Source organism: Stenotrophomonas sp. SAU14A_NAIMI4_5 (genome assembly GCF_003086795.1).
Classification (GTDB): Bacteria; Pseudomonadota; Gammaproteobacteria; order Xanthomonadales; family Xanthomonadaceae; genus Stenotrophomonas.
This window is the reverse complement of the sequence record NZ_CP026003.1, coordinates 4174131-4228976: the sequence shown is the minus strand read 5'-3', so window position 1 is coordinate 4228976 and position 54846 is coordinate 4174131. Positions and strand designations below refer to the sequence as shown.

53 protein-coding genes and 1 pseudogene (2 of these 54 running past the window's edge) are annotated in these 54846 nt (G+C 66.3%); 27 read left to right on the top strand and 27 right to left on the bottom strand.

Translation table 11 applies throughout. The features are described 5' to 3' along the window. On the bottom strand, positions 1-862 hold the beginning of the coding sequence (locus C1925_RS19345) for a PAS domain-containing hybrid sensor histidine kinase/response regulator (protein ID WP_108770304.1). Its footprint begins 866 nt before the window's first position; 862 of the gene's 1728 nt are visible here — the first part of the coding sequence; it begins with the start codon at positions 860-862; its stop codon lies off the left edge, out of view. Between the two features lie 152 nt (positions 863-1014). On the opposite strand from C1925_RS19345, the gene C1925_RS19340 reads away from it, so the two are divergent. After that, positions 1015-1437, top strand: a complete 423-nt coding sequence (locus tag C1925_RS19340; protein ID WP_108770303.1) for a BLUF domain-containing protein — start codon at positions 1015-1017, stop codon at positions 1435-1437. A 23-nt stretch (positions 1438-1460) separates the two neighbouring features. On the opposite strand, the gene C1925_RS19335 is transcribed toward C1925_RS19340, so the two are convergent. The 4 genes from C1925_RS19335 to C1925_RS19320 all read right to left on the bottom strand — a co-directional run bounded on the left by C1925_RS19335 (position 1461) and on the right by C1925_RS19320 (position 4393). Next, positions 1461-2015, bottom strand: a complete 555-nt coding sequence (locus C1925_RS19335; RefSeq protein WP_108770302.1) for a cysteine hydrolase — start codon at positions 2013-2015, stop codon at positions 1461-1463. Positions 2016-2017: 2 nt separating this feature from the next. Next, entirely contained in the window at positions 2018-2299 is a 282-nt protein-coding gene (locus tag C1925_RS19330; protein ID WP_108770301.1) for a hypothetical protein, read from the bottom strand. 74 nt (positions 2300-2373) lie between these two features. Continuing rightward, positions 2374-2871, bottom strand: coding sequence for a DUF892 family protein (locus tag C1925_RS19325; RefSeq protein ID WP_108770300.1), 498 nt, complete (start codon positions 2869-2871; stop codon positions 2374-2376). Positions 2872-3022: 151 nt separating this feature from the next. Beyond that, positions 3023-4393, bottom strand: a complete 1371-nt coding sequence (locus C1925_RS19320) for an alpha/beta fold hydrolase (protein WP_254051347.1) — start codon at positions 4391-4393, stop codon at positions 3023-3025. Between the two features lie 194 nt (positions 4394-4587). On the opposite strand from C1925_RS19320, the gene C1925_RS19315 reads away from it, so the two are divergent. Then, positions 4588-5784, top strand: coding sequence for a GAF domain-containing sensor histidine kinase (locus tag C1925_RS19315; RefSeq protein ID WP_108770299.1), 1197 nt, complete (start codon positions 4588-4590; stop codon positions 5782-5784). 57 nt (positions 5785-5841) lie between these two features. Here the strand turns inward: C1925_RS19315 and C1925_RS19310 are convergent, their stop codons facing one another. Further along, positions 5842-7347: a YifB family Mg chelatase-like AAA ATPase gene (locus C1925_RS19310; protein ID WP_108770298.1), complete on the bottom strand. Its 1506-nt coding sequence runs from the start codon at positions 7345-7347 to the stop codon at positions 5842-5844. 240 nt (positions 7348-7587) lie between these two features. Between C1925_RS19310 and C1925_RS19305 the strand changes: the two genes are divergently transcribed. After that, a complete protein-coding gene (locus tag C1925_RS19305; protein ID WP_254051346.1) occupies positions 7588-8418 on the top strand; it encodes an alpha/beta hydrolase in 831 nt (276 codons plus the stop codon). Positions 8419-8469: 51 nt separating this feature from the next. Here the strand turns inward: C1925_RS19305 and C1925_RS19300 are convergent, their stop codons facing one another. Beyond that, positions 8470-9318: an SDR family oxidoreductase gene (locus C1925_RS19300; RefSeq protein WP_108770296.1), complete on the bottom strand. Its 849-nt coding sequence runs from the start codon at positions 9316-9318 to the stop codon at positions 8470-8472. A 510-nt stretch (positions 9319-9828) separates the two neighbouring features. Between C1925_RS19300 and C1925_RS21065 the strand changes: the two genes are divergently transcribed. The 5 genes from C1925_RS21065 to C1925_RS19280 all read left to right on the top strand — a co-directional run bounded on the left by C1925_RS21065 (position 9829) and on the right by C1925_RS19280 (position 15768). After that, positions 9829-10014 (top strand): hypothetical protein, encoded by a 186-nt coding sequence (locus tag C1925_RS21065; RefSeq protein ID WP_159097575.1) that lies wholly within the window; start codon positions 9829-9831, stop codon positions 10012-10014. A 66-nt stretch (positions 10015-10080) separates the two neighbouring features. After that, complete coding sequence (locus tag C1925_RS19295; protein WP_159097574.1) at positions 10081-11373, top strand: ABC transporter permease; 1293 nt, start codon at positions 10081-10083, stop codon at positions 11371-11373. Next, the gene (locus tag C1925_RS19290) at positions 11370-12605 is read left to right on the top strand and encodes an FtsX-like permease family protein (protein ID WP_108770294.1); all 1236 of its coding nucleotides are present in this window, start codon (positions 11370-11372) and stop codon (positions 12603-12605) included. The genes C1925_RS19295 and C1925_RS19290 overlap by 4 nt, the downstream gene beginning before the upstream one ends. Before the next feature lie 21 nt (positions 12606-12626). Continuing rightward, positions 12627-14699 (top strand): peptidase domain-containing ABC transporter, encoded by a 2073-nt coding sequence (locus C1925_RS19285; protein WP_108770293.1) that lies wholly within the window; start codon positions 12627-12629, stop codon positions 14697-14699. Positions 14700-14718: 19 nt separating this feature from the next. Continuing rightward, a complete protein-coding gene (locus C1925_RS19280) occupies positions 14719-15768 on the top strand; it encodes a radical SAM protein (RefSeq protein ID WP_108770292.1) in 1050 nt (349 codons plus the stop codon). 72 nt (positions 15769-15840) lie between these two features. Here C1925_RS19280 and C1925_RS19275 read toward each other — a convergent pair whose 3' ends face one another. Next, complete coding sequence (locus C1925_RS19275; protein ID WP_108770291.1) at positions 15841-16095, bottom strand: accessory factor UbiK family protein; 255 nt, start codon at positions 16093-16095, stop codon at positions 15841-15843. 133 nt (positions 16096-16228) lie between these two features. Here C1925_RS19275 and C1925_RS19270 point away from each other — a divergent pair, with 133 nt between their 5' ends. Then, positions 16229-16567, top strand: coding sequence for a P-II family nitrogen regulator (locus C1925_RS19270; RefSeq protein ID WP_079223976.1), 339 nt, complete (start codon positions 16229-16231; stop codon positions 16565-16567). 96 nt (positions 16568-16663) lie between these two features. On the opposite strand, the gene C1925_RS19265 is transcribed toward C1925_RS19270, so the two are convergent. Further along, positions 16664-17320 carry an RIO1 family regulatory kinase/ATPase gene (locus tag C1925_RS19265; protein ID WP_108770290.1) on the bottom strand — a complete coding sequence of 219 codons (657 nt, stop codon included), beginning with the start codon at positions 17318-17320 and terminating at the stop codon, positions 16664-16666. A gap of 202 nt (positions 17321-17522) precedes the next feature. Then, entirely contained in the window at positions 17523-18482 is a 960-nt protein-coding gene (locus C1925_RS19260; protein ID WP_159097572.1) for an alpha/beta hydrolase, read from the bottom strand. Positions 18483-18704: 222 nt separating this feature from the next. On the opposite strand from C1925_RS19260, the gene C1925_RS19255 reads away from it, so the two are divergent. Further along, the gene (locus tag C1925_RS19255) at positions 18705-19610 is read left to right on the top strand and encodes an aspartyl/asparaginyl beta-hydroxylase domain-containing protein (protein ID WP_174208738.1); all 906 of its coding nucleotides are present in this window, start codon (positions 18705-18707) and stop codon (positions 19608-19610) included. Positions 19611-19770: 160 nt separating this feature from the next. On the opposite strand, the gene speE is transcribed toward C1925_RS19255, so the two are convergent. Further along, on the bottom strand, positions 19771-20625 hold the full coding sequence (gene speE / locus C1925_RS19250) for a polyamine aminopropyltransferase (RefSeq protein ID WP_108770288.1): 855 nt from the start codon (positions 20623-20625) through the stop codon (positions 19771-19773). A gap of 192 nt (positions 20626-20817) precedes the next feature. On the opposite strand from speE, the gene speA reads away from it, so the two are divergent. Both speA and C1925_RS19240 read left to right on the top strand, forming a co-directional pair. Next, positions 20818-22707, top strand: a complete 1890-nt coding sequence (speA, locus tag C1925_RS19245; RefSeq protein ID WP_108770287.1) for an arginine decarboxylase — start codon at positions 20818-20820, stop codon at positions 22705-22707. A 42-nt stretch (positions 22708-22749) separates the two neighbouring features. Next, a complete protein-coding gene (locus tag C1925_RS19240; RefSeq protein WP_079223965.1) occupies positions 22750-23070 on the top strand; it encodes a DUF6122 family protein in 321 nt (106 codons plus the stop codon). A gap of 95 nt (positions 23071-23165) precedes the next feature. Here C1925_RS19240 and C1925_RS19235 read toward each other — a convergent pair whose 3' ends face one another. The 3 genes from C1925_RS19235 to C1925_RS19225 are packed head-to-tail and all read right to left on the bottom strand — an operon-like array spanning position 23166 to position 25431. Then, positions 23166-24485, bottom strand: a complete 1320-nt coding sequence (locus C1925_RS19235; protein WP_108770286.1) for a sensor histidine kinase — start codon at positions 24483-24485, stop codon at positions 23166-23168. After that, positions 24482-25141 carry a response regulator transcription factor gene (locus C1925_RS19230; RefSeq protein ID WP_108770285.1) on the bottom strand — a complete coding sequence of 220 codons (660 nt, stop codon included), beginning with the start codon at positions 25139-25141 and terminating at the stop codon, positions 24482-24484. Before C1925_RS19230 ends, C1925_RS19235 begins: the two co-directional genes overlap by 4 nt. Next, positions 25141-25431 carry a PepSY domain-containing protein gene (locus tag C1925_RS19225; protein WP_108770770.1) on the bottom strand — a complete coding sequence of 97 codons (291 nt, stop codon included), beginning with the start codon at positions 25429-25431 and terminating at the stop codon, positions 25141-25143. Before C1925_RS19225 ends, C1925_RS19230 begins: the two co-directional genes overlap by 1 nt. A gap of 151 nt (positions 25432-25582) precedes the next feature. Here C1925_RS19225 and C1925_RS19220 point away from each other — a divergent pair, with 151 nt between their 5' ends. Next, positions 25583-26017, top strand: a complete 435-nt coding sequence (locus C1925_RS19220; protein WP_108770284.1) for a PepSY domain-containing protein — start codon at positions 25583-25585, stop codon at positions 26015-26017. Positions 26018-26103: 86 nt separating this feature from the next. Here the strand turns inward: C1925_RS19220 and C1925_RS19215 are convergent, their stop codons facing one another. From C1925_RS19215 to C1925_RS19205, 3 genes are all read right to left on the bottom strand, one after another. Beyond that, positions 26104-26592, bottom strand: coding sequence for a hypothetical protein (locus C1925_RS19215; RefSeq protein WP_108770283.1), 489 nt, complete (start codon positions 26590-26592; stop codon positions 26104-26106). 124 nt (positions 26593-26716) lie between these two features. After that, positions 26717-27925 carry an FAD-dependent oxidoreductase gene (locus tag C1925_RS19210; RefSeq protein WP_108770282.1) on the bottom strand — a complete coding sequence of 403 codons (1209 nt, stop codon included), beginning with the start codon at positions 27923-27925 and terminating at the stop codon, positions 26717-26719. A gap of 15 nt (positions 27926-27940) precedes the next feature. Next, positions 27941-28435, bottom strand: coding sequence for a lipocalin family protein (locus C1925_RS19205; RefSeq protein WP_108770281.1), 495 nt, complete (start codon positions 28433-28435; stop codon positions 27941-27943). 184 nt (positions 28436-28619) lie between these two features. On the opposite strand from C1925_RS19205, the gene C1925_RS19200 reads away from it, so the two are divergent. Next, positions 28620-28868: a hypothetical protein gene (locus C1925_RS19200; protein WP_079223952.1), complete on the top strand. Its 249-nt coding sequence runs from the start codon at positions 28620-28622 to the stop codon at positions 28866-28868. Between the two features lie 220 nt (positions 28869-29088). Further along, a complete protein-coding gene (locus C1925_RS19195) occupies positions 29089-31485 on the top strand; it encodes a DUF3772 domain-containing protein (protein WP_108770280.1) in 2397 nt (798 codons plus the stop codon). 506 nt (positions 31486-31991) lie between these two features. On the opposite strand, the pseudogene C1925_RS19185 reads toward C1925_RS19195, so the two are convergent. The 3 genes and pseudogenes from C1925_RS19185 to C1925_RS19175 form a co-directional block, all read right to left on the bottom strand. Next, a pseudogene (locus C1925_RS19185) lies at positions 31992-32084 on the bottom strand (IS3 family transposase); the annotation flags it as partial. A 247-nt stretch (positions 32085-32331) separates the two neighbouring features. Then, positions 32332-34437, bottom strand: coding sequence for a phosphoglycerol transferase I (locus tag C1925_RS19180; RefSeq protein WP_108770279.1), 2106 nt, complete (start codon positions 34435-34437; stop codon positions 32332-32334). A 232-nt stretch (positions 34438-34669) separates the two neighbouring features. Next, a complete protein-coding gene (locus tag C1925_RS19175) occupies positions 34670-36313 on the bottom strand; it encodes an AarF/UbiB family protein (protein ID WP_254051446.1) in 1644 nt (547 codons plus the stop codon). A 226-nt stretch (positions 36314-36539) separates the two neighbouring features. Between C1925_RS19175 and C1925_RS19170 the strand changes: the two genes are divergently transcribed. Beyond that, a complete protein-coding gene (locus tag C1925_RS19170) occupies positions 36540-37466 on the top strand; it encodes a DUF808 domain-containing protein (protein ID WP_108770277.1) in 927 nt (308 codons plus the stop codon). A gap of 83 nt (positions 37467-37549) precedes the next feature. Here the strand turns inward: C1925_RS19170 and C1925_RS19165 are convergent, their stop codons facing one another. After that, positions 37550-39088: a GGDEF domain-containing protein gene (locus tag C1925_RS19165; protein WP_108770276.1), complete on the bottom strand. Its 1539-nt coding sequence runs from the start codon at positions 39086-39088 to the stop codon at positions 37550-37552. 106 nt (positions 39089-39194) lie between these two features. Here C1925_RS19165 and C1925_RS19160 point away from each other — a divergent pair, with 106 nt between their 5' ends. The 6 genes from C1925_RS19160 (at position 39195) to C1925_RS19135 (ending at position 43425) form a co-directional block, all read left to right on the top strand. Further along, positions 39195-39830, top strand: a complete 636-nt coding sequence (locus tag C1925_RS19160) for an NAD-dependent dehydratase (protein WP_108770275.1) — start codon at positions 39195-39197, stop codon at positions 39828-39830. After that, positions 39830-40537, top strand: a complete 708-nt coding sequence (locus tag C1925_RS19155; RefSeq protein ID WP_108770274.1) for a YafY family protein — start codon at positions 39830-39832, stop codon at positions 40535-40537. The genes C1925_RS19160 and C1925_RS19155 overlap by 1 nt, the downstream gene beginning before the upstream one ends. 223 nt (positions 40538-40760) lie before the next feature. Next, positions 40761-41147, top strand: coding sequence for a VOC family protein (locus C1925_RS19150; protein ID WP_108770273.1), 387 nt, complete (start codon positions 40761-40763; stop codon positions 41145-41147). Positions 41148-41440: 293 nt separating this feature from the next. After that, complete coding sequence (locus tag C1925_RS19145) at positions 41441-41782, top strand: hypothetical protein (protein WP_108770272.1); 342 nt, start codon at positions 41441-41443, stop codon at positions 41780-41782. 3 nt (positions 41783-41785) lie between these two features. Next, complete coding sequence (locus tag C1925_RS19140) at positions 41786-42841, top strand: hypothetical protein (protein ID WP_108770271.1); 1056 nt, start codon at positions 41786-41788, stop codon at positions 42839-42841. Positions 42842-42933: 92 nt separating this feature from the next. Further along, positions 42934-43425, top strand: a complete 492-nt coding sequence (locus C1925_RS19135) for a hypothetical protein (RefSeq protein WP_234456072.1) — start codon at positions 42934-42936, stop codon at positions 43423-43425. Positions 43426-43502: 77 nt separating this feature from the next. On the opposite strand, the gene C1925_RS19130 is transcribed toward C1925_RS19135, so the two are convergent. The 4 genes from C1925_RS19130 to pdhA are packed head-to-tail and all read right to left on the bottom strand — an operon-like array spanning position 43503 to position 47388. Next, positions 43503-44894 carry a dihydrolipoamide acetyltransferase family protein gene (locus C1925_RS19130; RefSeq protein WP_108770269.1) on the bottom strand — a complete coding sequence of 464 codons (1392 nt, stop codon included), beginning with the start codon at positions 44892-44894 and terminating at the stop codon, positions 43503-43505. Continuing rightward, positions 44891-45244, bottom strand: coding sequence for an SH3 domain-containing protein (locus tag C1925_RS19125; protein WP_079223933.1), 354 nt, complete (start codon positions 45242-45244; stop codon positions 44891-44893). Before C1925_RS19125 ends, C1925_RS19130 begins: the two co-directional genes overlap by 4 nt. A gap of 1 nt (position 45245) precedes the next feature. Further along, positions 45246-46313, bottom strand: coding sequence for an alpha-ketoacid dehydrogenase subunit beta (locus C1925_RS19120; RefSeq protein WP_079223931.1), 1068 nt, complete (start codon positions 46311-46313; stop codon positions 45246-45248). Further along, positions 46306-47388 (bottom strand): pyruvate dehydrogenase (acetyl-transferring) E1 component subunit alpha, encoded by a 1083-nt coding sequence (pdhA, locus tag C1925_RS19115; protein WP_108770268.1) that lies wholly within the window; start codon positions 47386-47388, stop codon positions 46306-46308. Before pdhA ends, C1925_RS19120 begins: the two co-directional genes overlap by 8 nt. 324 nt (positions 47389-47712) lie before the next feature. Between pdhA and C1925_RS19110 the strand changes: the two genes are divergently transcribed. The 4 genes from C1925_RS19110 (at position 47713) to C1925_RS19095 (ending at position 52172) form a co-directional block, all read left to right on the top strand. After that, positions 47713-48588, top strand: a complete 876-nt coding sequence (locus C1925_RS19110) for a tryptophan 2,3-dioxygenase family protein (protein WP_108770267.1) — start codon at positions 47713-47715, stop codon at positions 48586-48588. Positions 48589-48768: 180 nt separating this feature from the next. After that, positions 48769-50268: an oligopeptide:H+ symporter gene (locus C1925_RS19105; RefSeq protein ID WP_108770266.1), complete on the top strand. Its 1500-nt coding sequence runs from the start codon at positions 48769-48771 to the stop codon at positions 50266-50268. Positions 50269-50286: 18 nt separating this feature from the next. After that, positions 50287-50898: a thioredoxin family protein gene (locus C1925_RS19100; protein WP_108770265.1), complete on the top strand. Its 612-nt coding sequence runs from the start codon at positions 50287-50289 to the stop codon at positions 50896-50898. 146 nt (positions 50899-51044) lie between these two features. Further along, positions 51045-52172, top strand: coding sequence for a hypothetical protein (locus tag C1925_RS19095; RefSeq protein ID WP_108770264.1), 1128 nt, complete (start codon positions 51045-51047; stop codon positions 52170-52172). An 87-nt stretch (positions 52173-52259) separates the two neighbouring features. On the opposite strand, the gene C1925_RS19090 is transcribed toward C1925_RS19095, so the two are convergent. Next, positions 52260-52499 carry a hypothetical protein gene (locus tag C1925_RS19090; RefSeq protein ID WP_108770263.1) on the bottom strand — a complete coding sequence of 80 codons (240 nt, stop codon included), beginning with the start codon at positions 52497-52499 and terminating at the stop codon, positions 52260-52262. 764 nt (positions 52500-53263) lie between these two features. Next, positions 53264-53758, bottom strand: a complete 495-nt coding sequence (locus C1925_RS19085) for a MarR family winged helix-turn-helix transcriptional regulator (RefSeq protein ID WP_079223924.1) — start codon at positions 53756-53758, stop codon at positions 53264-53266. 129 nt (positions 53759-53887) lie between these two features. On the opposite strand from C1925_RS19085, the gene hppD reads away from it, so the two are divergent. Continuing rightward, a protein-coding gene (gene hppD / locus C1925_RS19080) for a 4-hydroxyphenylpyruvate dioxygenase (protein ID WP_174213521.1) crosses the window boundary here: on the top strand, positions 53888-54846 show its 5' portion. 154 nt of this gene lie beyond the right edge of the window; 959 of the gene's 1113 nt are visible here — the first part of the coding sequence; it begins with the start codon at positions 53888-53890; the stop codon falls past the right edge of the window.

Here is a 54846-nt window from a genome sequence, read left to right as displayed (position 1 = left end):
GGGCGACCCGCCCGCCGAGCAGGGTGCGGATGATGTCGGCCAGTCCTTCAACGCCCGCGCAGAGGTCGAATACTTCGGGTGACAGGGTCTGCCTGCGCGAGAAGGACAGCAGATGGGACACCAGGCTGGTGGCGCGGTCGGCCGCTGCACCGATGGCCTCGATATGGCGATTCTGCCGCTCGTCGCGAGGGCTGCCGTAACGCAGCATGTCCACCGAACCGGTGATGACCTGCAGAAGATTGTTGAAATCGTGGGCGACACCGCCGGTCAACTGGCCAATGGCTTCCAGCTTCTGCGATTGCCGCAGCTGCTCGCGCGCCCTCACCAGTTCGGCATGGGCCAGCCGCGCCTCCTCGCTGATGGCTTCCACCTGCCGTGAGTGCTCATTGCGTTCGGAGACGAACTCGGTCTGGTCGCTGACCACGCACAGGATGCCGCCGACGCTGCCGTCAGCAATGCGGATGGGCGAGTACGAGAATGTCCAGAAGGTCTCCCGCCGCGTGCCATCCCGATCCATGAACACGCGCAGGTTACGGAAGCTGCGATGGGTACCGGCCATGGCATCGGCAATCGCACCGCCTAGCTCGTCCCAGACGTCGTGCCAGACAATCCTGACCGGGCTGGCCATGGCGCCGTCCAGCTTGTTTCCCATCCAGGGCGAGAATGCGTCGTTGAAGTAGAACAGGTTGTCCGGCCCCCACGCGATCCACAGCGGTTCCGGGCAGTCGAGGATCATCGTCAGCACGGTGCGGAGTTCTGCGGGCGCTGATTCAGCCAACCCCGCGTGCACCCACGCGCTGTCCTGCAGCAGCCCGTATGCCAGGGAGTCGGGAGAGGACACCGGTAGATCGCAACGCCGCATGTGAAGACCTGTTGATAATCTCCTCACAGAGTAAACGTGAACGGCACAGATTGCGTGACGATCGCGGTTTCACAGAGCAGAGGCCGTGCAAAGACCCGGCGTTGACGCGGGATCCGTACATTTCCTCTCAGGCAAACCCATCCACAAGCACCATGGCAAACCGCGCAATCGCCTACGCCAGCGAGGCACTCCCCGGTCTTGATCCACAGCGCCTGACCGCGATGGTCGAGGACGCCGCCCGATTCAATCAGGATGCCGGGATCACCGGCGTGCTGCTGTTTGATGGGCAGCGCTTTCTGCAGTACATCGAAGGTCCGGAAGATGCCTTGGGCGTGGCGTATTCGCGCATTCTGGGCGCCAGCAGCCATCGCGAGATTGTGGAGTTGGCGCGGGGGCGCGTGGGTCGCCGGATGTTCCCGTATTGGTCCATGCGGCTGCTGCCTGCCGATGCACACGAGCTGAGCCAAGCGGCCTATGCAGACTGGCGTGGCTTCGTCAGACGGGCCGGACGGGAGGGCAGCCCCTGGGCTGCCATGGACCACCTGAACGCGGTGGTGCAGCCTCATCTGGGCTGATCTGCGCCCGGGGATGCCGGGTGCTATGCATCAAGCAGTGCGATGACCTCGCGCATGCCCAGCACCTTTGCGGCACCGGAGCGCTGCAGAAGCTGCAGCGCCGGCTTCTGTCGATCCGGCAGGGCAGCGGTCGCTTCCCATGCGACGACCGTCTCGTATTCACGCGAATTGGCGTCGAGGGCAGTGGCCAGCACGCAGGAATCCAGTGCCATGCCGGCAAGGACCAGGCGCTGGACGCCCAGCTTGGCCAGCAGCACCGGCAGGGGTGTTGCCAGAAACGCGGAATGTTTGGGTTTGAGGATGAAGTAATGCCGCGGCTGCGGCGCCAAGCGTTCGGCAATGTCTGCGGCATGCCCGCCACGCTGACGACACGCTTCAACCAGGCCTGGGAAGTCGCGCTTCCAGTCGCCAAAGTTGTCGTTGGCGAAGATGACGGGCAGATCCCGCTCGTCGAACGCTGCCATGAGCATCGCGGCTTTGCCGGCCGCGCGGAATGCCGCCGGGCTGAGTGCGCGGCCTTCGGGGAAGTCAAAGAGGCTGAACAGGTCGATGATGATCAGCGCGCTTTTCGTGCTCATGGTCAGCGTCCATCAGTTGCTGCGCTCGCGTTTCGGCGGCGCTGCCACGCCAGCACCTGGCCGATCACCGCGGTCAACAGCAGCAGCGCATTGGTGACCACAAACACGGTGGAGCCTAGTAACGCGCTGTAGATCGTAAACAGGGTGGAGGCGGTCATCTGGCCCAGGAACAGCCATTTCGACACGGTTTCCGGGTGAGGAGATTGCCACTGTTTGACCATCTGCCGGATCAGGGTGGCCATCAATACCACGGTGGCCATCCAGCCCAGGACGTCTGGATGCATGCAGGCACCTCGGTGTATGTGCGCAAGGAAGATGCCGCCGTTGGTGGCGGCGTCATGGCAGGCCAGTGCCTGGGTTACGCCGCCTGAGCGGCCTTCGCGTTGCCGCCACTTTTGGCGAGCAACGTGAGCTTCTCGTCGGTGGCCTTTTCTTCCTCAAGGGTTTCCAGCAGCAGGGGCAGGGCATCCTTGTAGCCCAGCTGCTTGGCCAATGCCGCGATCGTGCCGTATGAGGCAATCTCGTAATGCTCGACCTTCTGCGCGCCGCCGATCAGCGCGGCATCGCGCACCGGACCCTTGTCGATTGCATCGATCACTTCCTTGCCTTCCTCGACCAGACCCTCCATTGCCGCACACTTGATGCGTTTCAACCGGATGCCCAGTACTTCCACGACCTGGTCGATGCGTTCGATCTGGCCCTGCGTTTCCTCAAGGTGGGTTTCAAAAGCGGTGGCCAGCGCGGGGTTGTCGGCTGCACGGGCCAGGCGTGGCAATGCTTTGGTCAGCTGCTTCTCGGCGCTGTAGATGTCGGAGAGTTCATGGATGAAAAGGTCTTCCGCTGTCTTGATGGCCATGTGGGCATCCCGTCGTGAAGGAGCCTGCAGACTAGAGGGGTGACCTGAAAATTCCGTCGAACGGACAGTGAAGGAGAGGTCTCGACTTGAGCCTGTATCTTCGCGCTCGGTTAGCACCTGCTGCTCAAGGTCGGGATCCGGGGGAGCCCTCTCACTCCAGCAGGGGCTCTGCACAGCGCTCGCTGACCATGCCACCCCCAATGAAGCTGCCGACAGCCGCAACAAAGCAGCCTGGCGCTACCAACGGCAGTAGATGGGCACCGCGGTCGACCGTGTGGAACGTGACAGGCCCCGACCTGCGGAGCATAGCAGCGTGTTCCTGGGCACCGGCGTAGGCGGTATTCGGATCCAGCGTCCCCTGCAGGATCAGTGTCCGTGGCAGGGTGTCCGGGGTCTTTCCGAACCAGGCATCACGCGTGTAACGCGGGACACTCCCACTGACGAGCAGGCCGGGAATGGGACTGACGAACAACGCATCTTTGGCCTCTTCGTTCACGGTCTCCATGCTGAGCTCCGGACGTGCGTTGTTCTCCGAGGCGGCGATGAGCATCACCAGCGGCAGGGCCGGCTGGTTGTTTCCTGCCTGTCCCAGCTGCGCCAGCGCGGCATTCCAGTCCTTTACTGTGGCAACGAGGGTGCGGGCATCACCCTCGGAAAGGTCCTGCACGATCTTCGGCATTCGATCGCGCAGCGCAGGGAAGCTCAGCAGAGCGGCGAAGAACCGGCGCAGGTCGCCGCCCGGCACGTCCTTCTGCCAAGCCGCATCTTTCACCGCCAGCAGCGTCCGATATTGTTGGAGGCTACGTTCATCCATGCTCTGCCGCCCGACCTGGTCAACAAGCGCGGTGCGCCGGCTGAGGTCCCATGTTTCAGTGGTCTCGGGCGGCACCAGTCCGTCGAGGATGAGGCCATCCACATCAAGCTCATTGACCTGGAGCGAACGCAACGCCAGCTGGGTGCCGTAGGAAACGCCATACAGCAACACCTGCCCGCTGCGATCTGCCTGTGACATCAGAATGCCAAGGTCCTGCGCAGCCTCGGTAATGGAAAAGGCCGACGTGCGCTGCAGGTTGGCGTACATGCTGCCGATGCACGGGCCCCATTCGGCGTCTGCCAGTCCCGTGCCTGCCGGGCTTTCCGGTGCCTCCTGGATCGGGCAGATCCGCGATGACCGACCCGTGCCCCGGTGGTCGGGGATCACAAGATCAAACCCGGGGAACGCACGCTGGTAGGTCTGGATCAGGGGATACAGGGATGCCCCTGACTCGCCCGGGCCGCCAGAGATCAGCCAGACCTCGCCTCGTCTGGGTACGTCCGCACTGGCCGCTATGCGCCGCAGGAACAGTGTGATGTGCTCGCCTGATGGATCGGCATGGCGAAGTGGAACGTCCACAGTGGCGCACTGTGATCCGAGCAGGGCGGCTGACGTGCCGTCCTCGCAAGCACGTGCCTTGGGTGCAGATGCACTGGCAATTACGGGTGAGAACAGAAGCAGTACCGCCCACAGCGCACTACGACGCATCGGCCATCCCTTGGCTTGAATGAGTGCCTACGATGAGGGCTGGACGAGGAAAGGGGCGAATGCCGGAAGTAACCCAGAGCGGCTGTTGCTGGCTGGTGCTGACTGGAGGAGGACAATCATTCCCGACCAGGCAGCGCCCCGGCTGCCCCAACGGTTTCATGGGATGATGCGCCACCGCGCCCGACTGCCCCTACATGAATACCCTGACCGATCCCAATCTGCTGAACGACATCGCTGAGATTGGTCGTATCGAGGCGGTGCCGCGCATCCTTGAAACCGTGGCCCATATCACCGGCTCGAGATTCACTGCGATTGCCCGGGTGACCGAGACGACCTGGACCGCCTGCGCCACCTTGGACACCCTGGGGTTTGGGCTGGTTCCAGGCGGGCAACTGGTCCTGGAAACCACCATCTGTGATGAGATCAGGCAGTCACCCACCTCGGTCGTGTTTGCGCAGGCCAGTGCACACCCGCTGTATTCCAAGCACCACACCCCGCGGATCTACGGGCTGGAGAGTTACGCGTCCGTGCCGATCCATCGCCCGGACGGCAGCTTCTTCGGCACCCTCTGCGCTATTGACTCGACGCCGGGCAACTTCGATGAAGCCCATATCCGACGCTCCATGGAACTGCTTGCCGACCTTGTTGGGAATTACCTCGACAAGGAGGATCGCCTGCTGGAAGCAGAGACAGCACTCACCGATGCACAGCGGGTTTCAGACCTGCGCGATCAGTTCATTGCGGTACTGGGCCATGATCTTCGCAGCCCGCTGCAGGCGATCAGCGTGGCTGCGGATTCGCTGGAAATGGACGCAACGTCTGAGCGTCAGCAGCAGATGCTCGCGCACATCGCATCGGGCGTCACCCGCATGGATGGGCTGATCAACGATGTGCTCGATTTCGCCCGGGGCCGGTTGGGTGGCGGCATCCCGATCTCGCTCCGGGAAAGCCATTCGTTGCAGGCCGACCTTGAGCGCGTTGCGGCGGAGGTGGCAATCGCGACCGGTCGCCAGGACATCAGCGTGCAGATGCAGATCGAGGGCAGCGTGGTCTGCGACCCCGGCAGGCTGTCGCAGCTGCTGGCCAACCTTCTGACGAACGCCGCCCAGCACGGCGAGCGCTCTGCGCCTGTCACGTTGAGGGTTCACGCCGCATCCAATCGTCTGACCCTGGATGTGCACAACGCAGGCTGCATTCCGTCGGAGAGGCTGGGCAACATTTTCAGCCCGTTCTCGCGCGAGCAGGGCGAGCTGCCCAGGCCCGGCCTGGGTCTGGGCATCTACATCGCATCGGAAATTGCCAGGTCTCATGGCGGGACACTCGAGGTGGCGTCCAATGAAGGCGCGGGAACCTTGTTTACGTTCCAGATGCCGGGCGCAGGACGTTCGTAGGGACCGGGAGACGGCGGAGTTGGGTTAGTCGGGCTCTGGGCGTAAGCGAGAGCGCTCTCAGGCCCCTGCCTTGCCCCGATCCAACTGCCGATATCCAATCGCCTCCGCCAGGTGTGCGGTCCCGATCCGCTCGCACGCATCCAGATCCGCAATCGTGCGAGCCACCCGCAGAATCCGGTGCATCGCCCGAGCCGAGAGCTGCAGCCGCTCGATCGCCTGCTCCAGCAGATCCTGATCGCCCTCGCTCAACCGCGTGCACGCCCGCAGCGCTGCCGGCGGCAGATGTGCATTCAACCCACCCCGCGCGCGCTGCCGCGCATGCGCCGCTTCCACCCGCGCCCGCACCACCGTACTCGGCTCGCCGAGCGGTGTGCTTTCCCGCAGCTCCACTGCATCCATCCTGGCCACGCTGATGTGCAGGTCGATGCGGTCCAGCAGGGGCCCTGAGACCCGCGCGCGATAGCGGGTGATGCGCTCATCGGTACACAGGCAGCGATTGCTGCGGTCGCCTGCCCATCCACAGGGGCATGGATTCATTGCCGCCACCAACTGGAAGCGCGCCGGATACTGCACGCTGCGCGCGGCACGCGCGATGCGGATGTGTCCGGATTCCAAAGGCTCACGCAACGTCTCCAGGGCACTGCGGTTCCATTCCGGCAGCTCGTCCAGGAACAGCACGCCGTGATGCGCCAGCGAGATCTCGCCGGGGCAGGGTGGATTGCCGCCGCCCACCAAGGCCGCCGCGCTCGCGCTGTGGTGGGGCGCGCGGAACGGCCGCTGCCGCCAGCGCCGCGGGTCCAGCCCTTCGCCGCTGACCGAGGCAATGGCGGCCAGCTGCAGCGCTTCGTCCTGCTCGGTGTCCGGCAGCAGGCTGGGCAGGCGCGAGGCCAGCAGGGTCTTGCCGCAGCCGGGGCTGCCGATCAGCAGCAGATGATGACCGCCGGCGGCGGCCACTTCCAATGCGCGCCGCGCATGTGCCTGCCCGCGCACGTCGGCCAGGTCGGGCAGGGGCAGTGGCGTGGTGTCCACGCGCTGCACCGGCGGCAGCAGGCGTGGATTGCCCAGCCCAGCGCAGCACTCCAGCAGGGTGCGGGCCACGCGCACGTCGGCATGCTCGGCCAGGGCAGCTTCAGCGGCATTGCCCGGCGGCACCACCAGGATGCGCCCGGCCTCGGCGGCGGCAATCGCGGCGGGCAGCGCGCCGCTGACCGGACGCAGTTCGCCGGTGAGGCCGAGCTCGCCGAGAAACTCGTAACCCAGCAGCGACTGCGGCTCGACCTGGCCGCTGGCGGCGAGGATGCCCAGCGCGATGGCGAGGTCGTAGCGACCGCCTTCCTTGGGCAGGTCGGCCGGGGCCAGGTTCAAGGTGATGCGCCGCTGCGGGAAATCGAAGCGCGCGCAGAGCAGGGCGGCACGCACGCGCTCGCGCGACTCGCGCACGCTGGCTTCGGCCAGGCCGACGATCTGGGTGACCGGCAGGCCGCCGGACAGATGCACTTCCACCCGCACCAGCGGGGCATCGACCCCGGCGCGGGCACGGCTGTAGACCAGCGCCAGGCTCATGTGTGGTTCCTGCGGAGAGGTGCTTGATGGTGCGACGCGGGTGCAACTGACCGCCATCAGGGTTTTCAGAGCGCGCGGCTAGGAGATCGCCCACAGCTGACAGTCATGACCTATGGCATGGGTGTTTGGTGTGGTAGGTAACTACATTACCAGCACGATTTGCCGCGAATCGTGGCGTAGCGCTCCAGCGCCAGCCTTCACCTTCCACGGGTCTGCGTGCGCCCGCACAGGGGATGTTCCATGGGCAAGGCAATGACGATGTGGGCAGCGACCCTCCTGCTGGCGACCGCCGGTCTGGCGCACGCAGGCGAGATTTCGGTCAAGCGCGGGGGCTACACGCTGAAGGGGGAGGAGACCGGGACCGGCAGGACCACGGTGGTCTTCGAGGCCGGCTTCGGCCAGGGCCCGGCTGCGTGGAAGCAGGTGATCGCTGGCCTGGGGGGCGACTACCGGAGCATCGCCTACGCGCGGGCTGGGCTGGGCACGTCAGGCACCGATGGCGTGACCAAGCGCATTGATGACCACCTGAGTGATCTGGACGCGCTGATCGAAACCGTCGCGCCGGGCCAACAGGTGATTCTGGTCGGTCATTCCTACGGCGGGCTGCTGGTGACGGAGTTCGCGCGGCGCCATCCGCAGCGCGTGCGCGGCATCGTGCTGGTGGACCCGGCGACGATGGGCCAGCGCCTCGCCTACAAGAAGGCAGATGCGGCGCGGGTGCAGGCGGACGACGAGGCGCTGCTGGCGATGCTGCAGCCTTCGATGGCCGCAGACTACCGCGTGCTGGTCGAGCAGCTTGATGCGGCAGAAGCGGCGAGCGAGCGTGCGATGCCGGACGTGCCAGTGGTACTGCTGACCGCGACCCAGGTGGCCGACAAGCCGCTCGTCTTCGAGGAAACCGCGGCGGGCAAGGTGATCTGGAAGGCGCAGCACGCGCTGCTGTTCTCGACCTTCGCGCGCGGCGTGCATCGCTACGTTGCTACCGGCCACAGCATCGCGAAGGAGGACCCCGCAGCGGTGGTGCAGGCCATCGGTGAGATGGCGGCGATGCCGGACATTACGGACCGCTGACCCAGCGAGGCCGGCGGCGAAGGCCGCCGGCCGACTTGACGGATGCGCAGGTCAACCGTTGTCGCGGAACTCCGGATACAGCGTCATGCCACCGTCGACAAACAGCGTCGTGCCGGTGATGTAGTCGGCCATGTCCGAGGCCAACCAGACCACGGCGCGCGCGACGTCTTCCGGCTCGCCGATGCGCCCATAGGGAATCAGCTTGAGCAGCTTGGTCAGCGCTTCCTCGCTGTCCCAGGCATCGCGATTGATGGGTGTGCGGATGGCACCGGGCGCCACCGCATTGACGCGGATACGGTCTGCGGCGACTTCCTGCGCCAATGACCGCGTCAGCATGCGGATACCGCCCTTTGCCGAGGCGTAGTTCACATGGCCTGCCCAGGGGATGACTTCGTGGACGGAACTGAGGGTAATGATTGAACCGGCGCTGCGCGCGGGACGCCTTCCTTCAGGCTGTGAGCGGAAGCGCTTAACCGCCTCGCGCGCGCAGAGGAACTGGCCGGTGAGGTTGATGTCGATCACCGCGTTCCAGTCATCCAGCGACATCTCCGCGAAGGGGGCGTCTTTCTGGATACCCGAATTGGCAACCACCAGATCGATCCGGCCAAAGGCGGAGGCCGCCTCATCAAACAGGCGGATGACCTCGGCTTCCTTCGCGACGTCGGCCTGTACTGCGACCGCACGCCCGCCCTCGGCAACGATGCGATCCACCAGCTCGCGTGCCGGTTCCTCGTGCGAGTGGTAGTTCACCACTACCGATGCGCCGGCCTGCACCAGCGCCTCTGCAACGCCCAGGCCGATGCCGGAGCTGGCCCCGGTGACGATGCCGGCATGACCTTCAAGTGGTAGTGCTTGCTTCACGGAATTACTCCAGGCTCGAAGGTTGAGATCGATCAACATGCACGGGTGCACGTTAGGACCGGGTACGTCAGGTAGCGGATGCGCGTTGTATGTCGTACATGACTCCTCAGCGCCGCGGTGGAGTATGGGCTTACCTCGTGCCAACGATAGGTGAGGAAAGGCAGGGTGTACCGCATGTAACTGCCTCGCGATGCGACAGATACTGGTACATGCATCGCCGATGCTGATCCAATCCGGTTACGTGTGTGTAATGGGTAGGCGAGGAGCTTGCTGACGTGAGAGGCACGTAGCATGAGCCCGAGGATAAGCAAAATACGAAAGCTGCCAGCTCGTCACACACTTCTCGAAACGGCCGTGCGCCAGTCACTCCCATCGATTGCGACAAGATTGAAAGCCGTCGATAGCAAGAATCTATTGGCAGAGCGAAGGGTGGAGTGGAAGAAACGAACTCGACCCGCATGAGGCCGCGGGCATCGAGTTTGCCGTACATCGGCAGATCCCCACGAGCCGCTGGGCTCGTCGGGTACATCGCAGCGCCAAGGAGAGGTTATGAAAGAGATCAGACAGACCGCTGAAACCAATCACCCGTTCGTCTATGACGAGAACGGCCTTTGCGAAGTGCGTGATCCGCGCGCTCTGGAAATGCTGGGCGCCGGGGGCGTCCAAGCTGCGGGCGCGGTCTGCAAGGTAAACAGCGGGAACTGCGTTTCCGGCTGTGCATGCAAGTCCTCCTGAGACTTGTACATGATGCGCTGCCCTCGTGGCGGCGCATCTCTTTCAGCGTACCAAGGAGAGGAGCGCATGCGATACGCGTTGGAACTCGCACTATCCGGCATCCATAGATCGAAACTTCTCAGCATCCTGATCGTGCTCGCCGTGGCGACAGGCATAAGCGCGTTTGCCACGATGCTGCTGATCTGGATCGGTCTCGGGAGCGACCCCGCACCCAGCATCAGTCATTCTCTCTATCACGTGGAGCTTGATCTGCGGGATGATGCCGCCCGATCCAGCTCTGCCCGGCCGCTGCCGGTGCTGTCGCTCCACGATGTGCAGGAGATCACTCGGCTCACCGGCGTCCCGAGCGTCGCAACGTCATCATCCTGGCTTCCCTACAGGCCCATGGGAACGGATCGGCCGCTCGGCATGATTGCCGTTCGAGGGTTTACGTCAGGTGCGCATTCCCTGCTCGACCTGAAGCTGCTCTCCGGGGCCTTCTGGCGATCCGATGATGACCAGAATGGAGCGCGCGTTGCAGTGATCTCCGGATCACTCTCGAGGGAGCTGTTCGGATCGGAATCTGCGGTGGGCAGACAGATCGAGCTGGCCACGCGGAGCTTCGCCATCGTCGGCGTGGTGGAGGACTGGAATCCCATTCCACGATTCCACGATCTTCGAGGCGGTGCCTACGCGGAGAGCGAACGTCTCTACATCCCGCTGGCGGCATGGCGTGCGCTGCCAAAGGACTACGGCATGGGCGCGATGTCCTGTCGCGACGGCGTACCTGAGGATCCGGAGAGTGCATCGTGCGCTTGGCTGCAGCTATGGGTCCAGCTGAACGACGTGCACGCGCTCGGCAAATTCAGCAGTGCGCTGCACCGCTATGGGCTGGCGCAAGTCGATTCAGGCAGAGCCACTGACGTGTTTTCCCGCGTGGCACCGCTCAAGGATTGGCTGGCGATCAATGACGTACTTCCCGATGAAGTCAGTACACAGCTGTGGTTCGCAGCCGGTGTCCTGGTCATATGCCTGGTGAATGCCGCCGGACTCTTCCTGGCTGGCTTCGTGTGTCGGTCCAGGGAGATCGCCATTCGCCGGTCGCTTGGCGCAACCCGAGGAGACATTGTCAGGCAGCTCGCCGTTCATTCAGCCGTGCTGGGGGCCGCCGGAGGACTCGTCTCCATTCCAATGGTCCTCCTCGGATTCCGGGTTGTGCAGGATCTCTCCAGTGCGTATGCGTCGCACCTTTCCATTGCGTGGTGGTACGTAGCCCTGTGCCCCCTGATCGCGGCGATGTCTGCACTTCTGTCGGCGTCGATTCCGCTGTGGAGAGCCAGCCAGCGGTTCGTATCGTTGCGCATGGGGGAAGCGCCATGACGGTGGTTCACGCGATGATGACGACGCTGAGAACGGTGTCGAAGCACTTCACCGTAGTCGCGCTCATGGTGCTTCAGATCTCCGTGTCCATGGCGGTGCTTGCAAACATATCCACCATTGTTCTGGAGGCTTCGGAGCGCATCGATGCCGAGTCCGGCCTGAGCGAGGCCCGTATCGCCGTGGTGCAGAACATAGGCGTCATCGGCTTCGAAGATGCCGCGACGAGTTCGGGCGCTGGGCTGCGTGCACTGCGGGACGTGCCAGGTATCAGCGCCGCAGCACTCGGCCCGGTCCCTTTCGCGGTGGAGCGTGGGTCGGTGCGGCTGGAGAAGTCCAACCGCGATGCGTCAGGGCACCCGTATATCTACTTTGGAAGCGAGCAGCTCGCGAGCGTACTGGGTACGTCAGTTGTCCAGGGCGTTGCGCTGGGGAGCCTGCAGGCACCTGCCGTAGAGGACGTACTTGAGCCCAACAGCACGCTGGCCGTGCCAGCGGTCGTCACCCAGAGTCTCGCCAAGCGCCTTTTCCCTGCGGGGGGCGCTGTTGGAAAAATGATCCACACCGAGGTGTGGGGCAGCTATCCACTTGCCCTGCGAGTCGTGGGTACCACGGCAGACTTCAGGAGCGCATCGACCGGTGATGCCAGTGACTACGAGGCCGTGATCTCGGAAGTGAAAATCGACACCCAGAGTGTCGGGGGGCTGTATGCCGTCCGGAGGAGCGTGCCGTTTGATCTGGAGGCGAAGCGGGCCGTGACTCGCGCCCTGTCCTCGTCCATGCCTGGCTTTGTACAGGAGCCGGTTCGCTCCGTGGCCGAGCTCAGGACAGCGCACTTCGCGAAGGACGCGTCCAGGTCCCGTGTACTGCTGGCAGTGGTTGTTGTTGTGACCGCTTCGTCAGCGCTGGGGGTATTCGGAATGAGCCATTACTGGGTCTCTGCCAGACACCGGTCGATTGCCATCCGGCGCGCTCTCGGGGCATCCCGACGTGACGTGGTGGCCCTCTTTGCGGTGGAGAGTGCCGTTGTTGCAGGGCTTGGCGTGATCCTGGGTGCAGGGTTGGCCGTAGCGGCGAACCGTCTTCTTGCGCTCCAGCTGGAGATGGCTGCAGTAAGCGCCGCTTCGGTGGCGCTGGGTGCGGGACTGACGTTGCTGAGTTGCCAGATCGCCGCTTTGATTCCCGCTCTGGGCGCGGCCAAGGTTGATCCCGCCCTGGCGTTTCGCCAGCGATGACCGCGAGTCCAGGAGAAGAGCATGGTGCTTGGGGTATGGAATCGCTGGATGCTTCGGAGTCGAGACGTCGTCCTTCAGTCCGAGTCAACGGAGTGTGGGTTGGCATGCTTGGCGATGATCGCTGCCAGATACGATCGGCGGGTAACCCTTCGCTGGCTGCGGCGTCGATACCCGGTTTCACTTCGAGGTACGACGGTTGCTCGTCTCTCGGAGATTGCCCGCGACCTCGGCTTGCAGCACCGCGTGTTTGCCGGAACCGGGTCAGCGCTGAGTAAGCTTGATGCGACCTGCGTTCTTCTGGTTGATGACTGCCATTTCGTGGTCGTCGAGCGATATGGATCCGAGCAGTTTCTTGTGCTCGACCCGGCTGTCGGTGAGCTGGTTCTTTCCTGCGCCGAATTGGAGAAGCGATTCTCCGGTGCACTGCTTCGGTTTACTGGCGGTAGCAGACAGTGTGAAGACATGCCGGTGGAGCCAAGCCCCTGGTCGGCACTGACGTCGCAGATGCGTCCACGCAGGCTCCGGTATCTTCCGATACTGCTTCTAGCTTTAGTGGCGGAGCTGCTTACGGTCGCAGCGCCCTTGTACATCCAGTCCGCGGTAGATGGCCGGGGGGGCGCTGGAGTATTCAATGCGGAAGGCCTGTTGCTCATATTCGCTTTCATTGCGATTGCGAGGGTATGGGCTGCTTCCGTCCGCAGCCTGCTCACTGCAGACCTGGGGGCTTCGATTGTTGGCGGGCTTTCGAACAGTGTGTTTGGCCGGGTACTGGAGCTTCCTCCGTCCTACTTCCTGCGCAGGCATCCAGCAGATGTCATCTCGCGGCTGGGATCGGTGCACGAAGTTCAGGAGCTTGCATCGTCCCGGATCGTGGAGTGCGCGGTCGATGCGCTTGCGCTGGTCATCCTGCTGGCAGCGTGCTGTACCTATAGCCTCCCGCTTGCGGTGATGGCCGCTTCTGGAGCGGCTTTGTGCATGGCCGTTCGGGTATCCATGTCAGGTCGAGTAGGCGTCGCGTGCAACGTGCTCGCAAACACGCTCGCATCGCAGGACCGTGAGGTGATCGAGACCGTGCGTGCAGCACAGACGGTCAAGCTGAATGGAATGGAGCGGCTCAGGGGTGACCGGTTTCGCAGGGGCAACTCGTCGCTCATCAGAGCAAGTATTTCTCTTCAGCGCATGGCTATCTTTTCGCAGTCTGGAAGCGACGTGATTCTCGGTCTCTTGAGGGTCCTCGTGGTCTACGCAGGCGTGTTGGCCGTTGATAGCGGAGCTCTATCCGTCGGTGCGCTTGTCGCCGTGACCATCTATGTCGAAATGATCTGCCAGCGCGCAAGTGCGCTCGTGCCGAAAGTGATGGACGTAAAGATGGCGCGGGTGCATCTGCAGAGAATTTCGGAGGTGCTCTCCGAGCCTGCAGAGGAGTGTGCGGATTGGGCCGGAGCGGGCGACAGAGGTCTTGCGCCGTCCGTTGTCTGTCGTGGGATCCACTTTCGTTACTCCGTCGATGATCCCTGGGTGCTCAAGGATGTAAGCCTCACCATTCGGCCGGGTGAGATGGTAGCCATCGTTGGTCCGTCGGGTGTGGGTAAGTCAACACTGTTGAGCATCCTGGCTGGTTTGGTGGCGCCGACAGCTGGCGTGCTTGAAGTGGACGGCTGTGACGTGAAGGCCTGTCACTTGCCCCTCCTGCGCCGCCAGATTGGAACTGTCCTCCAACAGGACACCCTGCTGTCAGGGACTGTGCTTGAGAACATCACGCTTGGGGAGGTGGCTGACATCCCGCGCGTATGGCAATGCCTCGCTGCTGCGGGCCTCGACAACTTTGCATCGTCCCAGCCGATGGCGCTTGCAACCCAGGTGGGGGATGAAGGGCGTTTGCTGTCCGGCGGCCAGCAGAAGCGCCTTCTACTGGCGCGCGCGCGCTATCGGGCGCCGAGAGTCCTGGTTCTGGACGAAACGCTGAGCCAGCTCGACTACGAGGCGGAGCAGCAGATCATGAGTGTCCTTTTGGGACTGCAGATGACGAGGATCATTGTGACGCACCGGGTTTCCACTCTACCGGAGGGGGTGCGTGTGATCAGGGTGGGGTAGCAACTACAAGGAGAGGTAGGTGGAGAACTTTCAGGAACGATTGAACAGGCGGTTGGAGCTGACGATCATGCCGACCGAGAAGTGCAATTTCCGGTGTGTCTACTGCTACGAGGATTTCGAGATTGGTCGAATGCGTGCGCCAACCATTGCCGGAATCAAGGCGCTGGTGCGCAGGCGTGTGGAGCAGCATGGGCTGAAAGAGCTGCGTGTGGAATGGTTTGGCGGTGAGCCACTTCTAGCGAAGGGTGTTGTCCTGGAATTGTCTCGGGACTTCCACTCGCATTCTTCCTCTGGGGCTCTTGAGGTGCTGGATTGCAGCATGACCACGAACGGTTTTGAGCTGACCCCGCCGTTGTTCAGTGAACTGGTAGCACTTGGCGTGAACTTCTTCCAGATCTCGCTGGATGGTGATTCGGATGCTCACGATCTGACGCGACGGTATGCCTCTGGGGCTGGCACGTTTCAGCGGATCTACGAGAATCTGCTTGCCATGAAGGCTTCCAGCTTCAACTTCACGGTGATGATGCGGCTGCACATCATGCCAGGAAATGAAGAAAGTCTGATGCGGCTTTCGCGCCGGCTGTGTGGTGACTTCAAGGGAGATGCACGCTTCACGGTGTTTCTGCGCGACATATCCAATCTTGGCGGGAAGGGCGAGTCTCTGCAGATGATTACGCACGCCGAGGCCGTCCGGATATCGAAGCTCCTGCAGGCGCACTTTGAAGCTGAGGGCTTCTGTGTCGAGAATGGAGTGGAAGCTGAGTTTGAAAGCCAGGTTTCGGTTTCAGGGCTTTCAGATTCGAACCCGGCGTTCCAGTCACTGAAGGAGTCGGGTCTCCGTGTCAGTCACGTGTGTTATGCAGCCAAACCCAACCACATGCTTATCCGAGCGGACGGGCGTATTGGGAAGTGCACCGTGGCGCTGGGCAGCGAGGGTAACGTGGTTGGGGCCTTGGCTGAAGACGGGACGGTAGCCTTGGACGCTGGGAAGATGAAGTTCTGGACGCGAGGCTTTCTGTCAGGTGACGCATCAGAACTTGGGTGTCCGCTGATCACCCGCACTGGCTAGTCACCGCTATGGGCGCGACCTCTGCTATGGCCGGAGGTCGCATCCCTGTCACATCTACTGGGGGGCAAGCGCTCAGCCCTGGGCTGAATCCCGCCCCTCCAGCTCACGCACAGTCGCTTCCAGTGCATCCAGCTTCTCGCGCGTCTTCAACAGCACCGCGCGCTGCACTTCAAACTCCTCGCGGGTCACCAGGTCCAGCTTGGCCAGGCCGGCCTGCAGCGCGGTCTTGAAGGTGGCCTGCAGTTCTTCGCGCGATTCGCGCAGGCCCGGCGGGACCAGGTCGCTCAGGCGGCGGGCGAGGTCATCGAGGTGGTTCAGGTCGATCATGGGGGACTCCGTGGCCTGGCAGGCCGTTCGCACATAAGGATACTGCCGGCCCGCGCGCCCGCACAGGCGGCGCTGGTTTCGCGCCGGGCGCGTTCAGGCGCTATCCTCCACGCCGGAATACAGGAGATCGACGATGAAGATGGTCATGGCGGTAATCAAGCCGTTCAAGCTCGACGACGTGCGCGAAGCGCTGGCCGAGCGTGGGGTTACCGGTATTACGGTGACCGAGGTGAAGGGCTTTGGCCGGCAGAAGGGCCATACCGAGCTGTACCGTGGCGCCGAGTACGTGGTCGACTTCCTGCCGAAGGTGAAGCTGGAAGTGGCGGTGACCGATGACCAGGTGGAACTGGTGGTCGAGGCGATCGTGAAGGCCGCGGGCACCGGCAAGATCGGCGACGGCAAGGTGTTCGTGTACGACCTGGGCAGCGTGGTGCGCATCCGTACCGGCGAACTGGACGCGGACGCGCTGTAAGCGCGTCAGCTGGGTAGAGTCGACCGCTGGTCGACTATCGCGCGCAGCGCGGGCATTTCGGGTGCGGATGGAAGGGCAGTCGACCAGCGGTCGACTCTACCGCTTCGCCCACTTGTAGAACCGCTTCCAGCCCTGGCGCACGGCCGCGACCCAGCCCGGGTCGGCCACCAGGGCCGCCTGCGCGGCGCTCGGCGCCTGGCCGGTCACGCGCTGGCGGATCTTCAGCAGGTTCTTCATGTCGCTGCGGCGCATCTGCCGGCTGAGCGGGTTGCGGCGCAGCCAGCGCGGGGCGCGCCAGGCCGAGGTGAAGTCCAGCAGCACCGGCACGCCACCACTCACCACCACGTTGGTGCCGTGCAGGTCGTTGTGGGTGATGCCGACCGCGTGCAGGCGGCTGAGCGCGTGCTGCAGCTGGTCGAACACTTCATTGCCCACCGCCTGCGCGGTGCTGAGCGTCTGCCCGGGAATGAATTCCATGCCCAGGGCGAGGCCGCCGAGGGTGCCGAGCAGGGCCGGGGCGTGCTTCCAGCCACCCAGGCGCTGCAGGATGCGCGCTTCGCGGCGCACCATCAGGCGCGCGATCAGCGAAACCGGCGTGCCGCGGTAGCGGGAATAGTCCTTCACCACCGCCGGACGGCCGTCCAGGCAGGTGCGGTACACATCGGGGGCGAGGAAACGTTCACCGCGCTTGAGCAGCAGCGGGGCCACGGCGTCATCGCCGCAGGACGGGGAGGGGGAAACAGTGGAAGTCATGGCGGGGTCTCGGACGACGACCCGGTGGGTGGCGCTGCAGCGTCAAGCGAACCGGTACGACTGGGGGGAGGTAGCTAAACTTTCGTTAAGTGAATTTTAGTACCGCCGAGTTCGCTAATCCACGTCTTGTCGGAGAAATGTCGGGGCCGTGGCTGGAACAGTTCGTCGCGCCTGATCGGACAATTTCGTCTCACTTAGTGTTTCAGGCCTCTGCAATCAATGATTTGCCATCCAACTGCTCTGCAATGCGCTGCACGAACGGCAGCAGTGCGTCGCGCAGCTGGTCCAGGCCGGGCTGCTCGATGGGGAAGTGGCCGCACGCTTCCAGCAGCACCCGCTGCCTGGGCGCGGCCAGCCGCTGGAAGAAGCGGTCGCTGATCGCCACCGGCGTCCAGTCGTCGCAGGCCGGGTGCAGCATCAGCACCGGGCAGCGCTGGAACTGCTCGGGTTCCAGCGCCGGGGCGGTGTCGAACAGCGAGCCCAGCAGCCCCAGCGGCACGCGGTTGCCGCCGCCCAGCGGATCGGCACAGACCAGCGCGGTCAGGGCCGGGTCGCGCGACATGCGCTGCATGTGGGTGAACCAGCGCACCGGCACGCGCAGGCCGCGGGTGAGGCGGCTGAGGGGCCGCAGCGTGGGCAGCAGGGCGCGCATCCACGGCTGGCGTACCAGCGCGGCCTGCACCACGGGATCGCGCGGGTCGGCCAGGGTGGTCGCCACCAGCCCCCGCACCCACGGCGATTCGGCCGCCACCAGGTAGGCCAGGTAGCCGCCGATGCTGGCGCCGAGCAGCACGATCGGGCGCGGCCGGCGCTGCTGCTCGGCCTCGATCAGGGCCAGCAGGGCCTGCTTCCACGCGCCGTAGTCGATGGCGTTCCAAGGGGCGGCGCTGAGGCCATAGCCTGGCAGGTCGGGTGCCAGCACTTCATGCCCGGCGTCGGCCAGGCCGGCCGCCAGCGGGGCGAACATGCGCCCATAGCCGCCGGCGCCATGCACCAGCACCACGGTCGCGTCGGCATCGGCCGGGCCGTGGCGGTCCAGCTGCAGCGAACCACCGGCCCAGTGGAAAGTCTCGCTGCGCGGCGTGGCGGCGGGCTGGTCCGGGAAAAAATCCGCGTAACGGGCGCTGAGGGCAGGGTAGGGAACGGGGGCGCGGGGAGGCATCGGGCCAGTGTAGGCCGGCTGTTCAGCTACGTGATGCTGAACAGGGCGCACGGGTAACTTGACCCCGGCGCAGCGGCTGCGGACCATAAGCTGTTAACCCGCGACATCGGCGGCCGCCCCCACCCGGCACGTCCCCGTCCCCTGCCGCGTCCCCCCTGGTGCAGGCCGCGCGGCCGCATCGTTCGTTTCCCTGTCCGGCGCCCGCTGGAGGAAAGTGCTTTGATCATCAAGATTGTCCTGGCAGCGCTGTTCGTGGCCTGCGTGCTGTACATCCATTACCGCGGCAAGGTCCGCGCGCGCTGGTCGCGCCAGTTGCTGGACCACTCCAGCTTCATGGCCCCGATCAACGTCATCATGTATCTGTTCTCGAAGGTGCCGACCACGCCGTTCCTGGACCCGGGCAAGGAACTCCCGCAGCTGGAGCCGCTGCGGCAGAACTGGCAGGTCATCCGCGACGAGGCGCTGGCGCTGCGTGACGCGCAGAAGATCGCCGCCTCCAGCAGCTACAACGATGCCGGCTTCAACTCGTTCTTCCGCCGTGGCTGGAAGCGCTTCTACCTGAAGTGGTATGGCCCGTCGCACCCGTCGGCCAAGGCGATGTGCCCGAAGACCGTGGCGCTGATCGAGTCGATTCCCGATGTGCGCGCGGCGATGTTCGCGCAGCTGCCGCCCGGCAGCGAACTGCGCCCGCACCGCGATCCCTTCGCCGGTTCGCTGCGCCTGCACCTGGGCCTGAGCACGCCCAACGACGATGGCTGCTACATCGTGGTGGACGGGGTGAAGAAGAGCTGGCGCGATGGCGAGTGGATGATGTTCGATGAAACCTACATCCACCACGCGCACAACGAGACCGACCAGGACCGCGTGATCCTGTTCTGCGATATCGCCCGCCCGCTGCGCTTCGGCCTGCCGGGCCTGTTCAACCGCGCGGTGGCGTCCACGCTGCTGGCCGGCGGTGCTTCGCCGAACCTGCCGGGTGACCCCACCGGTGGCGTCAACAAGGCCTTCGGTGGCGTCTACAAGGTGCGCCTGAAGGCCAAGGCCCTGCGCGAGCGCAGCGTGGTGGCCTACCAGGTCATCAAGTGGGGCCTGGTGGTGGCGGTGATTGCGGGTATCTGGGCGATCTGATCGCGGTCGTTCATGGGGTTGCCGGCCAGCGGCCGGCACTACCGCAAAAGCAAAAAACCCGCGCTGTCGCCAGCGCGGGTTTTTCATTGGTGGGTGCCGACCGTTGGTCGGCACGCATTAGCCCCGGTAGGTGCCGACCGTTGGTCGGCACACCTTGCCATCAGCCCTTGAGGGCTGATGCCACGAACGGCGGGGTCACCAGCACGCCGGTGTGCAGCGCGGCGGTGTAGTACAGGGTGTTGAAGGTCTTGGCAGCCGAGTCGGCCTGGCGGAAGTCGAAGCCGCTCTCGCCCTTGCGCGCCATCGTCACGCTCCACCAGCCGGTGGGGTAGCACGGCTGCGGGAACGGCAGGGTCTTGAACGAGCCGAAGCCGGCCTTGCCCATCTCGGTGCGCATCTCGTTGATCAGCTCCAGCTGCATCAGCGGCGATTCGGACTGCTGCACCAGGATGCCGTCGTCCTTCAGGGCCTTGAAGCAGCTCTCGTAGAACGCCTTGTTGAACAGGCCTTCGCCGGGGCCGACCGGGTCGGTCGAATCGACGATCACCACGTCCACGCTGCCGGCCGGGCAGTTGGCCATGTAGGCCACGCCGTCGTCGAACAGCAGTTCGGCGCGGGTGTCATCGTTGGAATCGCACAGCTCCGGGAAGTGCTTGCGCGCCATCACGGTGACCTGCTCGTCGATATCGCACTGGGTCACGCTCTCCACGCCCTTGTGCTTGAGCACTTCGCGCAGGGTGCCGCAGTCGCCGCCACCGATGATGACCACGCGCTTGGGCGCGGCGTGGGTGAACAGCACCGGGTGGCTGATCATCTCGTGGTAGAAGAAGTTGTCCTTGCTGGTCAGCATGATGGCCCCGTCGATGGTCATCAGGTTGCCCCAGTCGGTGGTCTGGAAGATCTCGATCTTCTGGAACGGCGACTGCACCTCGTCCAGCTTGCCGGTGATGCGGAAGCCGATGGCCGAGCCAGTGCGTTCGAAGTGTTCGATGTACCAGTTGCTGCTGTCAGTCATTGGATAACGGTCCTGTTCGGAGGGTTGAAGCCGGGCTGGCGGGCGGGGCCGCGTGGCACAGATGCCACATCCGGACGGGTCGGCCCGTTCAGGTTCAGACCTGCCACGGGCGCGGGCGCGCATGATAACGAACCTGTGGGCATATAGGCGTTATCATGCCCCCCCCTTTTATTGCCAACAAGGCCGACTGCAATGACCGATTGGTCCCTCGACCAAGCCCGCAAGACCTACTCGATCCCGCATTGGGCGGATGGTTATTTCGATGTGGATCAGGCCGGGCACATGGTGGTGAGACCGACCGGGGCAGAGGGCCCGGTGGTGTCGCTGCCCAAGGTGGTGGACGCGGCACGTGCCGGCGGCGCCAAGCTGCCGCTGCTGGTGCGCTTCCCGGACATCCTCGGCCAGCGCCTGGGCAAGCTGCAGGCGGCGTTCGCCCAGGCCCAGCAGGACTGGGAATACCCGGGCGGCTACACCGCCGTTTACCCGATCAAGGTCAACCAGCACCGCGGCGTGGCCGGCACCCTGGCCAGCCACCACGGTGAAGGCTTCGGCCTGGAAGCGGGCAGCAAGCCCGAGCTGATGGCCGTGCTGGCGCTGTCGCGCCCGGGTGGCCTGATCGTGTGCAACGGCTACAAGGACCGCGAGTACATCCGCCTGGCCCTGATCGGCCGCAAGCTGGGCCTGCAGACCTTCATCGTCATCGAGAAGCCGTCCGAGCTGAAGCTGGTGCTGGAGGAATCCAAGGCGCTGGACGTGAAGCCGGGCCTGGGCGTGCGCATGCGCCTGGCCTCGCTGGGCGCCGGCAAGTGGCAGAACAGCGGTGGCGACAAGGCCAAGTTCGGCCTGTCCCCGCGCCAGCTGCTGGACCTGTGGAAGTCGCTGCGCGATACCGAATACGCCGACTGCCTGAACCTGCTGCACTTCCACATGGGCTCGCAGATCTCCAACGTGCGCGACATCGCCAACGGCATGCGCGAAGCCACCCGCTATTTCGTCGAGCTGTCACAGCTGGGCGCGAAGATCACCCACGTGGACGTGGGCGGCGGCCTCGGCGTGGATTACGAAGGCACCCGTTCGCGCAGCTTCTGCTCGATCAACTACGGGCTGAATTCTTACGCCAGCAACATCGTGCAGCCGCTGGCCAATGCCTGCGAAGAACACGGCCTGACCCCGCCGCGCATCGTCACCGAGTGCGGCCGCGCGATGACCGCGCACCACGCGGTGCTGATCGCCAACGTCTCTGAAGTGGAGCAGGCACAGGAAGGCCGCGTGCCGGACCAGCACGACGACGAGCCGGCCTCGATCCGCCACCTGCGCGAGATCCACGAGGAACTGGACACCCGCCCGGCGGTGGAACTGTTCCAGGAAGCGCAGCACTTCCACGCCGAAGGCCTGGCCAGCTACGCGCTGGGCCAGATCGACCTGCCGCAGCGTGCGCGCATCGACGATCTGTTCTATGCCATCGCCCACGGCGTGCGTGCGCGCCTGAGCTACGACGAAAAGAGCCACCGCCCGGCGCTGGATGAACTGAACGAGCGCCTGGTCGACAAGTACTTCGTCAACTTCAGCGTGTTCGAATCGATTCCCGATGCGTGGGCGATCGACCAGGTGTTCCCGATCGTGCCGATCGAGCGCCTGAACGAGACCCCGGACCGCCGCGGCATCATCGCCGACATGACCTGCGATTCGGACGGCATGGTCAAGACCTATGTCGAAAACGAGAGCCTGGACACCTCGCTGCCGCTGCACGCGATGAAGCACGGTGAGAGCTACCGCATTGGTTTCTTCATGGTCGGTGCCTACCAGGAAATCCTGGGCGACATCCACAACCTGTTCGGCGATACCGATGCCGTGGAAGTGGTGGCCGATGCCGATGGCTACGCGATCACCCAGCAGCGTCGCGGTGACACCACCGACGTGATGCTGGATTACGTGGGCTACAAGCTGGACGACCTGCGCGCGGCCTATGCCCAGCGCGTGGCCGCGGCCGAGCTGTCGCCGGAACGTGCGCAGGAACTGTCGCAGGCGCTGGAAGCCGGCCTGACCGGTTACACCTACCTGTCCGACGAACCGCTGGCGTGATGTCTGCGGTGCGCCGGGGATGATCCGGCGCAACCGACGCCGATGAGCGCGCGCGCGATCTTCCATCTGTTCCTGCATGCCGCCGTGCCAGCCCTGCTGGCATGGCTGTTCTGGCGCAAGCGGTTTGCTTCGGCCTGGCTGCTGTTGCTGCTGGGCTGGATCATCGATCTGGACCACCTGCTGGCCGACCCGATCTACGCGCCGAACCGCTGCAGCATCGGTTTCCACCCGCTGCACACCGCACCGGCAATTGCCGTGTATGCGGGGCTGTGCGTGCCGAAGAAAACGCGGCTGGTGGGCATTGGTTTGATGATCCACATCGCGCTGGATGCCATCGACTGCTGGTGGATGCATCACCGCTGACGGCGGATGTCGCGCGCCGCCGGGCATGGCCCGGCGCTACCACGGCACGGCGCTTCCGGTAGCGCCGGGCCATGCCCGGCGAGCGCAATGGCAGGTCACCCCACCGGCAACCATACCGTCGCGCGTAATCCCGACGCGGCGTTCTCCAGCACCAGCCGCCCGCCGTAGCTGGCGGCGATGTCTCCCACGATCGCCAGGCCCAGCCCGCTGCTGCCTTCGCGCTCATCCAGGCGCACGCCGCGGCGAGTAACCTGCGCCAGCGCATCGGTGGCCAGGCCGGGGCCGTCGTCGCGTACATCAATGCGCAGCTGCCCTTCGTCACTCGCTGCGCTGATCGACACCCGCTGCCGCGCCCACTTGCCGGCGTTGTCCAGCAGGTTGCCCAGCATTTCCTCCAGGTCCGCACGCGCACCGGCAAACTGCAGCGCCTCGTCGATACCCTCCGCACCAAACACCACGCCGCGCTCGCCGTGCACGCGGGTCATCAGCCCGCACAACGCCTGCGCCACCGGCGCCACGCCGGTGCGCTGGCGATGATCCGCAGCCAGGCCCACCGCCAGGTAGCGGTCGACACTGGCCTGCATGCGCGCACCCTGTTCGCGCACGGTCGCGCGCCACTCGGTCCCGGTGCCATCGGCCTCGGCGGCCAGCACGCTCAGCGGCGTTTTCAATGCATGGGCAAGGTCTTCGGCACTGGTGCGCGCACGCGCGACCATCCGCTGCTGGTGCTCGAGCAGGGCGTTGAGCTCCTCGCCCAGCGGCACGATCTCGCTGCCCAGGCCATCGGTGTCGATGCGTTGGGCCTGCCCGCGCCGCACGCGTTCAAGCTGATGGGCCAGGCGCCGCAGTGGGCGCAGGCCGAACTGCACCTGGCTGGCCAGCACCGCCAGCCAGACCGCCACCAGCACGCCCAGCGCCAGCGCGGTGCGCTGGCGGAAGGCCACCACATCGGCATCCAGCGCGCTGCGGTCGGTGGCCACGGTCACCCGATACGCCTCGGTGGCGCGTGGCAGGCGCACTTCCTGCACGCGCGCACGCAGCGCTTGCTGCAGCGGGCCGGGCAGGTTGCGGGTGGCATCGCCGGCTGCTGCAGCCGGCAGGGTTTCATCCCACAGCGAGCGCGACTGCAGCAGCACTTCACCTTGGCGGTTGGCGATCTGCCAATAGGCACCGGAAAACACCCGCTGGAAGCGCGCATCGTTGGGCTCCTGGCGCAGCTGCAACTGCCCGTCCGGCGTGGTTTCCATCTGCGCGACCAGGGTCAGCAGGTTCTGCTGCAGCTCGTGGTCCAGGCGGTCGCGTGCGCTGCGTTTGAACAGTTCGCCCAGCAGCGCGCTGGCCAGCAGCGAAACCAGCAGCAGGCCGATGCCGCCGGCCAGCAGCAGGCGGCGGCGCAGCGAGGGTTGCCCGCTCACGGCGCGGCCAGCCGCCAGCCCTGGCCGCGCACGGTCTGGATCAGGTCGCTGCCGAGCTTGCGGCGCACGCGCCCCAGCAGCACATCCAGCGCATTCGAATCCGGGTCCAGGCCACCGTCGAAGACCTGCTCGCCCAGGCGGTCGCGGCCGATCACCTGGCCACTGTGGTGGATGAAACAGCTGAGCAGGCGGAATTCCTGCGGACTGAGTGCCAGGGCCTGGCCGTCCAGTTCGAAGCGCCCGGCGTTGACGTCCAGCTGCAAAGGGCCGCACTGCAGGCGTGGGCTGGCATGGCCATGGCTACGACGGATCAGGGCGCGCAGGCGCAGCACCAGTTCATCGGCCTGGAAGGGTTTGGTCAGGTAGTCATCGGCGCCGGCATCGAAGCCGGCCAGCTTGTCGTGCCAGCGCCCGCGTGCGGTCAGCACCAGCACCGGGAAGCTGCGGCCGTTGCTGCGCCAGCGCTCGATCACGCTCAGGCCGTCCAGCCCGGGCAGGCCGAGGTCGACGATGGCGGCCTGCAGATCCTCGATCTGGCCGATCTCTTCGGCCTGGCGGCCATCGGCCACGGTCTGCACCACGTAACCGGCCTGTTCCAGCAGCGGCTGCAGGCGCTGTGCCAGCGCCGCATCGTCCTCGGCCAGCAGGATGCGCATCAGTCGTCCAGCTCCGTCTTCAGCAGCCTGCCGTTGCGCGCATCATAGTCCAGCTCCACCACCACGCCGTCGGCGCGCAGGATTTCAACTTCATACACCCCATCGTCCAGTTCCACTTCCAGCAGCTGGCCGGGATGGCGCTTGAGCGCGTCGCGCACCACGCCTTCCAGCGCAACGTAGCGACCCTGCTGCACGGCCCGGCGCGCGACATCCTGCGCCGGATCCTGGGCAGGCCGGGCGGCGGTCGCGGGGCTGGCCAGGGCCAGCAGCAGGGGCAGGGCGAGCAGCAGCGTCACGGGGGAGGGCAGCCATGCGGGGAGGATGGCGCGAGTGTGCCGGTTGCGGCTAACCATTGGCTAACAGTGCCGGCTAAGGGGCTGTTAACCGCGCCCGGCATCGTGGCGGTGCCGGGATGGTCCGGCATCGAACAGGAGAACCCCCATGTTGAAGTCGCTCACCCTCGCCACCGTGGCCGCCCTGGCCTTCGCCCCCGCCGTGCAGGCGGCCCCGCTGGGCATGGCCCAGGTTGAACAGACCCTGCGCAAGGCCGGCTACACCCAGATCCACGAGATCGAGCGCGATGATGGCCTGTGGGAAGCCGACGTCAGCCGTGCCGATGGTCGCTTCAGCGAGGTGTATGTCGACCCGAAGACCGGCGAGATCTTCGACGAGCACGATGGCCGCGCGCTGCTGGGCACCGAGCAGGTACTGGCCAAGGCGCAGGCGCACGGTCTGCGCGAGATCCATTCGCTGGAACGCGATGGCGCGACCTGGTCGCTGGAAGCCCGCAACGCCCGCAACCAGCGCGTGGAGGTGCGCCTGAGCGGCTATGACGGGCGGATCCTGCACAGCGAGCGCGACGGCTGGCTGGATTGACCTGCGGGTAGTGCCGGCCGCTGGCCGGCAAGCGCGGGTACTGGCGGTAGCGCCGGGCCATGCCCGGCGAGCGCAGCGGGTGCTGTTTACCAGCCGTACGGCGGCGGGTAATCCCAGTAACCCGGGCCACCGCCGCCATAGAAACCACCACCATACGGGCCGAAGCCCGGGCCCTTGCCTTCGCTGACATGGATGTTGACGTTGACCCCGTGGGTCTTGCCTTCATCGGTGGTGTAGTTCTTGCTGAGGTTGAGCGTGGCGGCGTTGTAGTGCGAGTTGCCGTAGCCCTTCGAATAACCGATGCCGGTGGTGAAGCTGCCGGACACCTTCAGCTTGTCGTCGGTCACGTCGGCGATGCGGGCGTCGTCGTGCACGCGCGGGCCGCTCTTGTCGCCGTAGTAGGTGCCCGGCGGGTCCTGCTGCACGGTCGGGTCGTTGAGATAGCGCATCGGTGCCTGCGGCACGGACAGGTCCAGGCCGGGCGACTGCGGCGCCGTGGCACCCGCAGCGGACTGGGCAAGCACGGTCCCGGGCAGGCTGGCCAGGCACAGCAGCAGGGTCAGGGGACGGATCATCGCGATGCTCCAACGGGCAGGGACCGCGCCACGCGCGGCGGTACAGGCCGACGCTAACAGGCGTTGCTTGAATGATGCCTGTCGCCGCCGGCTTGTGGTAGATCCGGGCCAGGCCCGGATCCCCTTAGACCCGGTCGAACCCGAAAAGATCCTGCAGCGGGTGACGGCGCCGCTCGATCCGCGCCCGCAGCAGCCCGGCACCGATCATCGAATAGGTGATGCCGTTGCCGCCGTAGGCCATGGCCAGGTGCACGCGCGGCCCCCACTGCGGGTGCGGGCCGAAGAACGGCAGGCCGTCGGCGGTCTCGGCGAAGGTCCCCGCCCAGGAAAACGCCGGGGTCGGGTCCAGCTGCGGGAACCACTGCTGCAGCTGCTTCATCAGCTGCTTCGCTTTGCCCTCCACCCGGCGGTCGCGGCGCGCCGGGATGTCGATCGCATCGTCCAGCCCGCCCACCAGCAGCCGGCCCTCGCCGGTGGCCCGCAGGTACAGGTAGGGGCGGGCGCTTTCCCACACCATCGTGCGCTGCAGCGGGCCCAGCACGTCGGCATCGATGGGGTCGGTGATGAACGCGTAGCTGCTGCGGTTGCGCGCCACCCGCTGGTCGATCCAGCGCAGGTTGGCGTAGCCCATCGCGAGCACGACGTGGCGCGCACGGATGGTGGCCCCCGCCTCGGTACCTGCGGTCACGCTGCGCGAGGTGGCCTCCAGGCTGTGCAGCACCGTGCGGTCATGCACATGGCCGCCGCGGCGGCGCACGCGCTTGAGCAGGCCATAGGTGAGGCAGTAGGGATCGACCCGCGCGGCCTGGCGGGTCAGCAGCGCGCCACCGGCGTCCACGCCGAAGCGCTGCTGCAGGTCGTCGGGCTGCAGCCAGCGGGCGTCCAGTCCGGCCTGGCGGCGTGCGGCACCCTCGGCCATCAGCACCGGCACGTCGCGGTGGCGGCTGGCCAGATAGAGGCTGTCCATGCGCTCGAAATCGACGTTCTTCAGCCCGCGCGCCACTTCGCCCAGGGCCGGGATGGCGTCGGCGCAGGCGCGGTAGGCCAGTTCCGCGGCATCAGTGCCGTACTGGCGGGCCAGGTCCAGCAGGTGGGTGTCGATCTCGTACTGCAGCAGGGCGGTGCTGGCCGCGGTGCTGCCCCAGCCGATGTCGCGCTGCTCGATCACCGCAACCTCGTGGCCGTGGCCGGACAGCTCATCGGCAATCAACGCGCCGGTGACACCGCCACCCACCACCAGGACATCGCAGCGCAGGTCCTGCTGCAGCGGCGGGAAGGCCTGGATCAGCCCATTGCTCACGGCCCACCAGGGGTAACCGCTCTTCAGATCCATGGGGCTACCTATCGATCAGGCAGTGGGGCGGCCAGTGTGGGGCGTCTGGATCAGTTCGGACAGATCGAAGCCCTGCAGGCGGGCCGCTGCCAGATAATGTTCCTGCACGGTGATGTCCAGCTTCGGCTCCCGCGCCAGCAGCCAGAGGTACTTGCGGTCAGGACTGCCCACCAGCGCCACACTGTAATCGGGGGCCACCTGGATCACCCAGTAGTCGCCCTTGGCGAAAGGCAGCCAGCGCAGGCCCTTGGGCAGGAAGCTGACCTCCAGGCGAGCCACGTTGTTGCCCACGGCGCATGCCTCACCGGTGGCTTCCTCGACCTCGCCGTCCATTCGGCAGCGGTTGGTGACGCCCAGGTTGCCGTTTTCCAGTAGTTCGTAGTGCGCGGTCACGTCGGTGCAGCCTTCCGGCTCGTGGCGCATGGGCAGGCGGGCGATCTCGTACCAGGTGCCCAGGTAGCGGGGCAGCTTGAGGTCGGCGACGGTCTTCAGCGGCGGGTGGTCGGTCATGGACAGGCGGTTCGGGAACGGACCTCCACCATGCCGTCGGGCTCGCCATGGGCAGGTGAAGCCGGGGCGAGGCCCACGTCCAGAACAATGCGTCGCCCGCGCGGCGGCGCAGCCATCACCGGCGCAACGCTATCCTTGCGTCAGCGCCGGGTTTTTTCCTTATACAAGCGAAGTGGAGGTGCCGATGTACCAGGTGATCCTGTTGAAGAGTGAAACCGCGTTTGCCCGCGAGCAGTGGCCGCAGGTGGACGACGTGGTGGATTACGAGGGCGTCAGCTACAGCCTGCGCGCGGGTCCGCGCCAGCCGCTGCCGACCGACCATGACTGGCATCCCATCGCGGTGTACGCGCCGGATGAGATCAGCGAAGAGGAATTCCAGGACTGGTACGCGCTGCAGCAGCCGCAGGTGGAAGAGCTGCGCTTGAAGTACTGAGGGCTGGGTAGAGTCGACCGTTGGTCGACTGCTCTTGGCGGGACACGCTGAAAATCCCGCGCTGCGCGCGGTAGTCGACCAACGGTCGACTCTACCCCGGTCGGTGTTGGCGTGGCCGTCCATCCGGCCTTTACCAGCCGTGCCGTATAGTCGCGCGCAGGCGCGGTGGTCCGCGCGAACCGGTGTGGCTGGCTTGCTTTCCTTCTTCCGAACGATCCTGATGCGTGGCCCGTCGCTGGCGCTGCTGTTGTGTGGTGCGCTGCTGCTGGCCGCGCCGGTGCTGGCCCAGGACGACGACCCGACGCCGAAGCAGCAGCTGGCCCAGTTCGATGCCAGCCTGAAGGACGTGGAGCGCAAGCGCGATTCCGCCGAGGCCACCGAAACGCTGGCGATGCTGTCCGAGACCGCATCGCAGGTGCGCCGCGATGCCGAGGCGCTGGACAAGAGCCTGCAGCCGCAGCTGGACCAGTTGACCGAGCAGCTGGCCCAGCTGGGCCCGGCGCCCGATGGCACCACCGAGCTGCCCGAGCTGGCAACGCAGCGCCGCAACCTGACCCGCCAGCGTGATGCGCTGGCGTCTTCGGTCGCGCAGGCCAAGGCCAGCGCCGTGCGCGCCGGCCAGTTGGCCAACGATATCGAGAAGCAGCGCACCGCGCAGCGCACCGAGGAACTGGGCCAGAAGGTCGATTCGCCGCTGTCGCCCGCGCTGTGGCGCAAGGTCGCCAAGCAGCTGCCGGTGGATATTGCCCGGGTCACGCCGCTGGCCGCGCAGGGCCGCGATGCCCTGGTGGCCGCCTTGGACAAGGAAGGCTGGGGCACGCCGCTGCTGGGCCTGCTGGCCGCGCTGGTGATGATGTTCCCGCTGCGCCTGTGGCTGCGCGCGCTGGGCCGCCGCTTCGCCGCCTCCGACCGCGCGCCCGATGGCCGCCTGCGCCGCTCCGGCCTGGCCATGTGGCTGCTGCTGGTTGGCACGTTGCTGCCGGGCTACGCGGTGGTGGTGTTCATCGCCTCGCTCAATGCCATCGGCGGTATCGCGCCGCGCCTGCAGAACGTCGCCGACGGCGTGGAGGCGGCCAGCTTCGCTGCCGCCTTCATCGCCGCGCTCAGCGCCTGCCTGCTGGTGCCCACGCGGCCCTCGTGGCGCCTGTTGAACCTGGATGACACCGCCGCGCTGAAGCTGCGCAAGTACGCCTGGGGCGCGGCCGCGCTGGCCTGGTTCAGCACGGTGCTGGTGGCCATCGACCAGGCCACGCGCACCAGCGACGTGACCACGGTGGCGCTGGACGGCGTGATCGCGCTGACCTACCTCGGCCTGATCATGGCCATGCTGGTCACCTTGTCGCGCCTGCACCGCCGCCAGACTGCCGAAGCCGAGGCCAAGCTGGAGGCGCAGGCCGATGGCGTGGGCGCGGCGGTACCGGTGCGTCGCAGCAGCTGGCTGGTGCTGGCCCGCGTGGCCGGCAACCTCGCCGTCACCGCGGCGATCATCGCCACCCTGCTGGGCTACGTGAACTTCGCCAAGTTCGTGAACCAGCAGCTGATCGGCGGCAGCATCGTGGTGCTGGCGGCGCTGCTGCTGTTCAAGTTCGTCGATGACCTCTGCACCTGGCTGCTCAACGCCGACAGCAAGGTCGGCCAGACCATCCTGCTGAGCACCGGCCTGAGCGTGTCGCGGCTGGAGCAGGCCGGCGTGCTGCTCTCGGCGATGCTGCGCACCTTGGTGGTGCTGATCGCGCTGCTGGCCCTGGCCGCGCCGTTCGGCAACGTCGGTACCATCGTCGAGCGCATCGCTGCGCTGGCCAACGGCATCACGATCAACAAGGACCTGACGCTGCAGCCCGGCCGCATCGCCACCGGTGTGCTGGTGCTGCTGATCGGCGTGGGCCTGACCCAGCTGATGCAGCGCTGGCTGACCGACACCTACCTGCCCAAGACCGAGCTGGACCTGGGCGCGCGCAACTCGATCAGCACCATCTCCGGTTACGTCGGCATCATCCTGGTGGGCCTGTGGGCCCTGACCGCGATGGGCCTGGACATGAAGAACCTGGCGCTGCTGGCCAGCGCGCTGTCGGTGGGTATTGGTTTCGGCCTGCAGGCGATCATCCAGAACTTCGTGTCGGGCCTGATCCTGCTGGCCGAGCGGCCGGTGAAGATCGGCGACTGGGTGAAGCTGGGTGACCAGGAAGGCGACATCCGCCGCATCAACGTGCGTTCGACCGAGATCCAGGTGGGCGACAAGTCGACGCTGATCGTGCCGAACTCGGAGCTGATCACCAAGACCATCCGCAACATGACGATGGGCAACAACCAGGGCCGCATCCAGATCCAGTTCGCGGTGCCGACCAGCACCGATGTGGCGGGCCTGAAGCAGGCGCTGCTGGATGCCTATGGCGCGCACCAGGCGGTGCTGCAGCAGCCGGCGCCGTCAGTGTTCATCGACAGCATTGCCGGCGGCCAGATCACGTTCAACAGCTTCGCCTACGTGGCGAGCCCGCGGCAGGTGTACGGCACGCGCAGTGATCTGTATTTCAGCCTGCTGCAGATACTGGCCGAGCGGGACATCCCGCTCTCGACCCCGACCGACATCCACCTGGTACGCGACACCCCGCCGGAGTAGTGGGGGGGGCTTTTTGCAGGGCATGCAGCCCTGCACCTGCAGAATCAACGTCAACGGCAAAAGCGGGCTATCCGTGGGATGGCGGGGTGGGTCCGGTTGAGGGGGACGCCGTAAACCCATCCATGGGGGCTTGGTCGCGGCATCCATGCCGCTCACACCCCCTCAACCGGACCCACCCCGCCTTCGACAGTTTCCCAGGGATGTTGGTGGGTGCCGACCGTTGGTCGGCACGGGGTCGAATATCGATATCTGACAGATGTGCCGACCAACGGTCGGCACCTACCAACAGCTCCCGTTGCCAGTAGATCCACGCCATGCGTGGATGATCTATTCGATATCTGACAGATGTGCCGACCAACGGTCGGCACCCACCACCAGCAGTTGCCAACAGCCACCGGCCAACTGTCGAAGGCGGGGCCCTGTGGGTTTGCGGGGTGTGAGCCGCATGGATGCGGCGACCAAGCCCCCATGGTGAAGTGACCCCCAAAAGTTGGACAGTTGGGGGATCAGGCGGCCAACGCGGCCTGCTGCCGGTACTTTACCGGGCTCAGGCCCTTTAGTTTCAATCGGATACGGTCTTCGTTGTAGTACCGGATGTACAACCGCCTTGACCGATGTGGAGGTCTTGCAGGCCTCTTTGGCCACCTGCAATTTGAAACGAACCTCATATCTATTCATATAACCCTCTGGGTTGGATCAGGTGTCCAACTCCAGGGGGTCACTTCATGGATGGGTTTACGGCGTCCCCGCAAACCCACAGTGCCCCGCCATCCCACGGAATGCCGCTCTTGATCTTGCTTCGGCTTCTGCAGGTGCAGGGCTGCAAGCCCTGCAAAGGAAAAACCCTTACCCCCGCGGGCGTGCGCGCGACGGCACCAGCGCAAACGTATCCACCGCCAGCTTCTCGGCATGGTTCAACCACGCCCGGATCTCCAGATCATCCACCTCGTGGTCCAACCCGAACGAGACGTTGATCTTGCCGTCCGCATCCGGCTGCACCCACTGCTGGGCCAGCACCACCTTGCGCTGCGACGACACTGCCTCGATCCAGAAACCGCGGTCCGGGCGCTGGCTCGCCACCAGTTCCAGCATGTACTGGCCGGCACGGGTGCGGCGGCCCTTCTGGGTGATCATGTGCGCCTGGCGCACGCTCGGGCGCGGGCCCTGGAACGACTCCAGCGGTGCATCCACCGCGATGCCGCCACGCAGGTCGTCATCGCGGAACAACTTGATGCCGTTGTCGCGGTTCACCAGCAGCGCGCACCAGTCGCCGTCGGCCGAGCCATCCTCGAACGCCGTGCAGCGATCCACATAGGCGAGTGTGTTGTCCGGGTCGGCATCGTCGAACTGGCGCGAGGTGTTTTCCAGATACACCGATTTCAGGCTCCAGTCCTTGTCGTACTCCAGCAGCACCGGCGGCTGCACGTGCTGCAGGCCGACCACCACCTGGTCATCGCCATCGATCTTCAGTTCGCGGGTCGGCTCGCCCAACCAGAGCGAGCGGGCGAAGGCCAGGTACTGCGGATAATCGCGGCCACCATCGCGCTGGGTCGCCACACTCGCGCTGGGCGCGCGCTGGGTATCGATCAGCGAGCGACCGAAGCCCATCGTCTTCAGCTGCGGGTCCAGCAGGCTGAGCAGGGTCGCACCCGAATCCAGCGTGGTGCCGGCGTCGGCCTTCAGCTGCTGCGGGGCAATGCCATCGCCGAGGAACAGCAGCAGGTTCTCGCGCTTCTGCTGGGTCAGGATGTCGGTGAGGTCGTTGGGCATCGCCAGGTGATCCGAGGCGATCACGATCAGCGTGTCCTTGCCATAAGGGCTGGCCTGGATGCGCTGCACCAGCTGCGAGATCAGCCGGTCGCTGCACTTCAGCGCGTTGAGCATGTTGATGTTGCCGTACTTGCTTTCATAACGCTGGCCCTTGCACGCCACCGGCAGATGGCCAGCGGGGTGGTGGGTGTCCATGGTCAGCGTGGTCAGCATGAACGGCTCGCCCTTGCGCGAGAGCTGTTCGAAGCGCTGGTAGGCGGTGTCCAGCAGCACGTCGTCGTGCACGCCCCACGGCGAGTAATGCACGCGGCCGATCTTCTTCTGCTGCTTGAACCATTCCAGGTCGTGCACTTCATCGAAACCGTGGCTGGCCAGGAACTGGCCCTTGCCGGCGAAGCGGCCGCTGGCGCCGCCCAGGTAATGGTTTGTGTAGCCCTGCTGCTTCAGGTAGTCGCCCAGGCACACGGCCTTGGGCAGGAAGCTGCCCATGCGGTCCATGCTGTTTTCATCGCCCTGCGAGGTGGTCAGCGGCACGCCGCACATCGACGACACCAGGCCGGCGATGGTCCAGCCGCTGCCTTCGGCCGAGGCCAGCCCGCGCACGTCCAGCGACTGGCTGGCGAGACGGTTGATGTTGGGCATCAGGCCCGGGAACACGTTTTCGTCCAGATAGGTGCGTTCCAGGCTTTCGCCGTAGATCCAGACGATGTTGCGCGGGCGCTGCAGCGGCTGCGTCGGCACCTGGTATTCGGGAGCGATGCGGGCGAAATCGACCGGGCGCAGCTGCTGGTACAGGCGCTGGCCATCACGTGCCAGCGGGCTGATCATGATCGTGGTGATCCACACCACCGCGAAGCCGGCGAACCATGCGCCACCGCGACCCGGGCGGCGCCAGCGCTTCACCCGCGTGGCAAACAGCGGCAGCAGCGACACCAGGACGAGCGCGATGTAGCCGGCGATATAGCCCTTGAAGTCCGCGATGCCGGCGCCTTCCATGTCGGCGCCCAGGTGGTAGAGCGTTGCGGCATTCAGGCCATCGCCGGACAGCTTGTCGATCAACCACCACGTGCTGAGCAGGAGCAGCAGCAGCGAGAACGTGCTCGCCTTCCACCACACCCACTTATCGGAGGCGAGGAACAACCAGGCCAACAACAACAGCGACAGCAGCAGGATCCAGAGCATAAGCGGCTTCGGCAGTGACGGGAGGTGGTGATGGACGTCGTACCGACGCGTGTCCATCCGACCAGCGCTGCCTCAAGCACACGTGCATGACAGGCTGATGACCCGATAGTGCATGCACGAACCTGACTGAAATGTTTGTTTGTTACATGAGGTGAAATCGCGCGTTTCAAGTAAAACCAGCGTGAAAGCCGCTACGCGATTTCATTAAAAAGCGGCGCGATTTCCCGCTTCTTCAACGATGCCCGCGTTCCTCACGCGCACGTGCACGCCGATCGAACAGCAATGCGCTGGTCACGATGCCCAGTCCGAGCACGACGCCGATCAGCATCAGGAACAGCGCGATGGCCGGATAGCCGAAGATGTGCCAGCCGGTCTCCAGCTTCATCATCAGCGAGGCAGCCATGATCAGCGCCGCGCTGATGATGCCGGCCGCCACGCGGTTGGCGATCTTCTGCAGATTTTCCATCAGCCGCGATTCTTCCAGACCGGTCACCTTCATCTGCAGGCGGTTCTCGGCCAGCAGCGCCATGATGTCGGTCAGCTTGCGCGGCCCATCGCGCAGCAGCTGCTGCAGCTCCATCGCCTCGCTGGCCAGGTTGGGCATTGAGAGTGACTTCTTCAGGCGTGCCCGCATCACGTGCTGCAGCTGTCGTTCGACGATGCGGCGGGTGTCCAGTTCCGGTGCCAGCAGCAGGCACACGCTCTCAAGGTTCAGCAGCGCCTTGCCCAGCAGACTCAATTCCGGCGGTGTGCGCAGACCGCAGGCGGTGGCGATGCGCACCATGTCCAGCACCACCTTGCCCTCGGTGAAGCTGCTGCTGGCCGCATAGCGGGCGATCAGCTGCCCGGTCTCACGCAGGTAGCGCTCCTCGTCAAAGGACTCCAGGCGCGTGCTGATGCTGATCAGGTCGTCGGCCACCTCCTCGCCCCGTCCATCCACGGCCGCAAACAGGATCTTCAGCATGCGCTCGCGCAGGCGCGGCGGCATGTGCGCGACCATGCCCAGGTCGAAGATCGCCAGCCGGCCATCGGGCGTCACCCGCAGGTTGCCGGGATGCGGATCGGCATGGATCTCGCCATGCACGAAGATCTGGTCCAGATAGCCCCTGATCAGCGCGGCAGCCAGGGGGTCCATCGGTTGCTCGGTACGGCGCACGGCGGGGATTGCATCGACGCGCACGCCGTTGACCAGTTCCATCGTCAATACGCGCTGGCCGCAGTAATCCCACAGCGGCTGAGGCACCCACAGCCGCTTGAAGGGCGAGAGGTGGCGGCCGAAGCGGGCCAGATTCTCCGCCTCGGTGCGGTAGTCCAGCTCCTGCATCAGCGTCTTGCCGAACTCATTGAGCCAGTCGCGCAGGCGTACCCGGCGGCCAACCTGGGTGAGATGGTCGGCGGCCAGGGCGAAGCTGCGCAGCGCATCAAGGTCCGAACGCAGCTGCGCGGCGACCTCCGGCTTCTGCACCTTTACCGCCACCAGTCGGCCGTCGTGCAGGACCGCGCGGTGAACCTGGGCGATCGAGGCGCAGCCAAGCGGCTCTGGGTCGAACGAAGCAAACAGCTTGTTGACCCCGGCGCCCAGCTCCTGCTCGATGACGGCGTGGATGCGCTCGACCGGGATGGGCGCCACATTCTCCTGCATGCGTTCCAAGGCCGTGGCGAACTCGGCCGGGATCATGTCCGGGCGCGTGGAAAGCATCTGCCCCAGCTTGACGAACGTCGGCCCCAGTGCCTCCAGGTCGCTGACGAACTGGTCAGGGTTCCCGTCGGCCGGGATATCGGAGTGGGGGCCGGAGGCTTCCAGGTTCATCCCGGAAAAAACGCCCGAATGGCGGTAGCGCATCAGCAGGCGCAGGATCTGGCTGCGCCGGTTCATGCCCTTGACCAGTGTGGGATTGGCCGTGGCGGTGGACGGATTGCTCAAGCGGAACTCCTCGGGGCGGTGCGCTGCTCTGGTAGCGCCGGACCATGCCCGGCGGACGGGCCCGGCAGAAGGGGGGACGCTGCCAGTGTCCCTGCTGCGCGGTAGGCACGCAGTGAACCCGCTTCCGCAGCAGGCACCGGATCAGTCAGAATCCGCCCATCCCCTCTTTGGATCCACCATGGCCGGTGCCAGCCTGTTTGCCCTGCTCGACGATATCGCCACCCTGCTCGACGACGTCTCGATCCTCACCAAGGTCGCCGCGAAGAAAACCGCCGGCGTCCTGGGCGACGACTTGGCGCTGAACGCGCAGCAGGTGACCGGCGTCAACGCCAACCGCGAACTGCCGGTGGTGTGGGCGGTGGCCAAGGGTTCGCTGGTGAACAAGGTGATTCTGGTGCCCGCGGCGCTGGCGATCAGCGCGCTGGAAGCCTGGCTGCACAGCCGCGGCTGGAACGTGCCGCTGATCGTGCCGCTGATGATGATCGGCGGCGCCTTCCTGTGCTTTGAAGGCGTGGAGAAGCTGGCGCACCGCTTCCTGCATTCGGCCGATGAGGACGCCGAGCACCAGGCCGAGCGGCGCAAGGCGCTGGCCGATGCGCAGGTGGACATGGTGGCGTGGGAAAAGGACAAGGTGAAGGGTGCCATCCGCACCGACTTCATCCTCTCGGCCGAGATCATCGTGCTGACCCTGGGCGTGGTCGCCACCGCGGCCTTCACCCAGCAGCTCGTGACGCTGGCCGTGGTGGCCTTGGCGATGACGGTGTTCGTCTACGGGCTGGTGGCCGGCATCGTGAAGCTGGATGACGTGGGCCTGTACCTGTCGCGCAAGGGCGGTGCGGTGGCCGCGTTCGGTCGTGGCCTGGTCGTGTCCGCGCCGTGGCTGATGAAGTTCCTGTCGGTGGCCGGCACCATCGCCATGTTCCTGGTCGGTGGCGGCATCCTCGTGCACAACGTGCCGCCGCTGCACCACGCCGTGCAGGGCTTCGGTGGCGAAGGGCAGTGGGGCTGGCTGATCAGTGCCGCAGCGAACATGGTGGTCGGCATCGTTGCCGGTGCGATCGTGCTGGCCGCGGTGACCGGCATCCAGAAGCTGCGCGGGAAGTAACAACGGCCGCCGCGCGAAGGGCGTGCCGACCAACGGTCGGCACCCACCAACCGCCGCCGCCGGGCCATACCCACCAGGGCGGATTACCCCGCCTGCACCCGGTTCTTGCCCTGTCGCTTGGCCACGTACAGCGCCTCATCGGCGCGCCGCAGCAGTGCCTCGGCATCATCGCCGGGCTGCCACTGCGCCAGGCCGGCACTGAAGTGCACCGGCACGCGCTTGTCCTGCACGGTCAGCACGCGATGGGCCAGTGAGCGCTGCAGGCGCTGCACCGTGGCCATGCTGTCGGCGCCCGGGGTTTCCGGCAGTACCAGTACGAACTCATCACCGCCGAGGCGGGCGACGCCATCGGTGGCGCGCAGCAGCAGCCGGCAGGTCGACACCAGGTGCTGCAGCAGCGCATCGCCACCGGCGTGGCCGTGGGCATCGTTGGTCTGGTGGAAGTCATCCAGGTCGATCACCGCCAGGCCCAACGGCGTGTTGTTGCGCGCCGCGCGGGCCATTTCCCGCTGCAGCATCTCGTCCAGGCCACGGCGATTGAGGGCCTGGGTCAGCGGATCGATGCGGGCCAGGTCGCCGGCCTCGCGCAGTTCCTGTTCCAGTTCGCTGATGCGCCGCTCGGCGCGTTCCACTTCCTGCCGCGCACTGGCCAGGTGGTCGCGCGCCTGTGCGGCCTGCTGCTGCACCTTGCCGGTGTCATGCATCACTTCCTGCAGCAGCTGGTTGAGGTCGGCGATGCTGCGTGCCTCGCGCAGCTGCAGGGCATAGGTGCCGATGCGGTCGTGGTATTCCCCGGTGCTGGCGGCCATGCCGTCCATGCGTTCGATGAACTCACCCATCAGGCCGCGCATCGCCGCCTTGGAATCGTCGATGCCCTGGCGCAGCAGCCCCTGCTTGTAGATCACCTCGCGCAGCTCGGCGCGCGTGCGCTCGACCGATTCCGCTTCCAGCGGGCCGGCCAGCAGCTGGCGTACCGCGGCGATCTGGCCCTGCAGCCAGCTGCGGTCATCCAGCAGCTCGCTGACGTTCTCCAGCAGCAGGGCGAACAGTTCCAGCAGCAGCGCCTGCTGTTCCTGCCAGCTTTCCGCACGCACGCCCACCTGGTGGCCCAGCTCGCGCACGCCCTGTTCGATGGGCTCCAGCGGTGCACCGGGCTGCCATTGCCGCAGCTTGCCGGCCAGCGCCTGGGCCTGTTCGCGCAGGTCCGGGTCGTGCAGCAGCAGCGACACCACCGCACCACCCAGCAGCAGGCGCAGCTGCTCGGACAGGCGCAGGCTGTCGGGCTGGCCATCGGGCGAGTGCTGCTCGATGGTGCGGATGTATTTGTCGATCAGCTGCCGCATGGCCCGGCCGTAGCGCGGCCAGTCGGCGCTGGCCTGGGCCGACTGCAGGCGGTCACCCATGTCGCCCAGCTCGCCGGGCAGGGTGGCCATGCCATTGGCGAAGGCGGCCAGCAGCGGCTCGGGCGCATCGGCACCGGCGAACAGCTGCTGCAGCGCCACGGCCGTGCCGCCCTGCAGGACCACCCGGTCGCCGCGGCCATCGTCGGACACCGCACGCACGTGCGCCGGCGGTCCCAGGGCGGTACCGGGGGCAGGGCGGTGGTCGGACTGGTCCGTCATGGCAAAAAATCCTGGGGCTGGCAGGGACTGGTGACAGCATATCGGCGCGGCCGCCGACGGCTTGAACGGCTACGATGGTCGACAGGATGCCGTAGGGGAGGTGGGTATGCGCGTGATGTTGCTGGGGGCGACCGGCCTGGTCGGCGGCCTGGCCCTGCCGATGCTGCTGGATGACCCGCTGTGCCGCGCGGTGGTGGCTCCGACCCGGCGTCCGCTGGGCCTGAGCCATCCGAAACTGCATGCCCCGGTGCTGCAGTTCGACGCCCTGCCGGACGCACCGGACTGGGCCCAGGTGGATACGGTGATCTGCGCGCTGGGCAGCACCATGGCCCAGGCCGGCAGCCGCGAAGCCTTCTACCGCATCGACCACGATTACCCGCTGGCCTTCGCCCGCCTGGCCCGGACTGAGGGCGCGCGCGCCTTCGTGTTGAACTCCGCAGCCGGTGCCAACGCGGGCTCGGCCCTCTTCTACAACCGGGTGAAGGGCGAGCTGGAGCGCGACCTGCGCGCACTGGGCTTCGCCTCGCTCACCCTGGTGCGGCCGGGCCTGATCGGGGGCCAGCGGCAGCAGGTGCGTCGCAGCGAGCACTTCGCCCTGCAGGTGCTGGGCGTGCTCGGGCCGGTGCTGCCGCGAGCCTGGCGGATCAATCCGGCCAGCCGCATTGCCAGGGCGCTGGTGGATGCCGCACTGGCACCGCCGCCGGGCGAGCACGTGGTGGCGTCCAGCGCGCTGGCCGGCTGATGTCGCGGGCGCTGCGCCTGACCCAGCTGCTGCAGCTGCTGCGCCGGCACCGCCGGCCGGTGGCCGGGCAGGCCCTGGCCGAGGCGCTGGGCATCAGCCTGCGCACGCTGTACCGCGACATCGAGACCCTGCGCGCGCAGGGGGCCGACCTGCGCGGCGAGGCCGGCGTGGGTTACCAGTTGATACCCGGCGACGTGCTGCCACCGATGACCCTTCCGCCGGCCGAGATCGATGCGCTGGTGCTTGGGCTGCGTTGGGTGGCTGCGCGCACCGAGCCGGCACTGGCTGATGCTGCTCGCGATGCCCTGGCACGCATCGCCCATGTACTGCCCGCCGCACGCCGTGAAGCGCTGCGCGACAGCGGCCTGCGCATCGGTCCCTCGAAGGCTGGAGCGACGGTGCCGGCGGCGCGGCTGCAGGCGGTGCGCGAAGCCGTGGGCGTGCAGCAGCGGCTGCAGTTTGCCTATGAGGATGCGCAGGGGCAGCGCACCGAGCGCGTGGTCTGGCCGTTCGCGCTGGGCTACTTCGATGAGGTGGTGGTGCTGGCGGCATGGTGCGAGGGCCGCGAGGATTTCCGCCATTTCCGCCTGGATCGCATCCGCCAGGTGCGCACGCTGGAAGATCGCTACCGCGTGCCGCGCGGCACCTTGCTGCGCCGCTGGCAGAAAGCGCAGGGCATCGCCCCGGATTGGCTGGACCGGGCGTGAGCTGCAAGAGCGCGCTGCCCGGAGCCGGCGGCGTACGAAACGCCGGGGGTAGAGTCGACTGCTAGTCGACTATCGCGCGAAGCGCGGGATTTTCACGCAGGAGCAGTCGACTGACAGTCGACTCTACCAGGGCAGAAGCGCAGGCCAGCGCCGTCAACGCTGCTGACAGGATCTGTCAGCAGGCCCGCACCACCATGGGCGCTCCCAACAACGGAGGTCCACCATGTTCAAGCCCAGCACCCTGCTGCAGTACGTGCGCGATGTCGCGGCCAGTGCCACGTTCTACAGCGGCATCCTTGGCACGCCGCCGGTCGAGCAGTCGCCCGGCTTCGCCCTGTTCCTGCTCGGCGATGGCGCGGCCCTGGGCCTGTGGCAGCGCGATGGCGTGCTGCCGCCGGTCACCGCCGAGGCCGGCGCCGCCGAGCTGGCGATGGTGGTGGCCAACCCCGCTGAAGTGCAGCACCTGCATGATGCGTGGTGCGCACTGGGGGTACAGATCACCCAGGCGCCGGTCACCTTGGAATTCGGCCATACCTTCACCGGCGTCGATCCCGATGGCCACCGCCTGCGCGTCTACAGCCGTGCAGAGGGCCTGGTGGCGCGCGACTGAGCAGAAGGGCTGGGGAACCGCACCCGGTTTCTGTACGTACGTCACGTTGAGGGATTTTCCTACAGATTTCTGGGATTTTTCCTGCGGTTCCCTCACCTTTTCGCCGAAGGTTCCATGCTAGTTTCTGCCCATCGACACTGCAGCGGGGTAACTCCAGCGTGGCTACCACCATTCCCCGTCCCGGGCGCGCCCGGGGCAGAGGCGGGATACGTGTCCCCGGGGCGGCACGGTCCGCTGTCGCCCCGCTTCTGGTTTCCCTGTTCCTTCTGACATCTGCGACAGGATGTTCCGCCATGAATGACACCGGACAGCAAGCGTCCCGTTTCCACGAACAGCAGTCCACGGCCGCGGGCAAGGCCCAGCTCGGCCAGTGGGCAGGCCCCGGCAGCGTACTGGCCGAGGCGGTGCAGCACCTGCGCGCGAAGGGCTTTGACTGCCAGCCCTCGCAGCCGCAGGCGCCCACCATCAAGGCCGCTTTCTACTGCAGCCTGCAGACGCCACCGCCGCCGCCGGCAGACCAGCGGGTTACCGCGCCGCCCACGCCGGTGCAGTGGATCGTGACGCTGGAATCGGAAGACGGCGTGCGCGTGCAGCACCTCGATGTGTCCCGTACGCCCGCCCATCTGGGAGATTGAGCCATGCCGGACGGCAACGCGAAGATCATCGTAGGGGCCAGCCCGGTTGCGGCCGGGCGGCGGCATACCTACCTGCTGTTCGAACATTCCGATGGCAGCCAGCAGGTGGTTCGCGGCGGCCCCGATACGCAGCCCGAAGGCAATGCGCTGTCCAACCTGGCCGGCAGTACCTTGCTGGGCTCGGACAACTACGGCCATATCCAGGTGGATGCAGCGCCGTATGAACCGCCGCAGCAGTTCGTCAGCCAGCGCCAGGCCGATGGCAGCCATGCCCGGGTGCCGCTGGACCAGGCGCGGCTGGATGATCCGGCACTGCAGCGCAATGCCGAAGGCAAGGTGATGGTGGGCGAGCAGCGCTCACCCGACTGGCCGTTCCCCGGCGAGACCCACGAACGCCAGGTGGTCTGGCAGGGCAGCGACCAGGAACTGGAAAAGAAGCTCGCTGCGGCCAAGGCGGCCGGGCAGCAGATCAACGATGCGCAGATGGAGTATTCGCCGCTCTACAACAACAGCAACGGCGTCACCAGCACGTTGATGAAGGCGGCCGACATCACGCCATCGCTGCCCAAGGACAAGGACGGCAAGACCGTGGACGCGCCGGACTTCGGCGAGAACCTGCACCAGGATGTCGGCCTTGGCTCGCACCGCAGCGGCTACTGGTTCGATGGCAAGCAGTGGTATGACGGCGACGACCGCAGGATCCAGCCGCCGCGCGATGGCGAGAAGACGGTGCCGCTGGACCCGGACGCGAAGTCGCATTCCGGTTCGGGCCCGTTGCGCATCAGCGCCAATGACGGCGAGGCACCACGGCAGGGCGGCAATGCCGGCTTCTCCACCGGGGATGCGGAGCTGGACCGCATGGCCAGTGCCTTGTATGCCGGCGACGATGCCGCCTTCAATCGTGCCACCGCGAACATCGCACAGTCGCCTGAAGTGGCCGCATTGGCACAGCAGGACCAGGCGGCCCATGAGCAGGCGCAGGTGCAGGCCCAGAACGCGGACGCCGCACAGCGCCAGCAGCCGGCGCAGCAGCCGCACGCACGCAGCATGGACGCCTGAACGGCGCACCGGGGGGAGCAGACAGCGTGGGCGAACAGGACCCCGCCGCCGTGCTGGCGGCGCTTCAGAACTCTCTGCGGCTGCAGGCCGCCATGCTGTCCAGGTTCGAGCAGCGCGAGACGCGCATGCAGGCCACCTTTGACCAGTGCGTGCAATCGCTGCAGGCGGACATGGAAGCACTCAACCGCAAGGTTGAAGCCATCGTGGGCGGTGCCAGTGCACGCATCGCATCGGATGCGAAGGACGCCGTGGCACCCGTTACCGCACAGTACGGGCGCGATCTTGCCGCCGCTGCCACGGTCCTGCGGCGCACCGGCGCCACGCTGTGGATGTGGAGCATCGCCGCCGGTGGCCTGCTGGTGCTGGTGCTGATCGTCGGCTGGGCGGTGCTGGGCTATTACCGCGGCGAACTGGCAAGCAGCAAGGAAGCGCTGCAGCGCTACGACGACGCGTTGCCGGTGCTGCAGGCGTACTACGCTTCGGATGCGGTGATCTGCGATGGCCGCGTGTGCATCAACCCTGAAGCCGGTACCCCACGCGGTGGCGGCGACAAGCCCTACCGGCGTGCCAAGGCGCGCCACTGAAGCCGGCACGCGGATGAAGAAAAGGCTGCGATCCCGGAAGATCGCAGCCTTTTGCGTTTACCGGCCTGGGCGGTGGATCAGCTGGCCAGCGCCAGATCATCCATCATCGCGCGCAGGAAGCGGGCCGCTTCACCGCCGGTGGCAGCGCGGTGATCGAAGGTCACCGACAGCGGGATGACCTTGTGCGCTTCCACGCCGCCCATCACCGGGGTCATCTGGTGGCGGGCACGGCCGGCACCGATGATGGCCACGCACGGCGGCACCACCACCGGGGTCGCGTAGCGGCCGGCGAACATGCCGAAGTTGGACAGCGAGATGGTGTAGCCGCTCAGTTCCGAGGCGGCGATGGAACGCGCTTCCACCTGCTCACGCAGGCGGTTGACGCCTTCGCGGATGCCACGGGCATCAAGCATGTCGGCATTGCGCAACGCCGGCACGAACAGGCCGTCGTCGGTGTCCACGGCGATGCCGATGTCCACCTGCGCGTGCAGGGTGCGGGTCAGCGCTTCACCGTCGAACCAGGCGTTCATCGCCGGCACCTTCTGCGCGGCAACCACGATCGCACGCACCAGGCGGGCGGTGACGTCGTTGCCCGGCAGCCAGGCGTGGATGTCGGCGTCGTCGTTCAGCGTGGTCGGCACGACCTTGCTGTGCGCGTCGGCCATCACGCGTGCCATGTTGCGGCGCACGCCCTTCAGCGGTTCCGGCTGGCCCTTGGCGACCACGCCCGGCGGCTGGGTGCGCATCGGCTTGCCGGCGGCGGACAGCGGGGTGCGGGCTTCGCTCTGCACCGGGGCGGCCACGTGGGCCGGGGCCGGCGCGGCATAGGCAGCAGCAGCGGCAGCCACCGGGGCCGGCGCAGCGCCGACCTTGGCGCTGCCGTCGGCCGCAGCCTGCTTGACGTCGGCCATGGTCACCGCGCCATCGGCGCCGGTGGCACGCACGCGGGCCAGGTCCACGCCCAGCTTGCGCGCGGTGGCACGCACGGCCGGCACGGCCTTGACGCCACCGACGGCCAGCGCCTGTTCGGTGTGCACGGCATTGGAGCTCTGCATCGCGCCGACCACGGTACCGGCGTCATCGCGCTCGGCCTTCTCTTCGGCGGCGGCAGCCACCGGGGCGGCAGCGGCCGGCAGCGGCGGCGGGTTCGGTGCGGCCGGGGCCGCCGGGGCGTGCCCGTGGCTGTGGCCGGTGTCCTGGCCATCGGCGCGCTGCGGCAGGTTCGGGTCGACCTCGAAGGTGGCCAGCACGGCACCGGTCGGGATGATGTCGCCGGCGGCGCCGGACAGCTTCAGTACCGTGCCGGACACCGGCGAGGGCACTTCCACCACGGCCTTGGCGGTCTCCATCGACACCAGCGGCGCGTCCAGCTTGATCACGTCGCCTTCCTTGACGAACCACTCGACGATGGTCGCGTCCGGCAGGCCTTCACCCAGGTCGGGCAGGTTGAAATTCTTGGTCTGGCTCATGTGCAGTTCTCTTCCAGCAGTTCCAGTTCGCGGGCCGGCAGCCAGCCCGTCGCGCCATTCGCGCGCTCGGACCACCACCACCCACCATGTTCGTGATGCAGCTTCACCATCTCGCCGTTTTCCACATCCAGCTCGCGGGCGTCGTAGTCGCGCAGGGCTTCGGCGCGACCATCGTCCAGCAGCTGCAGCCAGGCGACGGGCGCCCATCCAGCGCGCCCATCGTTGGTGCGTACCCAGGCAAACGCCGGCCATTCCTCGTCACGTACACCGACTTCGACGATCTGGCCGGTGCGGAACCGGAGTGGATTGGAATACTGGCTGCGGTAAGCCCCAAGGAGCCGTGCCCGCATGTCAGCCTGCCGCCACCGCGCGCTTGGCCGCGGTCACGATCCGGTCCACGCTGGGCAGGTACTTCATTTCCAGGCGGAACAGCGGAATGTGGGTGTCGTAGCCGGTAACGCGCTCGACCGGGGCCAGCAGGTCGTACAGGGATTCTTCGGCCAGGCGCGCGGCGATCTCGGCACCGAAACCCGCGGTCTTCGGGGCTTCCTGCACGACCACGCAGCGGCCGGTCTTGGCCACCGATTCGGCGATGGTGGCGAAGTCCAGCGGACGCAGCGTGGCCACGTCGATGACTTCGGCACTGATGCCTTCGCCGGCCAGCTTGTCGGCCGCTTCCAGCGCTTCCTTCACCTGTGCGCCCCAGGCCACCAGGGTCACGTCGGTGCCGTCGCGCAGCACGAAGCACACGTCCAGCGGCAAGGCTTCGCCGTCGTTGACGACCACTTCCTTGTACTGGCGGTAGATGCGCTTGGGCTCCATGTAGATCACCGGGTCGGGATCACGCATGGCGGCCAGCAGCAGGCCGTAGGCACGCTGCGGGCTGGACGGCAGCACCACGCGCAGGCCCGGCACGTTGGTGAAGATCGATTCGTTGGCTTCGCTGTGGTGTTCCGGCGCGCGGATGCCACCACCCCACGGCACGCGCAGCACCATCGGGCAGTGCAGGCGGCCACGGGTACGGGTACGCAGGCGCGCGGCGTGGCAGATGATGTGGTCGACCATCGGGTAGACGAAGCCGTCGAACTGGGCTTCGGCCACCGGCTTCATGCCCTGCGCGGCCAGGCCGACGGTGAGGCCGGCAATGGTGGTTTCATCCAGCGGGGTGTCGAGGATGCGCTGCGAACCGAAGCGCTGCTGCAGGCCGGCGGTGGCGCGGAACACGCCGCCGTTGACGCCCACGTCCTCGCCCAGCACCAGCACCGACGGGTCGTGTTCCAGCTCCCAGGCCAGGGCCTGGGTGATGGCTTCGATCAGGGTGATGGGGGTAGCGGTCATTGCGATATCTCCACCGGCGACAGCGGCGCTGTCGGCGGCATTGGCCTGGGAAGCGGATGCGCCCGTCTTGATGTCATCCATGGCGCTGCTCCAGGGCAATGGCGGCCGCGCGCTGGGCCAGCAGGTCCGCCGGCGGATCGGCATACAGGTAGTCGAACATCGCCTCGACCGGCTGCACCGGGGTGTTGAGGTACTGGTTCACTTCCTCGTCCACCTTGGCCGCGCACTGCTCGACCCAGGTCTTTTCTTCGTCGTCGCTCCACACGCCGTTGGCGATGAGGTACTTGCGCAGGCGCAGCATCGGCTCACGGGTCCAGGCGTCCTTCACCTCGGCGTCGTCGCGGTAACGGCGCGCGTCATCGGCGGTGGTGTGGTCGGACAGGCGGTAGGTCAGCAGTTCCAGCACGGTGCCGCCTTCGCCGGCCAGACCGCGTTCGCGGGCCTGTTCCATCGCGGCCAGCACGGCGATCAGGTCGTTGCCGTCCACCTGCAGGCAGTGCAGGCCGCCGGCCAGGCCCTTCTGGGCCAGGGTTTCGGCACCAGTCTGGGCCGAACGCGGCACCGAGATCGCCCAGCCGTTGTTGACGATGCACAGGATCAGCGGGAGCTTGTAGGCACCGGCCGAGTTGAGCGCGGCATAGAAGTCGGTCTTCGAGCTGCCGCCATCGCCGCACACCGCCACCGCGATCTGCGGTTCGTTGTTGAGCTTGAACTTCAGCGCAGCGCCGGCAGCGTGCAGGCACTGGGTGGAGATCGGCACGCAGAACGGGAAGTCCTTCACCGCGTTGCCGGTGTAGTCGTTGCCGCGCTCGTCGCCGCCCCAGTACATCAGCACGTCGTACGGGCGCACGCCACGCATGAACATGGCACCGTATTCGCGGTAGCTGGGCGCGAACACGTCGCCGGCCTTCATCGCTGCGCCGATGCCGACGTGTGCGGCTTCGTGGCCCAGGCAGGCGGCGTAGGTGCCGAGCTTGCCGGTGCGCTGCAGCGCGATGGATTTGCTGTCGAACGTGCGTACGTACAGCATCTGCTTGAACAGCGGCACCAGGACGGCCGGATCCTTCAGGGATGCGGGCAGGTCGTCACGGACGAGCTTGCCGTCCGCGTCCAGGTACTGCAGGTATTCGATCTTGAACTCAGCGGCAACCGTCATTGCGTACTGCACCTTCGACAGAGAAGTTACAAATGATATGAATCGCCATGTTAAGGATTGCGTACGAAATAGCCTTCCTGCGGCGCAACACGGGGATTCCCCTTTGTACCCCTGGCGACGGCTCGGGGGCCAATAACAACAACGTATTCAGTCGTTGCTGCAAAGCATCAGAATACGCCTTTGGCTGACTGCCGGCGCAACGCCGCAAACGGTTCCACGCGCAACGGCGGTTCCACAGGCCCACCGCACGCCCCGGTACGGTCGTCCGGCTGCCCGCACGGCAGGCAACGCGCTACCCTTGCCGCCCCTGATCTGGTCCCGCCCATGTCCGTCGACAACAACCAACGCGATCTCGAAGCCGGCATCCACACCGACCTGCAGGGGCGCCTGACCTACAGCGGCTACCTGCGCCTGGACCAGCTGCTGGCCGCGCAGCAGCCGCTGTCCAACCCGCCGCACCACGACGAGATGCTCTTCATCATCCAGCACCAGACCTCGGAGCTGTGGCTGAAGCTGCTGGGCCACGAGCTGCGTGCGGCGATCGGCTTCCTGCAGCGCGACGAAGTCTGGCAGTGCCGCAAGGTGCTGGCGCGCAGCAAGCAGGTGCTGCGCCAGCTGACCGAGCAGTGGTCGGTGCTGGAAACGCTGACCCCGTCCGAGTACATGGGCTTCCGCGACGTGCTGGGCCCGTCTTCGGGCTTCCAGTCGCTGCAGTACCGCTACATCGAGTTCCTGCTGGGCAACAAGAACGCGCAGATGCTGCAGGTGTTCGAGCACGACGTGGACGGCCAGACGCAGCTGCGCACCGTGCTGGAAGCGCCGAGCCTGTACGAGGAATTCCTGAAGTACCTGGCGCGCTTCGGCCACGATATCCCCGACCTCTACCGCGACCGCGACTGGACCCAGCCGCACGTGTCCGATGACAGCCTGCAGCCGGTGTTCGCCCGCATCTACCAGGACACCGACCGCTACTGGCGCGAGTACTCGCTGTGCGAGGACCTGGTGGACCTGGAAACCGCCTTCCAGCTGTGGCGCTTCCGCCACATGCGCACCGTGATGCGGGTGATCGGCTTCAAGCGCGGTACCGGCGGATCGTCCGGGGTGGGCTTCCTGCGACAGGCACTGGAGCTGACCTTCTTCCCCGAGCTGTTCCAGGTGCGCACCAGCCTGCAGGTCGCGCCGCCGGCCGACCTGGCCTGAGCCCCATTCAGCAAGGCCGCCGACGACGGGCTGGATCGTTTCAGATGCAAGTTCAGCGAGCAGGCCGTGACCTGCCTCAAACGGCGTGTATTTGACGTGAACGCCAGAAGTCGGTGATCCTCGCGCGTTGCTCCAGCGCACATCGGATGTGCCGTCCATCCACCGAACCAGGAAATCCGCATGAGCCTAAACGCCACTGCGAACACCCCAGAGCCGGCGCTGCCGGACTTCAAGACCACGATGGGCCACCCGCGCCCGCTGTGGATGCTGTTCATGACCGAGTTCTGGGAGCGCTTTGCGTTCTACGGCATCCGCTGGGCCTTGGTGCTGTACATCGTCGCCCAGTTCTACAACGGCAGCGCTGCCGGTGAAGGCGACGCCAGCCGCATCTACGGTGCCTACCTGGCCCTGGTGTACGCCGCGGCGATCTTCGGTGGCTACGTGGCCGACCGGGTGCTGGGTTACCAGCGATCGATCCTGACCGGCGCGATCATCATGGCCGCCGGCCTGTTCATGATCTCGCTGCCGCAGGAGCACATCTTCAAGCTCGGCCTGGCCACGATCATCGTCGGCAACGGTCTGTTCAAGCCGAACATCTCCACCATGGTCGGCAAGCTGTACGGCCTGAAGGATGAGCGCCGCGACTCGGGCTTCACCATCTTCTACATGGGCATCAACATCGGCGCGATGATCGCCCCCGTGCTGACCGAGTACCTGGCCCGCAAGGTCTTCGGTACCGATGCGATGCCGTCCTACAAGGTCGTGTTCATCGCCTCGGGCGTGGGCATGCTGATCTCGCTGGTGTGGTTCTACATCGGTCGCGCCGGCCTGAAGGGCATTGGTGCACCGCCGGTGGGTGCCGAAGGCATCGGCCCGATCATCAAGGTGCTGGTCGGTGCGGTCGTCGCCATTCCGGTGTCGTACTTCCTGCTGGCCACCGGCGCCGCCGCGCTGGCCTGGATCCTGGGCGCGATGTTCACCGCCCTGGCCATCCTGCTGCTGGTGGAAGGCATCCGCGAGGGCAAGGTGCAGCGCGACCGCGTGATCGCCATGCTGATCATCTTCGCCTTCAACGTCATGTTCTGGATGTTCTTCGAACAGGCCGGCAGCTCCTTCACCTTCCTGGCCGAGAACATCGTCAACCGCCAGATGGGCGAATGGACCTTCCCGACCGCATGGTTCCAGTCGGTCAACTCGGTGGCGATCATCGCCCTGGCGCCGATCATTGCCTGGATCTGGGTCAAGATGGGCAGCGCCAATCCGTCCATCCCGCGCAAGTTCGGCCTGGGCCTGCTGTTCAACGGCGCCGCCTTCGCCCTGCTGATGTTCGCCCTGTCGCAGATGGTCGTGGACGGCAAGATTCCGTTCTGGACCCTGTTCATGGTCTACGTCATCCAGTCGGTGGGTGAGCTGTGCCTGTCGCCGATCGGCCTGTCGATGGTGACCAAGCTGGCCCCGGTGCGCCTGGTCGGCTTCGGCATGGGTGGCTGGTTCCTGTCCACCGGCATCGGCAACAACCTGTCGGGCATCTTCGCCGGCGCGGTGTCCGGTGAAGGCGGCATGACGATCGAATCGGCGCTGAAGGGGTATACCTTCGGGTTCTGGGCCCTGATCGGCTCCGGCGTGGTGCTGTTCCTGATCGCCCCGCTGATCAACAAGCTGATGCACGGCGTCAAGTAAACACAGAGGGTAGTAGGCATGCGTACAACGTTTGGCAGTGCAGTGGTGGCAGTGGTGTGTGCGGCGCTGATCAGCGCCTGTTCCCAGCAACCGCCGCCGGCGCCTGCCGAACCGACGCAACCGCTCGATACCCGTCCCACCGAGCCACCGGCCGCTGACCCCAGCGCGCCGGTGGCCTCGGGCAACACCCCGGCCGCGGCCGACATCGCCGCCATCGCCGGCCTCAATGCCAGCTTCGACCCGGCGCGTGACCCGGCCGCCGATCTGGAAACGGCCAAGGTCGAAGCGCAGCGCGGCAACAAGCACATCATCCTGGACGTGGGCGGCGAGTGGTGCCCCTGGTGCCACCTGATGGACCAGTTCGTGGAAGGCGATGCTGAAATCCGCCGCTTCCGCGATGCCAACTATGTGTGGATGAAGGTCAACTACAGCGAAGAGAACGAGAACGCGGCGTTCCTCTCGCAGTACCCGCAGGTGAAGGGTTACCCGCACCTGTTCGTGCTCGATTCGGATGGCACCCTGCTGCAGTCGCAGTTCACCGGCGAGCTGGAAAAAGCCAAGAGCGAAGGCAAGGGCTACAACCGCAGCAAGTTCATGGCCTTCCTGAAGAAGTGGGCGCCGCAGCGCTGACCCGCCGTTTGTAGAGTCGAGCCATGCTCGACTGCCGCGCCGCTCGACTGCCCGGGTCGCTCGACGACTACAGAAACCCACCCCACGGCCGCTAACGGCAAGGACATCAGTCGACAGGATCGTCGGCTGCCCCTACCGGAGCGCCCATGCACAGCGACCACGCCCAACGCCAGCCCGACGCGGCCAGCGACGCCGCCCCCGAGGGGGTGAGCCTGCCGCCGCAGGATGCCCTGCTGGATGATGCAGGCACCGGCGAGGACGGTGTGGAGCTGGCACCGCCGCGCCACCGCCTGCCGCAGATCGCCCTGCCGGACAACGTCGTGCTGAAAGGCGCGGTGCAGAAGCTGGTTGAACAGAAGGCCCGCCTGGATCGCTTGGCCGCCGAAGGCCAGCTGGCTGGCCTGCTGCCGCCGGAGTGGCCCGCAAATGGCCTGCGCGCGATCGACCTTTCCAGCTTCGTGCAGGGCGTGCTGCCCTTCCTGCAGACCGGCGAGCGTGGCGAGACCGCGCCGGCCCGCCTGCCGGTGCGCCACGTGCTGGGTGATGACAGCCGCTGGGGCCTGCAGGACGTGGCCGAACCCAAATCGCTGGCCTGGTACCTGGCTGCGGATGAGCGAGCCACGGCCGGCAGCAAGGACGTGGCCGAAGCCTGGCTGGTCGGTGCGCTGGGTCTCGCGTTCATGCAGGAAGGGCGCAGCCGCCCCGGCTTCCTGCGCGCGATGGACCAGGACAGCCTGGCCGCGCGGGTGACCATGCTGGGCTACCCGCCGCCGGGCGAGCTTGCCCTGTACAGCGTGACTGCGCATGGCCAGGCGCAGATCTGGTGCGTGTATGGCCGGCGCAAGGTGCGCCCGCTGGTGGCGCCGTGGCTGAGCGTGCCGCTGCTGACCGCCTATGGCGTGGCCGCGCCTGCCGCCTGGCCGGCCAGCTTCCCGCCGGTGGAAGCGGTGGCCGAAGCCATTGCCGCCGCCCGCCCGGGCAAGCTGGTGCCGGAAGTGGACCTCGGCAAGGTCGTGGCGAAGATCGCCGAAGACGCCGCGGCCGAAACCTGGCAGCCGGTCAGCCTGCTGCAGCTCAACACCTGGTCGCCGCGCTGGACCTTCTTCCTCGGCACCTTTGTCGGCCTGCCGTCACTGCTGCTGGTGGCCGCCGCGCTGGCGCTGCCGGGTGCGATCGAAGCGGCGACGGTCGCGGCCTCGCTGGGCTTCGCCGGCGGTGCCATCGCCGCGCTGGCCGTGCCGTGGATCCATGCGCGGCGCAAGCACCTGAGCTGAGCCGCGGGGTCGGATCCCTTTCCGCAGGAAAGGGCTCTGACCCCATTGCGGGTAAAGGCATCGCAGCCATCCACGCATGGCGTGGATCTACTCCCGCACCACCCGCAACGCGGTCGCATAGGCCTTGGCGAAGCTGGTGAAATCGCGCAGCCGGTTCAGCGACAGCAGGAACCCGGGCGGGCAGGGCTTCAGGCGATGGTGCTCGAACCAGACGTCGGCGAAGGATTCCACCGTCGCCAGCGCCTCATCGATGCGCTGCAGGTCGGCCTCATGATCGATGGAGACAGGGGCGGGCGCCGGAACCTTGCGGCGGGCGGATCGGGACATGGTGGGATTCCTGAGCCTGGGTCAACGGGCTTTCAACCCCGGCAGCGGTGCTCCGCTGCGCGCCCAACCTCGCCCCGGTGGGGCCGGTCGTCCAATAGGCAAAATCACTCGATTGAAGCCGTTGGATAGGCCCGACCTGTCCAAGACGACGCTACCGGGCCGATCCCGAAACATCAGGCGGCAAAGCCGACAGGCCGTGACGCGTCCGGGATGAGTGCCGTTCGTCGGCGAATGCCAAGCCGCGTGCACCCAATGTCATCAAAGATGGCCCGACGCATGCGCGCAGGGTTGCCGGCGACACGTCGGGGATGGCAGCCAACGTCATCCACGCATGGCGTGGATCTACCAGAGCGGCGTCCGGCTAGGGTGGGTGCCGACCGTTGGTCGGCACGGGTTCTGACCCACAATTAATTTCGCTATCTGACAGATGTGCCGACCAACGGTCGGCACCCACCGACAGCGCACGGAATCTGTCAGAGGTGGGGCGGTGTGGGCTTGCAGGACCGTTGGCGCCATGGATGGCGCCATCGAGCCCCCAGGGGTGAGGGCGCTTTGCTTGCGAAGCATTGCTTCGCAAGCGCCCGAACGCACAGCCGCCAGCGGCTGGGCCGGACCCCGGAGGGGGGGTCACGGCGTGTCCTGCAAGGCCACACCGCCCCGCCATCCCACGGAAAGCCAGCTGTTGCTCTGGACGTTGCCCTAGTCGAGCACGATCGACGCGACCGGGTACCGGGGGCCGGGGCAGGGCCCCGGAAACCTTCCCCTCAGACGCCTTCGCCCATCCGCTCCAGGCCATCACCCGCCAGCCGCAGGATCAGCTTCTCCAGCACCTGCTCCTCTTCCTCGCTCAGCACCGACATCAGCTTGCGGGTGATCTCGATCACCAGCGGCGCGATCGTCTCGTACACCTCGAAACCCGCCGCCGACAGCGCCAGCACCGAGCGCCGGCGGTCGTCGCCGTGCGTCTCACGCTTGATGAAACCGCGCTCCAGCAGCCGTGCCACCGCCCGGCTGACCGCCACCTTGTCCATCGCCGTGCGGTCGGAGACCTCACTGGCCGACGACCCCGGATACAGCGCCAGGATGGTGATCACCCGCCACTCGGGAATGGCCAGGCCGTAACGGTCGCCATAAAGTTTGGCGATGTTGCCGCTCACGCGGTTGGACAGCACGCTCAGCCGATACGGCAGGAACTGTTCCAGGTCGAGCAGGACGTGCGAGGCACGCACGCGGGTGGAGGCGGGGTCGGCTGGGCTCATGCTGCGGTGCACCTTGCTGGTGGTTTCAAGTGTAACTATAAGTGGTATGTCCGGACCCTGCATTCTCGCCGGGTCCACCCTAGCCCGCACCTGGTTTGTACCGATGCGGTACCGATTCGGAGCCACGCCATGAATACCGCAGTCCCGACCGCCTCGCACCCGAACCCCGGCATGCAGGTCACCACCTTCGAAAACCCGATGGGCATCGACGGCTTCGAGTTCGTCGAATTTGCCGCCCCGGCCGGCCGTGGCCGGGAGCTGCACGAGTACTTCCGCAAGATGGGCTTCAGCGCGGTGCTCAAGCACAAGCAGCGTCCGATTACCGTCTATCGCCAGGGCGACGTCAACTTCCTCGTCAACGAAGACCCCGATTCCTTCGCCGCCGACTTCGCCGAAAAGCACGGTCCGTGCGCCTGCGGCTTCGCCATCCGCTTCAAGAAGCCGGGCCAGGAGGTCTACCAGACCGCCCTGGGCAACGGCGCCGAAGCCATCGCCTTCAAGCCGGACAGCAAGGCGGTCAACGCCCCGGTCATCAAGGGCATCGGCGATTGCATGCTGTACCTGGTGGACCGCTACGGCAGCGCCGGCAGCGTCTTCGATGGCGACTACGAGGTGATCGACGGCGCCGACCTGCGTCCGTTCGGCTTCGGCCTGACCTTCATCGACCACCTGACCCACAACCTGTACTTCGGCAACATGCAGCAGTGGTCGGATTACTACGAGCGCCTGTTCAACTTCCGCGAGATCCGCTACTTCGACATCAAGGGCCTGAAGACCGGCCTGGTGTCCAAGGCGATGACCGCGCCGGACGGCATCGTGCGCATCCCGCTGAACGAATCGTCCGACCCGAAGAGCCAGATCAACGAGTACCTGGACGCGTACAAGGGCGAGGGCATCCAGCACATCGCCTGCTTCACCGACAACATCTACGAGACCGTCGAAGCCATGCGCGCGCAGGGCGTGGATTTCCTCGACACGCCGGAAACCTACTTCGATGTGATCGACCAGCGCGTGCCGAACCACGGTGAAGACGTGGCGCGCCTGGCGAAGAACAAGATCCTGATCGACGCCGATCCGGAAACCCACCA

Bases quoted from the DNA above. Each gene is read 5' to 3' on its own strand.
- C1925_RS19220 (WP_108770284.1), top strand. From the start codon at position 25,583: ATGTTGAAGTCGCTCACCCTCGCCACCGTGGCCGCCCTGGCCTTCGCC.
- C1925_RS19330 (WP_108770301.1), bottom strand. From the start codon at position 2,299: ATGCATCCAGACGTCCTGGGCTGGATGGCCACCGTGGTATTGATGGCC.
- C1925_RS19085 (WP_079223924.1), bottom strand. From the start codon at position 53,758: ATGAGCCCAGCCGACCCCGCCTCCACCCGCGTGCGTGCCTCGCACGTC.
- C1925_RS19110 (WP_108770267.1), top strand. From the start codon at position 47,713: ATGTCCGTCGACAACAACCAACGCGATCTCGAAGCCGGCATCCACACC.
- C1925_RS19325 (WP_108770300.1), bottom strand. From the start codon at position 2,871: ATGGCCATCAAGACAGCGGAAGACCTTTTCATCCATGAACTCTCCGAC.
- C1925_RS19260 (WP_159097572.1), bottom strand. From the start codon at position 18,482: ATGCCTCCCCGCGCCCCCGTTCCCTACCCTGCCCTCAGCGCCCGTTAC.
- C1925_RS19145 (WP_108770272.1), top strand. From the start codon at position 41,441: ATGAATGACACCGGACAGCAAGCGTCCCGTTTCCACGAACAGCAGTCC.
- pdhA (WP_108770268.1), bottom strand. From the start codon at position 47,388: ATGACGGTTGCCGCTGAGTTCAAGATCGAATACCTGCAGTACCTGGAC.
- C1925_RS19100 (WP_108770265.1), top strand. From the start codon at position 50,287: ATGCGTACAACGTTTGGCAGTGCAGTGGTGGCAGTGGTGTGTGCGGCG.
- C1925_RS19090 (WP_108770263.1), bottom strand. From the start codon at position 52,499: ATGTCCCGATCCGCCCGCCGCAAGGTTCCGGCGCCCGCCCCTGTCTCC.
- C1925_RS19230 (WP_108770285.1), bottom strand. From the start codon at position 25,141: ATGCGCATCCTGCTGGCCGAGGACGATGCGGCGCTGGCACAGCGCCTG.
- C1925_RS19265 (WP_108770290.1), bottom strand. From the start codon at position 17,320: ATGACTTCCACTGTTTCCCCCTCCCCGTCCTGCGGCGATGACGCCGTG.
- C1925_RS19195 (WP_108770280.1), top strand. From the start codon at position 29,089: ATGCGTGGCCCGTCGCTGGCGCTGCTGTTGTGTGGTGCGCTGCTGCTG.
- C1925_RS19165 (WP_108770276.1), bottom strand. From the start codon at position 39,088: ATGACGGACCAGTCCGACCACCGCCCTGCCCCCGGTACCGCCCTGGGA.
- C1925_RS19170 (WP_108770277.1), top strand. From the start codon at position 36,540: ATGGCCGGTGCCAGCCTGTTTGCCCTGCTCGACGATATCGCCACCCTG.
- C1925_RS19290 (WP_108770294.1), top strand. From the start codon at position 11,370: ATGACGGTGGTTCACGCGATGATGACGACGCTGAGAACGGTGTCGAAG.
- C1925_RS19295 (WP_159097574.1), top strand. From the start codon at position 10,081: ATGCGATACGCGTTGGAACTCGCACTATCCGGCATCCATAGATCGAAA.
- C1925_RS21065 (WP_159097575.1), top strand. From the start codon at position 9,829: ATGAAAGAGATCAGACAGACCGCTGAAACCAATCACCCGTTCGTCTAT.
- C1925_RS19105 (WP_108770266.1), top strand. From the start codon at position 48,769: ATGAGCCTAAACGCCACTGCGAACACCCCAGAGCCGGCGCTGCCGGAC.
- C1925_RS19315 (WP_108770299.1), top strand. From the start codon at position 4,588: ATGAATACCCTGACCGATCCCAATCTGCTGAACGACATCGCTGAGATT.
- C1925_RS19200 (WP_079223952.1), top strand. From the start codon at position 28,620: ATGTACCAGGTGATCCTGTTGAAGAGTGAAACCGCGTTTGCCCGCGAG.
- C1925_RS19240 (WP_079223965.1), top strand. From the start codon at position 22,750: ATGAGCGCGCGCGCGATCTTCCATCTGTTCCTGCATGCCGCCGTGCCA.
- C1925_RS19140 (WP_108770271.1), top strand. From the start codon at position 41,786: ATGCCGGACGGCAACGCGAAGATCATCGTAGGGGCCAGCCCGGTTGCG.
- C1925_RS19310 (WP_108770298.1), bottom strand. From the start codon at position 7,347: ATGAGCCTGGCGCTGGTCTACAGCCGTGCCCGCGCCGGGGTCGATGCC.
- C1925_RS19180 (WP_108770279.1), bottom strand. From the start codon at position 34,437: ATGCTCTGGATCCTGCTGCTGTCGCTGTTGTTGTTGGCCTGGTTGTTC.
- speE (WP_108770288.1), bottom strand. From the start codon at position 20,625: ATGACTGACAGCAGCAACTGGTACATCGAACACTTCGAACGCACTGGC.
- C1925_RS19150 (WP_108770273.1), top strand. From the start codon at position 40,761: ATGTTCAAGCCCAGCACCCTGCTGCAGTACGTGCGCGATGTCGCGGCC.
- C1925_RS19210 (WP_108770282.1), bottom strand. From the start codon at position 27,925: ATGGATCTGAAGAGCGGTTACCCCTGGTGGGCCGTGAGCAATGGGCTG.
- C1925_RS19285 (WP_108770293.1), top strand. From the start codon at position 12,627: ATGGTGCTTGGGGTATGGAATCGCTGGATGCTTCGGAGTCGAGACGTC.
- C1925_RS19130 (WP_108770269.1), bottom strand. From the start codon at position 44,894: ATGAGCCAGACCAAGAATTTCAACCTGCCCGACCTGGGTGAAGGCCTG.
- C1925_RS19125 (WP_079223933.1), bottom strand. From the start codon at position 45,244: ATGCGGGCACGGCTCCTTGGGGCTTACCGCAGCCAGTATTCCAATCCA.
- C1925_RS19135 (WP_234456072.1), top strand. From the start codon at position 42,934: ATGCTGTCCAGGTTCGAGCAGCGCGAGACGCGCATGCAGGCCACCTTT.
- C1925_RS19335 (WP_108770302.1), bottom strand. From the start codon at position 2,015: ATGAGCACGAAAAGCGCGCTGATCATCATCGACCTGTTCAGCCTCTTT.
- speA (WP_108770287.1), top strand. From the start codon at position 20,818: ATGACCGATTGGTCCCTCGACCAAGCCCGCAAGACCTACTCGATCCCG.
- C1925_RS19160 (WP_108770275.1), top strand. From the start codon at position 39,195: ATGCGCGTGATGTTGCTGGGGGCGACCGGCCTGGTCGGCGGCCTGGCC.
- C1925_RS19300 (WP_108770296.1), bottom strand. From the start codon at position 9,318: ATGTTGATCGATCTCAACCTTCGAGCCTGGAGTAATTCCGTGAAGCAA.
- C1925_RS19095 (WP_108770264.1), top strand. From the start codon at position 51,045: ATGCACAGCGACCACGCCCAACGCCAGCCCGACGCGGCCAGCGACGCC.
- C1925_RS19305 (WP_254051346.1), top strand. From the start codon at position 7,588: ATGGGCAAGGCAATGACGATGTGGGCAGCGACCCTCCTGCTGGCGACC.
- C1925_RS19175 (WP_254051446.1), bottom strand. From the start codon at position 36,313: ATGAACCGGCGCAGCCAGATCCTGCGCCTGCTGATGCGCTACCGCCAT.
- C1925_RS19155 (WP_108770274.1), top strand. From the start codon at position 39,830: ATGTCGCGGGCGCTGCGCCTGACCCAGCTGCTGCAGCTGCTGCGCCGG.
- C1925_RS19270 (WP_079223976.1), top strand. From the start codon at position 16,229: ATGAAGATGGTCATGGCGGTAATCAAGCCGTTCAAGCTCGACGACGTG.
- C1925_RS19340 (WP_108770303.1), top strand. From the start codon at position 1,015: ATGGCAAACCGCGCAATCGCCTACGCCAGCGAGGCACTCCCCGGTCTT.
- C1925_RS19215 (WP_108770283.1), bottom strand. From the start codon at position 26,592: ATGATCCGTCCCCTGACCCTGCTGCTGTGCCTGGCCAGCCTGCCCGGG.
- C1925_RS19275 (WP_108770291.1), bottom strand. From the start codon at position 16,095: ATGATCGACCTGAACCACCTCGATGACCTCGCCCGCCGCCTGAGCGAC.
- C1925_RS19320 (WP_254051347.1), bottom strand. From the start codon at position 4,393: ATGCGTCGTAGTGCGCTGTGGGCGGTACTGCTTCTGTTCTCACCCGTA.
- C1925_RS19205 (WP_108770281.1), bottom strand. From the start codon at position 28,435: ATGACCGACCACCCGCCGCTGAAGACCGTCGCCGACCTCAAGCTGCCC.
- C1925_RS19120 (WP_079223931.1), bottom strand. From the start codon at position 46,313: ATGGATGACATCAAGACGGGCGCATCCGCTTCCCAGGCCAATGCCGCC.